The organism is Arthrobacter sp. 2MCAF14 (assembly GCF_052115645.1).
Lineage (GTDB): Bacteria > Actinomycetota > Actinomycetes > Actinomycetales > Micrococcaceae > Arthrobacter.
Genome location: NZ_JBFRHB010000031.1, coordinates 1 through 57,671, shown reverse-complemented (window position 1 = coordinate 57,671; position 57,671 = coordinate 1). Strand labels below are relative to the sequence as shown.

Annotated in this window: 48 protein-coding genes and 1 pseudogene (1 of these 49 running past the window's edge); 26 read left to right on the top strand and 23 right to left on the bottom strand. The window is 64.2% G+C overall.

Going from position 1 to position 57,671, the window contains the following annotated elements:
- A protein-coding gene (locus tag AB4074_RS18800) for a hypothetical protein (RefSeq protein WP_441414749.1) crosses the window boundary here: on the top strand, nt 1–233 show its 3' portion. 76 nt of this gene lie to the left of the window's left edge; only the last 233 of its 309 coding nucleotides appear in the window; its start codon lies beyond the left edge, outside the window; it ends in the stop codon at nt 231–233.
- A 127-nt stretch (nt 234–360) separates the two neighbouring features.
- Entirely contained in the window at nt 361–1,455 is a 1,095-nt protein-coding gene (locus AB4074_RS18795) for an FUSC family protein (protein WP_441414748.1), read from the top strand.
- On the opposite strand, the gene AB4074_RS18790 is transcribed toward AB4074_RS18795, so the two are convergent.
- Nucleotides 1,421–2,197: an SDR family NAD(P)-dependent oxidoreductase gene (locus tag AB4074_RS18790; protein WP_441414747.1), complete on the bottom strand. Its 777-nt coding sequence runs from the start codon at nt 2,195–2,197 to the stop codon at nt 1,421–1,423. The two genes, AB4074_RS18795 and AB4074_RS18790, sit on opposite strands and share 35 nt — an antisense overlap.
- 118 nt (nt 2,198–2,315) lie before the next feature.
- Here AB4074_RS18790 and AB4074_RS18785 point away from each other — a divergent pair, with 118 nt between their 5' ends.
- Nucleotides 2,316–2,651 carry a hypothetical protein gene (locus AB4074_RS18785; protein ID WP_441414746.1) on the top strand — a complete coding sequence of 112 codons (336 nt, stop codon included), beginning with the start codon at nt 2,316–2,318 and terminating at the stop codon, nt 2,649–2,651.
- Between the two features lie 47 nt (nt 2,652–2,698).
- Here the strand turns inward: AB4074_RS18785 and AB4074_RS18780 are convergent, their stop codons facing one another.
- Together AB4074_RS18780 and AB4074_RS18775 are read right to left on the bottom strand one after the other, a co-directional pair.
- Nucleotides 2,699–3,085, bottom strand: coding sequence for a hypothetical protein (locus tag AB4074_RS18780; RefSeq protein ID WP_441414745.1), 387 nt, complete (start codon nt 3,083–3,085; stop codon nt 2,699–2,701).
- A gap of 15 nt (nt 3,086–3,100) precedes the next feature.
- The gene (locus tag AB4074_RS18775) at nt 3,101–4,795 is read right to left on the bottom strand and encodes an EndoS/ChiA family endoglycosidase (protein ID WP_441414744.1); all 1,695 of its coding nucleotides are present in this window, start codon (nt 4,793–4,795) and stop codon (nt 3,101–3,103) included.
- 152 nt (nt 4,796–4,947) lie between these two features.
- Here AB4074_RS18775 and AB4074_RS18770 point away from each other — a divergent pair, with 152 nt between their 5' ends.
- On the top strand, nt 4,948–5,970 hold the full coding sequence (locus AB4074_RS18770; RefSeq protein WP_441414743.1) for a LacI family DNA-binding transcriptional regulator: 1,023 nt from the start codon (nt 4,948–4,950) through the stop codon (nt 5,968–5,970).
- Nucleotides 5,971–5,974: 4 nt separating this feature from the next.
- Here the strand turns inward: AB4074_RS18770 and AB4074_RS18765 are convergent, their stop codons facing one another.
- Complete coding sequence (locus AB4074_RS18765) at nt 5,975–7,261, bottom strand: glycoside hydrolase 5 family protein (protein WP_441414742.1); 1,287 nt, start codon at nt 7,259–7,261, stop codon at nt 5,975–5,977.
- A gap of 163 nt (nt 7,262–7,424) precedes the next feature.
- Here AB4074_RS18765 and AB4074_RS18760 point away from each other — a divergent pair, with 163 nt between their 5' ends.
- The 4 genes from AB4074_RS18760 to AB4074_RS18745 all read left to right on the top strand — a co-directional run bounded on the left by AB4074_RS18760 (nt 7,425) and on the right by AB4074_RS18745 (nt 13,663).
- The gene (locus AB4074_RS18760; RefSeq protein WP_441414741.1) at nt 7,425–8,714 is read left to right on the top strand and encodes an extracellular solute-binding protein; all 1,290 of its coding nucleotides are present in this window, start codon (nt 7,425–7,427) and stop codon (nt 8,712–8,714) included.
- 33 nt (nt 8,715–8,747) lie between these two features.
- On the top strand, nt 8,748–9,701 hold the full coding sequence (locus AB4074_RS18755; RefSeq protein ID WP_441414740.1) for a carbohydrate ABC transporter permease: 954 nt from the start codon (nt 8,748–8,750) through the stop codon (nt 9,699–9,701).
- Nucleotides 9,698–10,603: a carbohydrate ABC transporter permease gene (locus tag AB4074_RS18750; RefSeq protein WP_441414739.1), complete on the top strand. Its 906-nt coding sequence runs from the start codon at nt 9,698–9,700 to the stop codon at nt 10,601–10,603. Before AB4074_RS18755 ends, AB4074_RS18750 begins: the two co-directional genes overlap by 4 nt.
- Nucleotides 10,604–10,672: 69 nt before the next feature.
- A complete protein-coding gene (locus AB4074_RS18745; protein ID WP_441414738.1) occupies nt 10,673–13,663 on the top strand; it encodes an alpha-mannosidase in 2,991 nt (996 codons plus the stop codon).
- A 462-nt stretch (nt 13,664–14,125) separates the two neighbouring features.
- Here the strand turns inward: AB4074_RS18745 and AB4074_RS18740 are convergent, their stop codons facing one another.
- From AB4074_RS18740 to AB4074_RS18720, 5 genes are all read right to left on the bottom strand, one after another.
- A complete protein-coding gene (locus AB4074_RS18740; protein WP_441414737.1) occupies nt 14,126–14,335 on the bottom strand; it encodes a YegP family protein in 210 nt (69 codons plus the stop codon).
- A gap of 63 nt (nt 14,336–14,398) precedes the next feature.
- Nucleotides 14,399–15,217: a class C sortase gene (locus AB4074_RS18735; RefSeq protein ID WP_441414736.1), complete on the bottom strand. Its 819-nt coding sequence runs from the start codon at nt 15,215–15,217 to the stop codon at nt 14,399–14,401.
- A 243-nt stretch (nt 15,218–15,460) separates the two neighbouring features.
- Nucleotides 15,461–16,933, bottom strand: a complete 1,473-nt coding sequence (locus AB4074_RS18730) for a SpaH/EbpB family LPXTG-anchored major pilin (protein WP_441414735.1) — start codon at nt 16,931–16,933, stop codon at nt 15,461–15,463.
- Between the two features lie 43 nt (nt 16,934–16,976).
- Complete coding sequence (locus AB4074_RS18725; RefSeq protein WP_441414734.1) at nt 16,977–20,369, bottom strand: DUF7927 domain-containing protein; 3,393 nt, start codon at nt 20,367–20,369, stop codon at nt 16,977–16,979.
- Between the two features lie 230 nt (nt 20,370–20,599).
- Nucleotides 20,600–23,143, bottom strand: a complete 2,544-nt coding sequence (locus AB4074_RS18720) for a SpaH/EbpB family LPXTG-anchored major pilin (protein WP_441414733.1) — start codon at nt 23,141–23,143, stop codon at nt 20,600–20,602.
- Nucleotides 23,144–23,333: 190 nt separating this feature from the next.
- Here AB4074_RS18720 and AB4074_RS18715 point away from each other — a divergent pair, with 190 nt between their 5' ends.
- Nucleotides 23,334–23,726, top strand: coding sequence for a hypothetical protein (locus AB4074_RS18715; protein ID WP_441414732.1), 393 nt, complete (start codon nt 23,334–23,336; stop codon nt 23,724–23,726).
- Nucleotides 23,727–23,977: 251 nt separating this feature from the next.
- Here AB4074_RS18715 and AB4074_RS18710 read toward each other — a convergent pair whose 3' ends face one another.
- The 4 genes from AB4074_RS18710 to AB4074_RS18695 form a co-directional block, all read right to left on the bottom strand.
- On the bottom strand, nt 23,978–24,334 hold the full coding sequence (locus AB4074_RS18710; protein WP_441414731.1) for a GNAT family N-acetyltransferase: 357 nt from the start codon (nt 24,332–24,334) through the stop codon (nt 23,978–23,980).
- The gene (locus AB4074_RS18705) at nt 24,331–25,677 is read right to left on the bottom strand and encodes an acyltransferase family protein (RefSeq protein ID WP_441414730.1); all 1,347 of its coding nucleotides are present in this window, start codon (nt 25,675–25,677) and stop codon (nt 24,331–24,333) included. The genes AB4074_RS18710 and AB4074_RS18705 overlap by 4 nt, the downstream gene beginning before the upstream one ends.
- 142 nt (nt 25,678–25,819) lie before the next feature.
- Complete coding sequence (locus AB4074_RS18700) at nt 25,820–27,028, bottom strand: amidohydrolase (RefSeq protein WP_441414729.1); 1,209 nt, start codon at nt 27,026–27,028, stop codon at nt 25,820–25,822.
- An 11-nt stretch (nt 27,029–27,039) separates the two neighbouring features.
- Nucleotides 27,040–28,458 (bottom strand): hypothetical protein, encoded by a 1,419-nt coding sequence (locus tag AB4074_RS18695; protein ID WP_441414728.1) that lies wholly within the window; start codon nt 28,456–28,458, stop codon nt 27,040–27,042.
- Between the two features lie 148 nt (nt 28,459–28,606).
- Here AB4074_RS18695 and AB4074_RS18690 point away from each other — a divergent pair, with 148 nt between their 5' ends.
- Nucleotides 28,607–29,608: an Lrp/AsnC family transcriptional regulator gene (locus AB4074_RS18690; RefSeq protein ID WP_441414727.1), complete on the top strand. Its 1,002-nt coding sequence runs from the start codon at nt 28,607–28,609 to the stop codon at nt 29,606–29,608.
- Nucleotides 29,609–29,880: 272 nt separating this feature from the next.
- A complete protein-coding gene (locus AB4074_RS18685) occupies nt 29,881–32,676 on the top strand; it encodes an aminotransferase class I/II-fold pyridoxal phosphate-dependent enzyme (protein WP_441414753.1) in 2,796 nt (931 codons plus the stop codon).
- A 50-nt stretch (nt 32,677–32,726) separates the two neighbouring features.
- Here the strand turns inward: AB4074_RS18685 and AB4074_RS18680 are convergent, their stop codons facing one another.
- The 5 genes from AB4074_RS18680 to AB4074_RS18660 all read right to left on the bottom strand — a co-directional run bounded on the left by AB4074_RS18680 (nt 32,727) and on the right by AB4074_RS18660 (nt 38,002).
- Nucleotides 32,727–33,119, bottom strand: coding sequence for a DUF1304 domain-containing protein (locus AB4074_RS18680; RefSeq protein WP_441414726.1), 393 nt, complete (start codon nt 33,117–33,119; stop codon nt 32,727–32,729).
- Between the two features lie 46 nt (nt 33,120–33,165).
- Complete coding sequence (locus tag AB4074_RS18675) at nt 33,166–34,026, bottom strand: class II fructose-bisphosphate aldolase (protein WP_441414725.1); 861 nt, start codon at nt 34,024–34,026, stop codon at nt 33,166–33,168.
- The gene (locus AB4074_RS18670; protein ID WP_441414724.1) at nt 34,026–35,492 is read right to left on the bottom strand and encodes a GntP family transporter; all 1,467 of its coding nucleotides are present in this window, start codon (nt 35,490–35,492) and stop codon (nt 34,026–34,028) included. The genes AB4074_RS18675 and AB4074_RS18670 overlap by 1 nt, the downstream gene beginning before the upstream one ends.
- Nucleotides 35,493–35,593: 101 nt before the next feature.
- Nucleotides 35,594–36,493: an NAD(P)-dependent oxidoreductase gene (locus AB4074_RS18665; RefSeq protein ID WP_441414723.1), complete on the bottom strand. Its 900-nt coding sequence runs from the start codon at nt 36,491–36,493 to the stop codon at nt 35,594–35,596.
- Between the two features lie 21 nt (nt 36,494–36,514).
- Entirely contained in the window at nt 36,515–38,002 is a 1,488-nt protein-coding gene (locus AB4074_RS18660) for a four-carbon acid sugar kinase family protein (protein ID WP_441414722.1), read from the bottom strand.
- Nucleotides 38,003–38,121: 119 nt separating this feature from the next.
- On the opposite strand from AB4074_RS18660, the gene AB4074_RS18655 reads away from it, so the two are divergent.
- The 9 genes from AB4074_RS18655 (at nt 38,122) to AB4074_RS18615 (ending at nt 46,693) form a co-directional block, all read left to right on the top strand.
- Complete coding sequence (locus tag AB4074_RS18655; protein ID WP_441414721.1) at nt 38,122–38,940, top strand: alpha/beta fold hydrolase; 819 nt, start codon at nt 38,122–38,124, stop codon at nt 38,938–38,940.
- Nucleotides 38,941–38,968: 28 nt separating this feature from the next.
- Nucleotides 38,969–39,670, top strand: coding sequence for a FadR/GntR family transcriptional regulator (locus AB4074_RS18650; RefSeq protein ID WP_441414720.1), 702 nt, complete (start codon nt 38,969–38,971; stop codon nt 39,668–39,670).
- Between the two features lie 275 nt (nt 39,671–39,945).
- Nucleotides 39,946–40,947: an SIS domain-containing protein gene (locus AB4074_RS18645; protein ID WP_441414719.1), complete on the top strand. Its 1,002-nt coding sequence runs from the start codon at nt 39,946–39,948 to the stop codon at nt 40,945–40,947.
- Between the two features lie 67 nt (nt 40,948–41,014).
- Nucleotides 41,015–41,884 (top strand): PfkB family carbohydrate kinase, encoded by an 870-nt coding sequence (locus tag AB4074_RS18640; RefSeq protein ID WP_441414718.1) that lies wholly within the window; start codon nt 41,015–41,017, stop codon nt 41,882–41,884.
- Nucleotides 41,885–41,927: 43 nt separating this feature from the next.
- On the top strand, nt 41,928–43,019 hold the full coding sequence (locus AB4074_RS18635; RefSeq protein WP_441414717.1) for a LacI family DNA-binding transcriptional regulator: 1,092 nt from the start codon (nt 41,928–41,930) through the stop codon (nt 43,017–43,019).
- Between the two features lie 237 nt (nt 43,020–43,256).
- Nucleotides 43,257–44,579, top strand: a complete 1,323-nt coding sequence (locus AB4074_RS18630) for an ABC transporter substrate-binding protein (protein ID WP_441414716.1) — start codon at nt 43,257–43,259, stop codon at nt 44,577–44,579.
- The gene (locus tag AB4074_RS18625) at nt 44,576–45,541 is read left to right on the top strand and encodes a carbohydrate ABC transporter permease (RefSeq protein WP_441414715.1); all 966 of its coding nucleotides are present in this window, start codon (nt 44,576–44,578) and stop codon (nt 45,539–45,541) included. The genes AB4074_RS18630 and AB4074_RS18625 overlap by 4 nt, the downstream gene beginning before the upstream one ends.
- Nucleotides 45,535–46,371 (top strand): carbohydrate ABC transporter permease, encoded by an 837-nt coding sequence (locus tag AB4074_RS18620; protein WP_441414714.1) that lies wholly within the window; start codon nt 45,535–45,537, stop codon nt 46,369–46,371. Before AB4074_RS18625 ends, AB4074_RS18620 begins: the two co-directional genes overlap by 7 nt.
- Nucleotides 46,372–46,483: 112 nt before the next feature.
- The gene (locus AB4074_RS18615) at nt 46,484–46,693 is read left to right on the top strand and encodes a dodecin (protein ID WP_241707190.1); all 210 of its coding nucleotides are present in this window, start codon (nt 46,484–46,486) and stop codon (nt 46,691–46,693) included.
- Nucleotides 46,694–46,776: 83 nt separating this feature from the next.
- Here the strand turns inward: AB4074_RS18615 and AB4074_RS18610 are convergent, their stop codons facing one another.
- From AB4074_RS18610 to AB4074_RS18600, 3 genes are all read right to left on the bottom strand, one after another.
- A complete protein-coding gene (locus AB4074_RS18610) occupies nt 46,777–47,049 on the bottom strand; it encodes a hypothetical protein (protein ID WP_441414713.1) in 273 nt (90 codons plus the stop codon).
- On the bottom strand, nt 47,046–47,252 hold the full coding sequence (locus AB4074_RS18605; RefSeq protein WP_441414712.1) for a hypothetical protein: 207 nt from the start codon (nt 47,250–47,252) through the stop codon (nt 47,046–47,048). Before AB4074_RS18605 ends, AB4074_RS18610 begins: the two co-directional genes overlap by 4 nt.
- Nucleotides 47,253–47,396: 144 nt before the next feature.
- Complete coding sequence (locus tag AB4074_RS18600; RefSeq protein WP_441414711.1) at nt 47,397–48,299, bottom strand: helix-turn-helix transcriptional regulator; 903 nt, start codon at nt 48,297–48,299, stop codon at nt 47,397–47,399.
- A gap of 164 nt (nt 48,300–48,463) precedes the next feature.
- Between AB4074_RS18600 and AB4074_RS18595 the strand changes: the two genes are divergently transcribed.
- Genes AB4074_RS18595 through AB4074_RS18575 form a run of 5 tightly spaced genes read left to right on the top strand, consistent with a single transcriptional unit; the run spans nt 48,464 to nt 53,267 of the window.
- Nucleotides 48,464–49,309: an aldo/keto reductase gene (locus tag AB4074_RS18595; protein ID WP_441414710.1), complete on the top strand. Its 846-nt coding sequence runs from the start codon at nt 48,464–48,466 to the stop codon at nt 49,307–49,309.
- A 32-nt stretch (nt 49,310–49,341) separates the two neighbouring features.
- The gene (locus AB4074_RS18590) at nt 49,342–50,313 is read left to right on the top strand and encodes an aldo/keto reductase (protein WP_441414709.1); all 972 of its coding nucleotides are present in this window, start codon (nt 49,342–49,344) and stop codon (nt 50,311–50,313) included.
- Entirely contained in the window at nt 50,307–51,314 is a 1,008-nt protein-coding gene (locus tag AB4074_RS18585; RefSeq protein WP_441414708.1) for an NAD-dependent epimerase/dehydratase family protein, read from the top strand. Before AB4074_RS18590 ends, AB4074_RS18585 begins: the two co-directional genes overlap by 7 nt.
- Nucleotides 51,315–51,333: 19 nt before the next feature.
- Complete coding sequence (locus AB4074_RS18580; RefSeq protein ID WP_441414707.1) at nt 51,334–52,164, top strand: aldo/keto reductase; 831 nt, start codon at nt 51,334–51,336, stop codon at nt 52,162–52,164.
- A 32-nt stretch (nt 52,165–52,196) separates the two neighbouring features.
- Nucleotides 52,197–53,267, top strand: a complete 1,071-nt coding sequence (locus tag AB4074_RS18575) for a lactonase family protein (RefSeq protein ID WP_441414706.1) — start codon at nt 52,197–52,199, stop codon at nt 53,265–53,267.
- 72 nt (nt 53,268–53,339) lie between these two features.
- On the opposite strand, the gene malQ is transcribed toward AB4074_RS18575, so the two are convergent.
- Nucleotides 53,340–55,532, bottom strand: coding sequence for a 4-alpha-glucanotransferase (malQ, locus tag AB4074_RS18570; RefSeq protein WP_441414705.1), 2,193 nt, complete (start codon nt 55,530–55,532; stop codon nt 53,340–53,342).
- 324 nt (nt 55,533–55,856) lie between these two features.
- On the opposite strand from malQ, the gene AB4074_RS18565 reads away from it, so the two are divergent.
- The gene (locus tag AB4074_RS18565; protein ID WP_441414704.1) at nt 55,857–56,885 is read left to right on the top strand and encodes a PHP domain-containing protein; all 1,029 of its coding nucleotides are present in this window, start codon (nt 55,857–55,859) and stop codon (nt 56,883–56,885) included.
- Nucleotides 56,886–57,038: 153 nt separating this feature from the next.
- Here the strand turns inward: AB4074_RS18565 and AB4074_RS18560 are convergent.
- Nucleotides 57,039–57,530, bottom strand: a pseudogene (locus AB4074_RS18560) (HoxN/HupN/NixA family nickel/cobalt transporter); the annotation flags it as partial.
- Nucleotides 57,531–57,671 lie beyond the last annotated feature (141 nt).

Genomic DNA, 57,671 nt, shown 5'->3' with positions numbered 1-57,671 from the left:
CGGACGCCAGGAGGATGCACCTCCAGCACGACTGGGTGGCGCTACTCGGCGAAGTGATCCAGATCCGGTTGGATGACAGGACAGTCCGCACCGGTCGCGTCGACGGCGTCACCCCGGACGGAGCCATCCTATGGATCGAGGGACACGGCGCCGAGCCCCGCACGATGTTCGAGCGCTGCGAAGGGTTCACCGCTTGGATCGACTACAAATGGGATTCCGGGGGATGCCGCTGACCTTGCTGCCTCACTAACGGCCGCCAGCGCGCGACTCACAGAGAAACGTTGTGACCCAGCTAATGGCGCGGATCTTGGGGTGCTGATACCTTCCCAATGGTCGGCTGAATTGATTGGTGGTGTCCCGTTGCGATCAATCTTGGCCCATGCCCGGGCGCTTCATAGGATTCCACCGGCAAGCAACGATCACCTGGCCGCCGTCCGCGTCGCACTGAGCGTCGCCGTGCCGGCGCTTGTGCTTCTCGCGATTGGCCGGACGGACCTCATCATCTACGCCGTGTTCGGCGCCCTGACCGGCATGTACGGCCGTGCCGAATCGCACCAACTGCGACTCAAGCACCAGGCCCAGGCCGCAGCGGTGCTCCTCGTCGGCGTCTCGGTGGGCACGTTCTTGTCCGTCTCGCATATCCATTCATGGGGATTAGTAGCGGTCGAGGCCGTCCTGGCGGGCGTGGGCTCGCTGTTCTCGGACAAGGTGCGGCTCAAGCCCAACGGGCCCTTCTTCGGAATTCTGGCCCTGGGGGCATGCGCTTCCGTCCCCGCGCACATTCCATTTTTCGCTGCAGTCCTGATCTGCGCGGCATCGGCAGCGTTCTCGATGGTGGTTGGCTTCGCCGGATGGCTTCGGTACCGGGGGTGGGAACGCGGCGCCATCCGGGACATTCCGGCATTCAGCACTCAGCTGCGCCAGGCAGCCGGGCTTCACGCGGCAAGGTATGTGCTCGCCGTCGGCGCGGCAGGTGCTTGCGGAGTGTTCACGGGCAGCGGGCACCCGCACTGGGCGATGGCTGCAGCCGCCGTTCCGCTGGCCGGAGCCGATATGCCCAGCCGGCTCCACCGCGGCATCCACCGCATCGTGGGGACGTTCCTCGGCTTGGCGATTGTCGCCGTCGTACTCTTTCCAGGACCACTGTCCCCGCTGCACTACTTCCCCGGGCAAACCGCCATCATCCTGGCCCTGCTGGTAATCGGCTTCCAGTTCCCCACCGAGTTGTTCATGGCTCGGCACTACGGCTGGGCCATGGTGTTCTTCACCCCGGTCATCTTGCTCATGACCCAGTTGGCGGCGCCCGCGGATCCTGGCGTCCTCGTCCTGGAACGCGGGGTGGAGACGTTCGTGGGAGCCGTGATCGGGATTGCGGTGGCGGTGCTGATTCAGGCGCCCCGGCTTACTTCGCGGGGCCGGCCTACTTCGCGGCGAGGCGGGGCGGACCTGACGTAAGCTTCGCCGGCAGGAAGCGCATGACTGCGGTGATCGCTTTGTAGCGCTTCGTCGGTATGGATACCCCTTTGCCCTTGGCGTTGTCTTCCAAGCCTTCCCGGACAACGCGCTCAGCCTTCAGCCACAAAAAGCGCGGAGCCACCGACTTGTCCATGCCCATGCGATCGTGGAATTCCGTGTGGGTGAAGCCCGGGCACACCGCGGTAACCTTCACACCGCTGTCCGCGTACGCAGTGTTCGCCCAACGGCTGAAGCTGACCTGCCAAGCCTTGGCTGCCGAATAGCTACCGCGGTTCGCGAACGCCGCAACGCTGGCGACGTTGATGATCCGGCCCGACTTTCGCGCCAACATGACCTCCAACGCCGCGTGGCACAGCTCCATCGGCGTCTGGACATGCAGCCGCAGATGCCGCTTTTCGTCTTCCACATCGTTCTTCTCGAAAGAGTTCAGCAGCCCGATTCCGGCATTGTTGACCAGCACGTCCACGGGCCGCGAAGCGTCCCGCAGCCTGGTCGCAACAGCCGCAACCCCGACGTCGGAGGTCAAGTCTGCGGGCAGGACCTCCACCGAGATACTGAAGTCCCGTTCAAGCACCTCCGCGCTTGCCCGCAGCCGGCTTTCATCGCGGGCCACGAGGACGAGGTGGTGGCCGGATTCGGCCAGCTGGCGGGCGAATTGAGCACCTAGTCCGGCAGTAGCCCCGGTGACCAAGGCGGTGAGTTCGTTGGCACGAGTTGTCATGCGCCCAGACTAGCCCGTTGACTCTCGTGTGTTCCCGGCGCACGCGGTAGAGTGCCTCAAAAGTGTGCCTTTCGAGTTTCTGGAGGGGCCGCGGCGCGCCAAACCGGGGGAACAGACAATGGATGAGGCTCAGGGCAGGATCGAATTCCGCGAAATCGACGAGCACGGTCATTCGCTGGAGCATCACGTAGAGTCCCCTGAAGCGGCTCGGAGAGCTGCGCTGAATCCGTTCATCATCGGACTGTGGGTGCTGGAGCTGGCCCTTGTCATTGCCATCATGGTGATCATCAATGAGGCGATGACCCCGTTCACCCCCACCCCGGGAAATACGATGCCGTTCGCGTACTTCTTGGCAACGATGATCCCGCAGCTTCTCCTGGCCGCCGCTCTAATCCTGGCGACTCTACTGTTCTGGCACGCCTGGCAATGGCAGAAAAGGAAGGCTCAAAAGTAGGCACCTGCCCCGCAATGGAGGCGAGTGACTAGCGAACATTGGGCGGACTACGCATCTAAGGAAATGGGCGTGATCGCGTCGTGTTCGTCCCAGAGCTTCGCCCCGGAGGCGGTCACTGCCTTGACAGCCATGGCACTGATGAGCTCCCCTGCATGGCGTTGGTCGTTTTCGGTGACGACATACGTGAAGACCAGCTCAGTTTCCCCTCCGGGCGGCACCGGGCCGAAGATCAAGATGGACGGACCGCTCGCGTACTTCAGATCCTCCATGCCCGCGTTGGTAAACGATCGCAAGACGAGAGTGACATCAGTGAGCTCTTCGCCTGAATCATTGATGATCCAGGCGGAATAGATCAAGGTGTCGTGCGGAGCCGCGCTTGCCTTGTCCGCGTAGTGAACCAGGCGCACTCCGGTGCCGTGCAACGGGCAGGTCAAGAAGATTCCCTGTGGTCAGCTACGGCGCGCCCTTCGGTGCCAGACGACCATCGCCCCGCCGATCGCGGCGAGCAGTGCGCCGACGCCCAGCCAACGGAACGGATCAAGCCCGCCCGTAAACGCGAGGGGAGAGCTTGGCCCCGTGCCTGAAGTGATGCCGACCCCGGCCACCGTCACGCTGGGCGTGGCCGACGGCGTCGGTGTGCCGGCCTCGGTCGGCGTCGGTGTGGGCGTGACCGCCGGCGTCGGGGTCGGGGTGGCGGTCGGGGTCGTAGGCCCGGCATCCGCCACCGTGAGGGAAATGCCCGAGCATCCGTCGCAGGCGGTCAGGTCGGCGCGCGGCGCGAGGCCAGCGACCGCCACCGAGACCCGGCCCGGAACGGGCCCCTCGGCAGCCGCCGACACCGGGCCGGATTCAGGAACGACAGCGCTGATACGCGCCGAAACCGCCAGGGTCTCGCTCTTACCGGCGGGCAGATCCACCGTCCACCCCGCGGCGCCATCAAATTGCTGGATCGTACCGGTCGACGCCGTGAGGCCTTCGATTGTCGCGTCGTCAACGAGGTCCCTGAGGTCCACAGGCACGATCGCACCCGGCACGTCGACGGATCCGGCGGTCGCCGACACCGTCCACACGACCGTGTCACCCGGACCCACCTTGCTCCCGTGCGCCGGAGCGGACGCCACCTCTAGCGACCAGGTGCCCTTGGGCACGATGCCTGCGGCTTTGTCCTGCACTGCGGACAAATTCTTCATCCAAGAGAACTGGGAGGGCGTGATGGTGTCATCGCCCCAGGCCTTTCCGTCGCGGTCCACAGCGTATGCGAAGAACCCGCCCTTCCGGGAGCCGGCTTCGGGCTGCCAGGTCGCGTACTGGTACGCGGTGCTCCGCGGCGCCGTGGCAGGATCATAGATGCCTTCGGCGTCACCCCAGCGCATTCGATCCTGCTCCTCCGGGAAAGAGAAGCCGGGCAGGAACTGGCAGGAGGCGATCTTATCCGCGAACGTGTTCCAGGTCCCCTGCATCCCCCACGTGCCCCGGCCGTAGGCCTGCTGGAGCACAAAGGAGACGTTCCCGTGCACGGCCTTGAACAGCGGAGTATTGCCGTCCTGGTTGGTGTCGTATATGAAGATTTTGTCGGTGCCGGACTTCGGGCCGATCAGTTTGCCGAGGGCGTTGAACGCGCCGATCGCGCGAGTGAGGTGGTCGCCCTGAGGAAAGGACTCGACGTCGATGTCAATCCCGTCGAGGCCGTAGGGGGTGACAAAGGTGTCGACGAGCTCCTGCGCGTAGGCGCGGTAGGCGTCCTCGGTCAGCGGGATGTCAGCGTCGGCGAGGCGCTCGAGCCACAGGGTGTAGACCACCTTCGTGCCCTGCGCGTGCAATGCAGGCACGTAGGTGTCGCGCAGAGTGCGCCAATAGTCGGTGTTGGCCGTGGCGCCGGCGTCGAAGACCATCGCCACATCGATCTCCGCGGGGAGGTCGCTCATGCGTGTGACGTTCGGGTGGGGCAAATTCGAATTGGCGTTATGCGGCACGGTGACGTCGCGCCAGGTCCGGTAGTACGCCATCGTGAGGGGCTCCGCCTCGCAGTGCGCGGTATTGCCTATGGATGCCTTGGCGGCGTCATCGGCGACCGCCGGCTGCGGGCCGAAGGCGGCGAGTCCGGCGAGTAGTACCCCTGCACCGAATGCTGTTGTTCGTCTCATTGCTCTCTCCTCTTTGAGGAGGCATCTTCGAAAATCAGCGCGAAGATGCCCGAGTGGGATGCAACTATAGCGATTTAGTAAAACGGTAACAGCTGGAGACCGCCATGCACAGAAAAAGTTTTGAGATGACCCTGTATCGCTACAGTTGAAGCATGAACAAAACGAAGCGCGTGACCATCACGGACATCGCCCGGCTGGCCGGGGTGTCGCCGGGTGCCGTGTCGTTCGCGCTGAACGGGCGACCTGGCGTCAGTGAGCAGACACGAAAGCGCATCCTCACCATCGCCGAGGAGCACCAGTGGCTTCCGAGCTCGGCGGCGCGGCAGCTGGGCGGGGCGGGCGCCGGAGTCATCGGCTTCGCTGTCAACCGCTCTGCAGGCACCCTCGGCGCGGAGGCGTTCTTCACCGAGCTCATCGCCGGCGTCCAGTCAGCCCTCGCGGAGAACCGCATCGCAATGCAGATGGTGCTCGTCTCCTCGATCGAGGAGGAAGTGGCGACCTACCGCCGCTGGCACAGCGCCAACCAGGTCGATGGAGTCATCGTCATCGATCCTCGTGACGAGGACCCGCGTTTCCCCGTGCTGCGCGATCTCGCCCTTCCCGCCGTCGTGCTCGGCAGCCATGCGTCCGACGAAGGCCACCCTGCGACGATCTGGCTCGACGACAGTCAGGTGGCGCACTCCCTCTTCGACTATCTCAGCGCCCTTGGTCATCGCTCGATCGCGTACGTCGCCGGTCCTGCGGAATTCCAACACACGCGCCTGCGCACCGAGGTGCTCGCCGGTCTCGGTGAACGCGGGGTGAGCGGAGAGATGATCGCCACGGACTTCTCGCCCGCCGCGGCATCCACGGCCATGCGCCGCCTCTTGAGTCGACTGGAGCGGCCAACGGCCGTGGTTTTCGACAACGACGTGATGGCGATCGCCGGCCTTCGCGTCGCGCAGGAGATGGGGGTGTCCGTGCCCAAGGATCTCTCCGTCGCCTCCTTCGACGACTCGGTCGTCGCGGGGCTCGTGCACCCGTCGATCACCTGCATCACACGCGACACGTTCGGGCTCGGGGCGGCGGCAGCGGCGTTCCTGCTCGAGCAGATCGATGCCCCCGACGTACTTGCGGACCGCATCGGCGCCATGCCCCAGCTCACTGTCCGCGAGAGTACCGCCGTCCCGCGTTGAGGTCTCAGACGACGGTATTCCGAGAGGCGTAAGCGGTCCGGCCGACCGCGGGGCGAATGAGCTCGGTGATGCCGCGCGCCGCGAGAGCCTCGGGCTTCGCCGCGTCGATCGAAGTGACGATGGCCGGATCAGCGCCTGCCGTGCAGGCATCGACCCAGGCCTCGAAGATCGCGCCGCCCGGGCTCATCGCGCCGCGGCTGATCGGCGTCTCGTTCTCGTCGACCTCAACGACGATGCCGAGGGTGCGGACGGGGACGGGCTGTCGCTCGCGAAGCTCCGGGATGAGTTCGGCGAAGCGGCGTCCGATCGGCTTCACCGCGCCGTCCTGGTCGACGAGGCCGAGGGTGTACTCCAGTTCGGGGAAGTCCGCGAGGCTGCGGCTTACGTCGTGCGAGCACCACCACGTGACGCCCCAGAGGTTCCCGGTGCGCGCGACGGAGCGCAGCGTCGCCTCCAGGAAGTCCGGGGTCTCCGCAGGAGTCAGGCAATTCGACGGGGCGCCGACCTCCTGCAGCCAGATCGCACGGCCGGGGTCGGTGGCGAACCCGCGGGCGAGTTCGATCATGTACTCGGCGTGACGGTCGGATGCGACGGAGCGGCCGCCATAGTGCTGCGCCGTGCCGTTGAAGATCCACGAGTGCACGGTGGTCATATCGCCGAGGCAGGAGGCGAGGGCGGGCGTGAAGCCGTGCCCGTCCATGTACCACGCGGCGTCGTACTCACTGTGCACATGCTGCTGCGCAGGGGCGGAGGTATGGGCGGCATCGAGGAGCGTCGTGATCCAGTTCGCGGCCTCAGTCTCGGTGACCGGCCATGGGGATGGGTGGGTCGGGGCCGAGAACTGGTTGGTCTCATTGCCGAGGGTAAAACCGAGGAAATTGGTGGCGTCCCCGAGCCGCTCGCCGAGGCGGGTGACCAGCTCAGCCTGTCCGCTCAGTGCATCGGGGTGCGTGAACATGTTCTTGTCGTGCCAGGTGGACAGCCAGGACGGGATGAAGTCGAAGCTCGATAGGTGTCCTTGGATGACGTCCACGCTGACATCCAGTCCGAATTCCGCCGCCGCGTCAACTACGGCGCGGACGTCGTCCACGGCCTTCTCGCGGATCAGCGTGCGGTTGGGCTGGAGCAACGTCCACAGCGGGAAGATCCGCACATGGTCGAGGCCGATCACTGCTAGCGAGGCGAAATCCCTGCGCACCTCGTCGAGATCCAGCGACATCCACGCGTGCATCCACTCGGACGACGGGGTGTAGTTGGCGCCGAAGCGCAGCGGGGCGACGGGGCGGGTCATCGCGGTCCTTTCCGGGAAAGCAGTGTCTGGCCGGTGTCGTCCGGCACTGGACGGTTCGGCGCTCGGTGTGGCAAGCTATCGCCACTATACCGTTTTAGTAATAGGTTGCGACTGCGACCCATCCCGAGCCGTAGCAGCCTGGACCCTTCGAAGGAGACTGTCCATGAAGATCCGAACGACTGCCGCCGCAGGCATCGCGGTGGCCACAGCACTCGCCCTCACCGCCTGTACCGGCGGCACCTCCTCGCCTGGCGATTCCGCCAGCGACGGAAAGATCAGCGGAAACATTTCTTTCCAGACCTGGTCGCTGAAGAACGACAAATTCACCCCTTACTTCGAGGGCGTCGTCAAGGCGTTCGAGAAGGAACACCCGGGCGTCACGGTCAAGTGGATTGACCAGCCCGCTGATGGCTACGAGGACAAGATCCTGCAGCAGGCCGGGTCCGGTGAACTCCCGGACGTGGTCAACCTTCCGCCGGAGTACGCATACTCGCTCGCTTCGGCCGGGCAGCTCGTCGACCTGAAAAAGGAGTCGAAGATCCTCGGCGACTACGTCGACGGCGGCGTCGGCGCCTACAAGTTCGGCGGCATCGACGGTTCGTTCGGCTTCCCTTGGTACCTGGGCACCGAACTGAACTACTGGAACAAGGACCTTCTCGCCAAGGGCGGAGTGACCGAGCCCCCGAAGACGCACGCCGCGACCTTGGACGCCGCGGCTAAGCTCGCGGCGGACGGCGTGCAGACGATCTCCGATGTGCCCGGCCCCAAGTCGCTGCAAATCATGGTGTCCGACCGGGGCGGGAAGCTCGATATCTACAAGGAAGGCAAGTTCGTCTTTAACACCCCCGAAGCCGCGGCGATCATCCAGCGCTACGCCGAACTCTACAAGCTAGGGGCGATCACGCCCGAGGCGCTGCAGAACGCCGGAACCGCGAATGCCAACGTCAACAATTTCAACAAGGGCACCGTGGCCTGGACAACCTCGGGTCCGAACTACATCGACAAGGATGTCTCCGTGAACGCCCCGTCGATCCTGCCCAGCGTCGAGGCGACCAATGGCTTCGGCAACCCGCCGCTGTTCGTGCAGGGCATCAGCGTCTCGGCGAAGTCGAAGAACTCCGCCACGGCGCTTGCCTTCGCAGAGTTCCTCACAAACACCAAGAACCAGATTGCTTTCGTCAAGCTCGCCCCCGGATTCTTCCCCGGAACAAGGGCCGCCAATGAAGACCCCTCCGCGTTCACCGAGACGGCGAAGAACAAGATGCAGGGCGTCGCCACCGACCTGGCCGCTTCGCAAATGAACAAGGCCCGGATGATGGGAGCCCCGAAGTTCACCGAGGCGATGGAGACCTACGCCAAACAGCAGATCGCCCTCGCGGTCAAGGGGGAAATCTCTGCCCAGGAGTCGCTGGACAAGGCCGTCGAGTACGCGAAGCAGAACGTCGCCAGCTGAGCCGGCGACGACGAGATGAAGGGGGCGGTCGCCGTGAGACGACAGCGCTGGTACACGCCGTATCTACTGGTCCTACCCGGCGTGATCTGGATGGCCGTGTTCGCGCTCTGGCCATTCCTGAACACAGTCGTACTCGCGTTCACGAATGCCCGCCCCCTTCGCCCGGCGGAGTTCGTCGGCTTCGCGAACTTCGAGAAGCTACTCGAGGACGACCGCTTCGGCTACGCGCTGACAACCTCGCTGATCTATGTCGTCGTGTGCGTGCCGCTGCTGACGTTCCTCCCGCTGCTGCTCGCACTGCTCGTGCACAACAAGGTGCCGGCGATCGGGTTCTTCCGAACGACCTTCTACTTTCCGGTCATCGCCTCCGCCGTGGTCGTGGCGATCGTCTGGGAATTCCTCTTCTCCGGCAGCGGCACGATCAACTCCGCACTGAGCTTCTTCGGCCTCATCGACCGTCCGGTCGAGTTCCTCTCCGACCGCTGGTTGCTGATCGGATGTGCCATCGGGTTGACGGTGTGGAAGGGGCTCGGCTATTACATGGTCGTCTACCTGGCGGCCCTCGGGAACGTCGGCCGTGAGCTGCACGAAGCGGCGGCGATGGACGGCGCCGGCCGCTTGCGCCGGTTCTGGTCGGTGACCGTCCCAGGAGTACGCGGACCCATGATGCTCGTGTCTGTGCTGGTGTGCGTGGGGGCGACGCGCGTCTTCACCGAGCTCTACGTGCTCTCCAATGGTTCGGGGGGACCCGGCGGGCGGGCGATGAGTATGGTGATGCTCATCCAGTCGATGGGCAAAGGACTGAACGGCCAGATCGGCTACGCATCCGCGATCTCGCTGGTGCTGTTCCTGCTGACCCTCGTTCCGCTGCTGATCGTCGGGATCGTGAACAACAGTGACACCATCCGCGAAGCGTTGGCGAGCAGGCGCGGGGCCAAGGCCGCGAAGACCAAACGCGGAGCGACAGTACAGGAGGTCCGGGGATGACTGCGACCCAGACGAGTAGAACGGTGAAGCCACCGCGGGAGAATCCCTACCGCACGCGCGGTTCGGCGGACATCATGAAACCCTCGCTCGGCGGCCTGATCGGCAAGTACGCGCTGCTTCTCGGCGTGCTGGCGCTCATGGTGTTCCCCTTCCTCTGGCAGATGTCGACCTCGCTCAAAGGGGCGTCGGAGAACATCTACGACTTCCCGCCGTCGCTGATCCCGGCGGCGCCGTCTCTCGACAATTACGCCGAGGTGTTCCGCACGATTCCGGTGGTCGACTACGCCTGGCACTCCCTGCTCGTCGGCATCGGCACGGTGATCACCAATGTCGTGTTCGCGACACTCGGAGGTTACGCGCTGGGCACGATGAAGTTCCGCTTCAAGTGGGTCGTGTTGGCGATCTTCTTCTCCACGCTGCTGGTCCCGGGCGAGGTCACCCTGACCAGCCAGTACCTCACGGTCAAGTCATTGGGACTCGCGAACACGCTCTGGGGCGTGTTCCTCCCCGGGGCCGTCGCGGCGATCAACGTGCTGCTGATGACGGCCGCCTGCCGCATGATCCCGTCGGACACGCTGGATGCGGCAACCATCGACGGCGCGAACACGATGCAGCGCCTGCGCCACATCGTCTGGCCGAACGTGCGGGGCATGGTCTCCGTCGTCGCGCTCTTCGCGTTCATCGGCGCGTGGGACGACTTCCTCTGGCCCCTCGTTGTGCTTTCAGATCCTGCGAGCTACACGCTGACCGTCGGAATGCAATATCTCAGCTCCAATTTCGCGGCGAACCCACGCGTGATCGCAGCGGGAACGATGATCGCGCTCGTACCGATCATCGTGCTCTTCGCAGTCTTGCAGAAGTGGTTCTTCAAGGGCGTCGAAGAGGGAAGCGTCAAGGGATGACCGACCCGATGATCTAGCTTTCTGGAGCGTTTTAGCAAAACCATCGGCGTCGAGCCCGGAGAACAGCCCATGCATGATGACACCCCGCTCACCATCGGTCGCGTCAAACGCGTCCTCGAGGAGCGCATCCGACCGGCGATCCACTCGGCATCCGTGCCTCTGGCCGTCGAGATCCACGAGCTCGCCGGGGAGCCGATCAGCCCTGCCGACGGGCTCGCGCTCGACTACGCGCCGGGGTCCGTCGGAGTGCCATGGGGTCCCGCCTGGGGCACCACCTGGTTCCGCCTTACCGGGCGCGTGCCGGCCGAGTGGGCAGGGCGCCCTGTCGAAGCCGTCGTCGACCTCGGGTTCGATATCAACATGCCAGGCTTCCAGTGCGAGGCGCTCGTCTATCGTGCCGCGGGCACTCCGGTGAAGAGCATCAACCCCCGCAACCAGTGGATCCCGGTCACCAAGGCGGCCGACGGCGACGAGGCCGTCGAACTTTACCTCGAAGCGGCATCCAACCCCGTGCTGCTCGACTACCACCCCTTCCTCCCGACGCAGGAGGGCGACATCCTCACCTCGTCTGCGGAGCCGCTCTACCGCACGCGCCGGATGGATCTGGTTGTCTTCGAGCAGGAGGTCTTCGAGCTCTCGCTCGACATCGACGTGCTGTTCGAACTGCAGGCCGAGCTTCCGCCCACCTCGCCGCGGCGCATGCGCATCCTACAGGCCATGGATGACGCCCTCGACGTGCTCGACCTTCAGCGCATCACCGCAACCGCTGCGGACGCCCGCGCGAAGCTCGCCGACGTGCTCGCGGCTCCCGCCGAGGCCAGCGCCCATCGCATCTCGGCCATCGGACACGCACATATCGACTCCGCCTGGCTGTGGCCGGTCCGCGAGACGATCCGCAAGGTCGCCCGTACCTCGTCGTCGATGACGGCGCTACTGGAAGAGCAGCCGGAGTTCCAGTTCGGCATGTCCAGCGCGCAGCAGTACGCGTGGCTCAAGGAGCACCGCCCCGAGGTGTTCGAACGAGTGAAGGCCGCTGTGGCCGACGGTCGCTTCCTGCCACTTGGCGGCATGTGGGTCGAGTCCGACACGGTGGTGCCGACGGGTGAGTCGCTCGTGCAGCAGTTCTCGCACGGTCAGCGGTTCTTCGAGCGGGAGTTCGGCTTCCGCTCGAAGGGCGTCTGGTTGCCAGACAGCTTCGGCTACTCGTCGGCACTGCCGCAGCTTATGCGCCGCGCCGGCTTCGAGTGGTTCTTCACGCAGAAGATCTCCTGGAACCAGCAGAACGTCTTCCCACACCACACGTTCCTGTGGGAGGGCATCGACGGCTCGCGGATCTTCACGCACTTCCCGTCTATGGACACCTACAACTCACAGCTGAGCGGGATGGAGGTCGCAAAGGCGTCGCGCCAGTTCAAAGAGAACCGGGTCAGCTCCCGGTCGATCGCGCCCGTGGGCTGGGGTGACGGCGGCGGCGGCACGACGCGCGAGATGACGGGCCGCGCCCGACGCCTTCAGAACCTCGAGGGAAGCGCCCAGGTCGTCTGGGAACATCCCGACGTCTTCTTCGACGCCGCCAAGGCAGAGCTCCCGCACCCGGCTGTCTGGGTCGGCGAGTTGTACCTCGAACTGCACCGTGGCACTCTCACCAGCCAGCACGGGACCAAGTCGCGCCACCGCCGGGCCGAGCACGCCCTCATCGAAGCCGAGTTGTGGGCGGCGACGGCTGACGTCCGCACGGGGACCGAGTACCCGCAGGCTGAATTCGAGCAGCTTTGGCAGCAGGTGCTGCTGCACGAGTTCCACGACATCCTTCCCGGTACCTCCATCGCCTGGGTGCACCGCGAGGCGGTCGCCGTCCTCGACGACGTGATCGCCGGTGCTCGGGCAATCTCGGATGCCGCGCGCCAATCGCTCGCCGGCGACGGAGACCGTGAGCTCGTGTTCTCGCCGACGTCGGTTGCCGGTCCGTTGCCGCTCGGCGCCACCTCGGTCGCGGCCTCCGATGACCAGATCACGCTCGACGACTCGAGCGACGACATCGTGCTTGAGAACGCGCTCGTGCGTGTGCGCATCTCCAAAGAGGGCCTCGTGGTCTCCGCGGTAGATCTGCGGACCGGACGCGACGCCGTCGCCGATGGCCGCGCTGCGAACCTGCTGCAGCTGCACCAGGACTTCCCGAACATGTGGGACGCCTGGGACATTGACCGCTACTACCGGAACAGCGTCACCGAACTGCGCGATGTCACATGCATCTGCTCCCGGCTCACCGAGGCGGGCGCCGAAGTGGTCATCGATCGCACGTTCTCCAAGTCGGCCATCACCCAGACGATCACGCTGGCACCCGGCTCGCGGACGCTGCAGATCGTCAACGACATCGACTGGAACGAGACCGAGAAGCTGCTCAAGCTCGCGTTCCCACTCGACGTGCAGGCGGCACACTCCGAGGCCGAGACCCAGTTCGGCTATCAGTCGCGCGTCACGCACACGAACACGAGCTGGGAGGCAGCGAAGTTCGAGACGTCGATGCACCGCTTCGTGCTGGTGCGCGAGGACGACTTCGGCGTCGCCCTCGTGAACGACTCGATCTACGGCTACGACACCTCCCGCGAGGTGGCGGACGATTCCGTGACGACAACCGTGCGGCTCTCGCTGCTTCGGGCACCGCGCTTCCCTGACCCCGACGCCGACCACGGACGGCACGTCATCACGATCGGCATGGTGATCGGCGCTGGTCCTGCCGAGGCCACCCAAGCGGGCATCGAGCTGAACGCCCCAGGGACCGTAGTCCGAGGCGGTCACGACGTCGCGCCGCTGGTCTCGGTCCAGGGCGAAGGGATCGTCGTTTCCGGCGTGAAGCTCGCCGACGATAGCTCGGGCGATCTTATCGTGCGCGTCTACGAGTCGCTTGGTCGTCGCACGAACGGCGAGCTGTCGGTCGACTTTCCGCACCGCGAGGTGCGGGAGGTGAGCCTTATCGAGGACGTACTGGACGATGGGCGCCTCGGTGGCGAGCTGCGAATGCGGCCGTTCGAGGTGCGCACCCTGCGCATCGTGCGCTGAGTGGCGTGCGGCTGGGGGTCTCAGATCCAGCCGCACGCCGTGTAGGGATCCTTCGATCCCTACCGTGCCCCCCGGCCGTGGGTCGCATGGGGGCGCACGACCGCATGGGGCACGGCCTGACATGCCGGTCCATCGAGAATGGACGCCTCCGTAGCGGCCCCCAACAGGTCCGCAAAGAGTCTCACTCCCTCTTATGCCAGGCACTAACTATGTGTCGATGGAGTGCGAATCGTGTCGCGAACGTCGCAAGATATTTCCGGAAGGCCGTCGAAGCCGACCTTTGCCTTGCTCTCTCCTGACGCGCCGGCACCGGATTGCCAACGCGACGAGCGGAGCGATCAGCAACACACAGACGACCCCGGCTAGGGCGACGACACCTGCCGCCGTTATTAGCAATGCCATGACAATCATTTGGATATCCGCTGAATCAGAGATCGACTGGCTCAATGCCGGGGCCGTGACCTATTCGGCGGGGTGGTTTTCCGGCATCGAACCGGTGAGATCAACGATTCGCCCCTTGGCCGCGGCCTCCCGCACTGACCAGATCGCTGCGATTGCCGCGTCCTCGTCCTCAAAGGCTTTGGAGGTCAGCAGCAAGTCTCCACTTCCGGTGACGAGTTGGAACCGAAGGCAGGCGTCCGCGTCAACATAGAGATTGAATTGTGAGGTCATTGTGGTGCTTCCTTATCTGGAGGGAGATGCGCCTCAGGCACTTGCGTGCTCGAAGCCTTTGGATCATCGGCTTCGTCGACGGTTCCAGGCAATGGACGCCAGGTAGAAGGCCAGCAAACCGCCTATGAAGTAGGCGGCCCAGAACGGAAATCCGATGTTGGTTTGGCGTCCTGCCAGTGTTTTCTGTTCCGGGGCGTCTTTGGGGATATCTGCGATCCGGGAGGCGTGGACGAGGAGCCGGTGCGAGTTCACTCCGATGGGGGTGCACGTCACCAGGGTGATGGAGTCCTCGTCCGCGGTGATTTTCAGTGAAGAAATGTCATCCGGTTTGACCACTTCGATCCTGTTCACCTTGTAGAGGAACGTGTGGTCCATGACTTCGGTGGCGAAGATGTCACCCGTTTTCGCGTTGTGGAGGGGGTTGAAGAGTTCCGCATTCGGGATCCCCGAGTGCGATGTCAGGACGCTGTGCGTGCCCGGGCCGCCTACGGGAAGGGAGGAGCCGTAGAGGTGGCCCACGCCCTTGGCCAGGACGTCGTCGCTGGTTCCGTGGAAGACCGGCAGATCAATGTTCAGTGACGGGTAGCGGAACCTTCCGATCATCTCGTCGTTGGCTACGTTCAACTGGCTCTGATAATCCCGCAACTGCCCTTCCAATGCCGGCACGGGGGCTTGCACGGAGTACGGGTCCCGCAGTTGTCCGGCGGGGATCCGGGAGTTGTATCCGCGTGCCCGGTCCAACACTTTCGTCCGGGCCGAGGGTTCAAGCTGCTCGACTTCCTGCGCGTAGCCGGAAAGTTGGCTGTTGTGGGATATCGAGCTGAACCAGTCAGCTGCCTGGGGGTAAAGGACCAGGCCCAGGCCGATGGCGGCGATGACCATAATGGTGACAAATCTCCGGCCGGCACGGCCTGATCGGATGCCCTTGCGACCGGGCACCGCGCTGCGAGCTCTACGTCGCCGAGGCGGGTCTCCCGGGCCAGGTTCGGAACCCTCCATGAATTCTCTGAGGGTTTGAGTCATTGGAGCCTCTTGCTTTGATGGACGGGAGCGGTATGGGGCATCCACTCCAGTGGTGGATGCCCCATACCCCTGCATCAAGAGGTGCAGGTCACCGAGGGAAGGTTACTTTGCCTCGTTGCGCTTCCGGCGGCCGGTGACCATGAACAGGCCCGCGCCTCCCAGCACGAGGACTCCGCCGGCGGTCAGGGCCCAGGTTCCAACGCCACCGGTGAGCGGCAGCTGGAATCCGGCGTTCGCCAGGACGTTGTCGATCGTCACCGTCACAGCGGAGGGGGCGTTGCCGGTGACCGTGGTCTCGACCGGCTGGGCGAGCAGCGCGTACCCGGACGGGGCCTTGGTCTCGACCAACCAGTACGACCGGTAGCCGGGCTGGCCCGGGCTCACTGTCGCCCCGTTGGCCCAGTTGGAGTAGCGGAGGCCGGAGATCACCAGGTTGCCGCTGGCATCGGTGGTCCAGGAACTGGCACCGGCGACGCTGATCGCGTTGGTGCCGGCCAAGGCATCTGCCCGGCTCGGGTAGACCGAGAACACGGCACCGGCCAGGGCAGCCGAACTCTGGGAATCCTTCTTATGCAACACAATGTTGCCCCACTTGGTCACCGCCACGGGGGGTGTGACGACCGGGCCGTTGGGCTGGCCCGGGGTGATGTTGAAGCTGGCCGCGTTCGGGTAGACAAGAGCCGTGTTCGTGATCTCACCGACCGTGTTCACCGTGGTGTTCACCGTGACCAGGACCTTCGCCGTGGGATTGGCGGCCAGGACGGCCCGGCCGCTTGCGGTGAAATCAACCGTGAGCGTGTTCGTGGCCGTGTTGAACACGACGGTATAGTCCGTGTTCAACACCAACGCGGCATTGTTGGAAAGCGCCACCGTCGAGTTGGTGTGGCTCAGCTTCGAATCGAGCTTGTCGACAATCCGGTACCCATCGATCGGATTGACATTGGGGATGTCGGAGGTGATGGTCCACTGCACGTTGTCGCCGAGCTTGACCACGGAGGCATCGTTGACGGTCTTCGTGGCTGTGGTCACGGCGTTCTTGGGGTAGACGTTCACGTCATACAGCCAGCTCTTCCCGCCGGCCGGGTCCGTCATGGGAAGGGTCACCAGGAACGGGGCCGAGGGAGTGACACCGGCCGGGTAGCCGGTCTCCGTCACCAGATACAGACCCAGCGGAAGGTTCCCCAGGGTCGCCGTTCCGCTCGCGTCGGTCGTGGTGGTCGTGCCAGGGCTGGCCGCCTGCGCCGCGGCCTGCGCCGGCGTCAGGGCCGCCGCGGTAGTCCAGCCCGCGTTGGTCGTCAGGTCAATGTTGTTCACCTTCTGCACCGTGAACGTCACCCCTGCCATCGGGGTCAGTGCCGCGGTCTGGGCCGGGGTCAGTGCCGTTCCGTCGTTGGGCAGGTTGGTCGGCGTTGCCGGCTTCTCGTACTTGTGGATGGTCAGCGAACCCGTCTTGGACGGATCGATGTTCGCTGTGTTCGCCGCGTGTGCACCTCCGGCTCCGAGGGCGAGCATCCCGGCTGAGGCTATTGCGGCCAAAGAGGCTATTATGCCGCGCCTCACTTTCGATGATTTCATCGTTTTCCTTTCTTGTTCCCCCATTGATTTGCGCGGAGCTGCGCTACGGAGTTTGGGTTTGCGGGGTTTTGTTCGCTCGCCTGAAGATGATGAGGGCGAGGGAAGTCATGAGGGCGAGGATGCCGAAAATCGTTCCGCCGAAAAGGCCGGCGGTGCCTGGCCCACCCGCGGTTGGAAGCTTGACGGACGCCATATCCAGAACAGTGATGGTCTGGTTGCTTGCTGTTACTGACGTTCCTGCGGTGGCCGTGTCCAAGGCGATGCTGCCGTTCGCTGCAACGGTGAATTTCACTGGAGTGGCGAGGAGCGAGTAGCCGTTCGGGGCTTTGGTTTCGAGCAGCCAGTAGGTCCCCGAAACCAGGTTCCTGACCTCGATGAGCCCGGGTGACCCGGAGATGGCACTGTTCACTCCGACCACGATGGGGCCCATTTGCCCGGCAGCATCGTTGTGGATCTCAAAGGTCGAGCCAGTCAGGGGGACGGTGGAACCCTGGACTGTCCCGGGCCCTGCCTTTTGCACGAAAAGGTGGCCGGTGGTGGGATTCGTGGTGAAACATGCAGGGTCAAGCGGCGCCGTGCTTCCTGTGACGCATCGTGCCGGAGGGATGACCCCGTTGCCGGTGGCCCCGTTCTTCAGGGTGACGAGCCATGCATTCGTGTTGACCGTCACCGAGTAGGTCAACACCGCCGTGCCGTTGCCGGGGAGAGTGAATGGAAGCGTGGCCAGCTTCATGTCAGGACCGGGGTCCGGGACTGCGAGGGGTGTACCGCCATTGACGGTCAGCTTCGCTGACCCGGCCGTGAACGTGGCGTTGTTCAGTACCTGGCTCAGGTCATCGCTGAGGACCACACCGGTGATGGGATTGAGGGTGGAATTGGTGGCGGTCACCGTGTAGCTAATCACCCTGTTTGCGCTGGGGTCGCCCGGATTGATGTAAGTTCCCGAGCCCGGGGAGGCGGTCTTGCCCAAGGTCCACGAGCCCACTGGGTTGACGTTGCAGGTGGTGCTGCCGGCCGGGCAGCTCGCTGGCGGAATGATGATGGTCGAGGGGGTCAGGTAATTCTCGAGGGAAGCATCACCCAGGTTGCCAACGCTATTGACCTTCACCTGATAAGTTACGACGCTTTTCGCGCCAGCAGCCACTATGCCCGTGACGGCCAAGGTTTTCGGCGCAGCCCCCGAGTTGTTCGTGACAACCAAAGAAGTCCCGCTCGTGGAGGTCGTGGTGATCGAGTTGGCCACGAAACTCGAGGCATCCAGAACGTCCCCGAGCCAGTCGGTGTAACTAACAGCGGCCGGGGCGGTACCCCTCGTGTTGTCGAAAGTCAGCGTGTACGTGAGAACCTGCCCGGGCTGGACCATGGTCCCGGCGGCCGGATCCACGGTCTTGGCGGCCACCAGGTTGGGCAGGACGGTGACGCAGGCAGAGTTGTCCGACGTCGGGCCCTGCTCCTGGCCAGATGGCAAGGCGACCGAGTTGAACAGGCCGGTGCCCGGGCCCGCGCACGCCGCTGGCTGGTTGGTGTTGGTGTAGTGGAACGTCACGGCGAGGTTGAACGCATGAGTGACTCCCGGGGGGATGGCGATACCCGGCTGCGCCAGCGCGTACGGACCGGCGGTCGGGGTCGAACCGCCGGCAGGAGCGCCGGGCCCGGACGTTGTCCAGGCAGCGCGCGTAATAGCCAGGTTCGGGGCGAACGCCGGCGTGTCGGCCAGGGTGCCGTAAGTACCGACCGCCGAGCCGGTGTTGGAGACGGTGACGGTGTAGTTGGCGACGAAGTTGCCGTTCGTATCCGGACCAGTGACCGCGCCTGCCTGTTTGGCCACGTTGATGATGGGCTGGGCGGTGTTTGACAAGGTACAGGTGATGTTGGCCCCGGACACCGGCGTGATGGCCAGCGATCCGGTGAAAGTTGCGCCGTTCGGCAACCCGGCCTGCAGGCCGAACGAGTCCGTGCACGTGACGGTGCCGGCATAGTTCGCCAGGTTTGCCGTTCCGGCGGCCGCTTCGGTTAGGGTGTACGTTGTTCCGGCTGCGGCCACGTAGGCTCCGGTCGTGCCGGTTCCCGCAGTTACTGACGATCCTGTACCTGTCGTGGTCGAGTTGACGGTGTTGTTGACCACCGCGCCTGTAGCGCCGCCGGCGCGGATCTGCATCGTGAATTGGTCCGTTGCCGCTCCGCGCGGCGCGCCGAGCGCTTTGGTAAGGGTGATCCGCGGCGCCCGAACGGTCAGCATGGCGTTCGCTGGAGGGTTGAGGTTGGTCACGATGTTGGCCGGGCCGTTGACATACGTCCCCTCCGTCGCGGCGGTCACGTTGAACGTGATGGTGCAGGATGCCTGCCCCACCGCAAGATCACCGCCCGTGGCGGTGAAGGTGTTCGATCCAGCGGTCGCGGCGCGGACGAACCCTGCGCCGGTCACCTGAGCACATGTCCCACCGATCGCCGGGTTAGGGGCGATCACGACGCCGGCGGGCAGCGTATCGGTGATGCCCCAGTCGTTCTTCGCCTTCAGGTCGTTGGTATTGGTCACGGTCAGCGTCACGGTGGAGGTCTGGCCGGGGGCGACGAGCGCGGGCGAGAATGATTTGTCCAACTGAGGGGTGACATCGACGATCTGGGGCAGGTCGAACGCCACGTCGTTGCCGCTACCGGTTGCTGTCGCGTTATACAGTGACAAGCCGAGCGATGCCGTGGACCCTGTCGGTATCTGATAGGCGGCTGACTGCAGCTTCGTCACCTGAGTCGCCCAATTCGTAGGGTCGGTGCACGGGTTCAGTCCGGAGCTCAGCACAATCGGGTTGCCGTTCACGATGAGGGAAAACGTCTCTTTCGGCTGATTTGCGCCGCCCGCCGCAGGACAGTTCATAGCGGCGAAATAGGCAGAGACTGCGTAGTAATGCCCCGGAATGGCCGGAATTGCGTTCGCACTGGCCGTCTTGAATTCGGTGCCTGCGGCAATTTGGCCGGTAGGGGAGTTGGTGAACGCCGAAAGGGCCTGATTGCTGGCGGCCTGTGCCGCGGTCTGGCCTTGCGCCAAACCGAGCTGCACGGCAATCTGCTGAAGTTTCTGCCACGCTGACGGCGCATTGTTCGCACATCCGCTGTCGGCTGACCATGACGGTTGCGGCGTAAATGAGTTGAGGATCCACCCATTGCACTGATTCCCGGCAGGCGTGTACTGCGGGTCCGCCGTGTATGTCATATTGGCGGCGGCCGCACCACCGGTGTAGTTCAGGATGTTGATGGCGGACGACGTCGCGTCCTGGTTGGAGAAGTTTTCGGTGTAGACCGGCGTACCAGCCTGTGGCACTCCCGGGGTTCCCGGCGTCGTCGCAAATGCGGGTGAAGGCAGGGTGCCGCCCAATCCAAGGCCGACAATCGTTGCTGTGAGGAGAATTGCCAGTAGCTTGGCGGGAAGGGACTGCTTCATAGGCTTGTTTTGCTTCACTTTCGGGAGCGGGCACGCAGGTGGTCTCTAGCCTTCAAGTGCGCGCTTCCGGCGGTTCGTGTCGCAGAAACAGATTCAATTTTTTGAATGAAGTGGTGGAGAAACGGCCACCCACTGAAACAGTGTGTGCAATTCGCAGATCGTGACGCGAAAATGGGAAGGTATTTTCGGAGCGTGAGATCCCTTGGGTCACGTCCCGGGCGGCCAGCCGCCTATTTTGCTTCGGCCGGCTTCCGGCGGCCGGTGGCCATGAACAGACCTGCTCCTGCCAGCACGAGGATCCCGCCTGCGGTCAGGGCCCAGGTTCCCGCACCTGTGAGCGGCAGCTGGAATCCGGCGTTCTGCTTGATGTTCCCGATCGTCACCGTCACAGCGGAGGGATCGTTGCTGGTGACCGCAGTCTCGACCGGCTCGGCGAGCAGCTCGTAGCCGGACGGCGCCTTGGTCTCCACGAGCCAGTAGCTCTGGTAGCCGGGTTGACCGGGACCGACGGGTTTTCCGTTGGCCCAGTCGGAGTAGCGCAGTCCGGAGATCACCAGGTTGCCGCTTGCATCGGTGGTCCAGGAACTGATCCCTCCGACGCTGATCGCATTGGTACCGGCGAGGGCATCGGCCTGGGTCGGGTAGACCAAGAACACGGCACCGGCCAGGGCGGCCGAACTCTGGGAATCCTTCTTGTGCAGCACGATGTCGCCCCACTTGGTGGTGCTTACCGGAGGAGTGACGACGGGACCGCCGGGTTGGCCCGGAGTGATGGCGAAGCTGGCCGCGTTCGGATAGACGAGAGCCGTGTTCGCGATCTCACCGACTGTGTTCACGGTGGAGTTCACCGTCACCAGGACCTTGGCCGTGGGGTTCGCGGCCAGGATGGCCCGGCCGCTCGCGGTGAAGTCGACCGTGAGGGTATTCGTGGCCGTGTTGAAGACGATCGTGTAATCGGTGTTCAACACCAGTACCGCGTTGTCCGAAAGCGCCACCGCCGAGTTGCCGTAGCTCAGCATCGAATCGAGCTTGTCGACAATCCGGTACCCGTCGATCGGGTTGACGTTGGGGATGTCGGAGGTGATGGTCCACTGCACGTTGTCGCCGAGCTTGACCACCGAGGCATCGTTAACGGTCTTCGTGGCTGTAGTCACGGCGTTCTTGGGGTAGACGTTCACGTCATACATCCAGCCGTTCCCACCAGCCGGGTCCGCCATGGGCAGGGTCACCAGGAACGGCGCCGAAGGAATCACCCCGGCAGGGTAACCGGTCTCCGTCACGAGGTACAGGCCCGCCGGAAGATTCGCCAGGGTCGCGGTTCCGGCCGCGCCGGTGGTGACCGTCGAACCCGGGGTCGCTGCCTGCGCCGAGGCCTGCGCCGGCGTCAACGCGGCCGCCGCAGCCCAACCCGCGTTGGTCGTCAGGTCAATGTTGTTGACCTTCTGCACCGTGAACGTCACTCCGGCCATCGGCGTCAGTCCCTGCAACTGGGCGGCAGTCAGAACGGTTCCGTCGTTGGGCAGGCTGGTCGCCGTCGCCGGCTTCTCATACTTATGGATCGTCAACGAACCCATCCGCGGAACGGGGTTCGTGATGCCGGTTCCGGAATCAACTACCCTGGCCGTCTCCTGCGGGGCAGGAACCGCTTCGGGCACGATCGGCGCGGGCGCGGGAGGTTGCGGCACCGTTGTGGCGGGCGGGTCCGACTTCGGCGCCGGACTTGGCAGGGGTGCCGTCGGGCCACGTTCCGGCACGGACGGTGGGGCAGGTGCAGCGCTGCTTGGAACATTGGCTTCGGCGATTGGCGCCGGGCTGGACTGTCCAAGCCACATGAGGATGCCTGCAATCGCGAGGCCTCCCAAGACCAACGCGGCAATTGCCATCTTCCAGAATCCCCCCACTGAGCGCAGTCCAGCAGCGGCCGGTTCGGCCCCTCCCGGAAGGAATGGCTCGGAAAGGAACGGCTCTGAGAGGAATGGCTCCTGGAGAACCCCTCCGGGAAGAAGCGATTCCAGCAGTACGCTTCCGGGGAGAAATCCGGCAGTCACTGCCGGTGTAAAGACCACGCCGACTACCAAGGGGAAGACAAGCGCCCTCATGCCTGCCTGGACATCGTTGAGTTCCACCAGCACAGCCGTGCACTTCGGACACTCCTCCAAGTGGGCCTTGACCTTTTCGTACGACGCCCGTTTCAGTCCGCCGCGGGCGTACTTTCCCAGCTGGCTCGAATATTCAGCGCATGAGTCGTCGCTCACCACTGCCACGTGGTTCTGCAAGTAGGCCTGCCGGAGCCCCTCACGCGCCCGGATCACGAGCGAGGAGACCCCGTTGGGGCTCAATCCGATGAAGGGTGCGGCCGCGGCAGGTTTCAGGCCTTCGATGTCCACGTGCCAGAGGGCCGCCTGCCAGCGTTCCGGAAGCGATTTGAACGCCTTCGCCATGGTGCTCGACTCAAAGGCGTCTAGAACGGTGTCCGCATCGATGGCAACGGTATCCAGGACGTCGACGTCGCCGACGACTTGAGTACGCCTGGCCTTCCGGTTGCGGTCGTGGGCAATTCGCCGCACTGCAGTCAAAAGATAGGAGCGAAAGAACTGGTCCGGTCCCTTGCCCTCGGTGAGGGCTTGGAAAATCGAAGCAAACGCCTCGGACACGACGTCGTCGGCGTCGCTGACATTGTCGGTCTGGGCACGGGCAACAAATTGGGCAGCTGCCACATGTCGCCGGAACAGCACATCGAAGGCGGAAGCATCACCGTCACGCACCATGGCCATGATGTGAGGGTCGCTATGCCCAACGGCCATCGACGCGTCCCCGCCATTCGAACCGTCCTCTGAAACCTGCCCCATAATCATCCAGTGTGACAGCCGAAGTTACATGTGACTTGAATCTTACGCAGGGACAGGTTCTCAGCGACTTTCACCCACGGCAACACGATTCGGTCCCGAGCCACACTCAACTGGCGTGACCCGACTCCGCCGCCCACGCCGCTCACCACAAATTGTCCTCGTTTACGGGGCAGACAAGTCGGCGGCGGCCCCAGGCGAAACCATCATCTTCACAGCCTGGATCATCAATGATTCCAAGGTCCAACTCCGCAATGTGCGCCTCATTCCCCGTTCCTTCACCAATGAAGGAATGGAGAATCTTGATTACACGTCCAAGCCCCACGACGGTGACTTGCACATCGGAACGTTGTCGGCCGGAGAATCAGCGATGCTGAACTTTTCGTACGTGGTCAGTGCTTCCGATCACTGGCACGGCGGCGAGCTTGTCAGCGCCATGGGGGTCACGTGCATGTCCCGCGGCCGGGCAATCCGCGACGAACACGACGCCATTGTCGCCCTCAGGCAATAGGTCCCAGGCAAAACTGCGTCACGATCCCGCGTCTGCGCCCACTTATCAGTGACACGACCACTCAATGCAGTCGACGGGAAGTTCAGATGATTCAACGCACGCCGAGAGACCGCGACGGAAAGTCCAGGGTGTTCTATGTGACCCTTGATTGCAGGGACGGGGTTCATGCGGCATGCGCTGTATGCCATTGCCTTTGCCACGCACACGGGCACGCGCCCGGTGTGCTGCGGCAGCACAGCCCGGCGGACTGACTACTCGTTGTCCGGTTCCCCCACCGGCGGTTCCGGCGGCCAATCGACGTCGAGATCGTAGCCCTCATGCTTGCGTAGATAGGCGGCGATGAACGGGCAATGCGGAATGATCCGCTTGCCCGAGGCCAGCACATCATCCAGGGCAAAATGTGCCAGGACCTTGGCCAGCCCGCGGCCTTTGAACTGCGGCCGCGTTTCGGTGTGGAGGAAGTCGATATGGCCGGGTTTGTCCATAAACTGCGAGATCACGGCTACCTCACCATCAACAAGAAGCTCGTAGCGGTGGAATTTGTCGTTCCTGACCGTTGTCACGTCCGGGCTGAACGACTCTGCGGTTGAATCCGTGAACTCAGTCATGAGTCGAGATTCGCACGTAAACCGGGCTCTGGCAATGGCACGGCAGGGGCATCGGGAACCGCGGCGGAAAGGACCCCGGCCGGCACCCGTCCCAGCAGTAACACTCCCAGCGCGAAGCACGCCGCTCCCCCACCAAGAAGGGTCAGCGTGAGTCCGTTGAAGCCGGCGTCCACCACCGGAATGAAAACCACGACGCCGGCAGTCACCACCGCGACGTGCGTCCTGCCGCGCGCGTGGCTGGCCGCCGTCGGGCGCTCTTCAAGCCTGCCGCACAGCAGCAGGACCGGGAGCAGCAGCACGAGGACGCCGAGCAGCACCAATGGGCGGGCCAACCACCATTCGGCCGTACCTGCCGCCGGTTTGGGGAAGTCCGTGAGGAGCAGCAGCCCCGCCATGGCTGCGAGCAGCGGCAAATGCCACAGATAGACCGTCATGGACCGCCGGCCCGCCACGGCCACGACCCAACGGATCCAGCGCACCCCAGCCACCCAGGCAAGGGCGGGGCGCAGCAATTGGAGCGTTGCCGCCTGGGACAGACCCAAGAGCAGCATGCAGAAGTTGGGCGGATTCAGGTCCACGATCATGTTTCCGGAGTAGACCCCGATCCCTGTCACGAACCCCAGCAGCAGGTTGCTGCCGACGATCAACCCCGCGAACCAGCCCCGGCTGCGTCCAGCGAAGATGCCATCGGCAATGAAGAAGCCGAATTGCTGGACCGCGCACCATACAAAGAGCATGTTGACGAAAGCGAGGATCGGAAACGCCCCGCGCAGGGAGTCAAGGGTGATCACGGCGGCCACGAGCCCGCCGAGGGTCAACCACGGGGCATGTCCGTGCAGCCTGGCCAGCAAGGGGACGCTCAATTGAGTAGCGAGGTACGCAGCCAGGAACCACAAGGGCATGCCCGCCCCAGTCGCGATGAGCTGGACCACTTCCGGGTCCACGCCAAGTAGCCGCGCGGCCCACAGCCCCACGAACATCGAGGCCAGTAGCGCCGTTGCCGGACGGATGAGGCGCAAGAGCCGCAGTTGCGCGTAGTCGACGCCGGAGCCGCCGCGCGCACGCAGGCGACGCCACGATTCCAGTCCCGTGATGCCGCCAAGGACGAAGAACAGCGGCATCACTTGGAACACCCACAAGACGGGTTCGAACCAGTGCTGCTCCATGAGCGTGTTTTCGGTGGTGACGGTGCCGTCCGGGTGCAGAACCGGGCTGACCATCATGCAGTGCGAGAGCACCACCAGGATGAGGCAGAAGAACCGGGCGAGATCGATCACGGGATCACGTGAGCGGCCAAATGCGGCCATGGCCACTGACGTCTTTTGTTGCCTCGAGAATCCCATTACGCTCCCTCGCGAACTGCTGAGATCATTGTCCGCCCGCTCGACGGCGGGAACCATAGCGGGCGACCGCGAGAATTCGTGGGTGCGGCCCGGGGGCTGCGTTCCGGAACGCAGCTGTGGAGCCGCACCCACCGTCACGGCGTTAGCGACGGACGTTCAGCAGCCGTTCGCGTTGCCGCGGATCGTTGGCCGCCGCGCACGCCGCCAGGGCCAGGCCGAAGGCGCCGTCCAGGACCGCCCGGTCCGCAGAAGCGGAGGAGCCATGGGCAGCAAACTCGGCGGTGTGGTGGGCGGCCCCGCCGACGTCGTAGCCGAGCAGCGGATGGATGCTTGGGACCAGTTGCGAGACGTTCCCCATGTCTGTTGAAGCCACTGGTTCTTCGTTGAACGCAACAGCCCTCCCTCGGGCGGACATCGCTTCCCGGTAGGCCTCGGAAAGGTACCGGTCCTGCCTGAGCTCAGCGTAGGCATTCCCCGTGGGCGTGACCTTGAGTGTGCTCCCGCTAGCAAGTGCGCCCGCCTCCAGGCAGCGCCGCACACGGTCCTCTATGGTTCGCAGGTTCTTGAGGCTCGGTGAACGCATTTCCACGCTCGCCCGGGCCCGCTCCGGTATGACGTTGACGGCGCTCCCGCCTTCCGTCACGATCAACGAAACAACCGAGCCGGGCGGAAGCTGCTGCCGCGCAAACGCAATGGCGGTCTGTGCAATCACGAGCGCGTCGAGGGCATTGACCCCCTCAGATGGAGCGGCCGCGGCATGCGCGGGGCGCCCTTCGTAAAGCACGTCCCACATACCCATGGCCAGGGACGTGCCGCCGATGACGTCGTCGGCGCCGGCATGGGCCATCATCGCCAGGGATACGTCCTCGAAGAAACCCTCGCCAATGAGATCGACCTTGCCCCCGCTTGTCTCTTCCGCGGGAGTGCCAAGAACTTTGACCGTGATCCCGAGCTCGTCGGCGACAGAAGCGAGCGCGAATGCCGCCCCCACAGCGCAAGCCGCGTTCACGTTATGTCCGCAGGCATGCCCGATGGTCGGCAATGCGTCGTACTCAACGCACAGCGCGACCACCAGCTCACCCGTCCCGAACCTCGCGCTGAAGGAAGCCGGGAGCAGCGGCTGCGGACCGTCAAAGCTGAAGCCCGCGCTCCGGAGCAGCCGGCTAACCCGCTTTGCGGCCCGGAACTCCTGCCCGCTGAGCTCGGGATCGGCGTGGATCGCATGGCTCAGGCCAAGGATTTCCGGCTCCCAGCGCTCCAGAGCGGCAGAAACGGAGCGCTCGACGGCGGCAGGCGAGGTCGTCGCGGGCGTTGCGGTTTCCGGGGACCCGGCCTTCATGGCAGCTTTCATGGCAGCGGCTTTCATGCGGCTGTCGCCGCTGGGTGGCGCTTCGGGTAACGGGCGGCTGCTGCCGCAGCAATCAGGGCCGCGATCGCCAGGACAATCCAGATGGAAAGGAGCCCGCCCTCGCTGATGTGCCCGGACTGGACTGATGACGAGGAGATGAGCTTCACGACGGCGGCGCCCACCGCGATGCCAACGGACAGTGCCAGTTCGTTGAGGCCAGCCGCCGTCGAAGTTTCCTCGAGCGGAACGCCCTCCACGGACAATGCCCGGCTCCCCGCCTGATACATGCCAAGGCTCAGGTTGAACATGGCGAATCCGGTGCAGTAACCCGCCAGCGAACCGTGCCCAGCTGCCATGACCAGGAAGCCGCCCGCCAGCAGGAGACCGGCGAAAACCAGGGTGGCCCGTTCGCCGAACAGGCTGAGAGCCTTCGAGGTCAGAAGGGAGGCAAACAGTGAGAGCACGGATGCGGCAGCCAGGACAATAGCGATCATGAGCGGGCTGAGCGCGAAGCCGTACCCGGTCTTGTCCGGGTTTGAATACAGGAAGATCCCGTTCGTGCCGAAGTAGCTGATGGAGGCAAAACCGAAGAAGAAGGTGGCGAGCGAGATCGTCCGGATGCGCGGGATGGCAAGCATCCGTAGGTCCATGAAGCGCTTCCCGTTCACGTTGCGGGAGTCCAGGACCACCCAGTAGGCCAACAGCGCGAGGCCGATGATTCCGGATCCGAGGGTCTTGGCATCCAGCCAACCCCAGTCAGGTCCCATCGAAAGAGCGACGACAAAGCCGATCAAACCCAGGGAACACGCCAGGAGCGGCACCAAGGCCAGTCCCTCACGGGTGGGGGTCCCGGCGTCGGGCAGAACGAAGGAGCAAAGCAGCCCCACAACCGCGAACGGCACCGCAACCCAGAACCCGAGAGTGGGATCGTCGACGCCGATGATGCCGGCAAACAGGCCGCCCGCGCCAACCATGATCATGAGCATTCCGATCATCACGCTGACCCCGGTGCGGGTCTGCGCCGGGCTGCTCACCCGCAGGATGCCCATCATCAACGGGATGAAGCCGACCACGCACGTGAGCATGACGACGCCGATTGTCACCGTCCACAGCGAGGGCCACAACGCCATCATGAGGACGCCGGCCGCGACGACCGCGGTCGACCAACGGAGTACGAGCCTGTAGCCGTAGCTGTCGCCGAGCCGCGAGATGATCGGCGTGAGCACGGCAAAGCTCACATTTGAGATCAGGAAAATGCCGTTGATGGTGGGGTCATCGATCGAGAAGTTCGGCCCCAAGGCGGGGAGGATGGGGTTCAGGTAACCCTGGGTGACTCCACTGAGCGATTCGATCAGGGCCATCGCCACGATCATTCCGGTGATGGTCCGGCGTGCGACGGCGGCCGTCGCTGGAGGTGCTGTCTTGCTTGCCATGTGCTTCCTTGAGTGTTGGGGGCGTCGTTGCCTGGGCGTTGGGATGCGAGTGGGGGTGATGCGAGTCACAACGCTAGGCCCGCCGTCTACACTGGCTAGGAATTTGTTTGAAATCCTCTGAGAAGCGTGAAATTTGAAGGAATCGGCCATGATCTCCGAAATTGACCTCGAAATCGTCAATGCGCTACAGATCAATCCCCGTGCCGACTGGAGCCGCGTTGGGGATGTCCTGGGTTTGTCCGGGCCTACCGTCGCGCGCCGCTGGAGCTCCCTTGCCGAGCAGGGATTGGCGTGGATCACCCCGGCCCCGGGTCCGCGCTATCTGAGTGCTGGCTGGTCGGCGTTCATCAGCCTCTCTTCACTTCCGAGCCAGAACGAAGCCCTGGTCCAAAAGCTGTGCGCGGAGCCGGCATTCGGCACGGTTTCGCTGGTGTCCGGCTCGCACGACCTCTTCGTGGACTGCTTCGCCTCCAGCCACGAAGAGCTCATGGACATCGTCACCGGCTCGTTCGCAGGCCTCCCCGGAGTGACCCACCGGGAGGTCGTTTTCGTCACCAAGCTGTACCGGCAGGCCTCCGACTGGCGCAGCGGCACCCTGGAACCGGCGCGGGCCCGGCTCCTGTCGGCAGAACCCCTGCCCGCCCCGACCGCCTACTCTCCCGACCGGCTGGATGCGTCCCTCCTGGAGGAACTGGCGAAGGACGGGCGGGCCAGTTGGGCGGAACTGGGGGCCGCCTGCGGGGTCTCTCCCCAAACGGCACGACGGCGGGTGGAGCGGTTCCTCGCGTCCGGCTACATGACGCTGAGGTGCGATACGTCCGTTTCCGCCCAACAAGGACTAAGGGAAGTGAGCCTGATCCTCAACGTGCCCGCCCGCCATGTTGACGCCGTCGGGCGCTACTTCGCGGCCCTGCCGAACTGCAGGCTCAGCGCCCAGGTTCTGGGTGCCCAGAATCTGCTCGTGACACTTTGGGTCCGCGACTACCTGGAGGTCCAGGGCCACGAGCGCGAACTGGCGGAGCGCGCGCCGCGGAGCGCCGTGATCTCCCGGCAAGCCGTGGTGCGAAACTACAAACGCCTCGGGCACGTGTTGGACGAGTCCGGACGCAGCCGGAGCGTCGTCCCCTTGCCGCTGTGGCGTGAAGGGTAGCTGCCGGCCCACTCCGACGCTCGCTCACCAATGACGCCAAATCCCCGAACGCTCGCTCACATATGACCGGAAAGGCCGCATCCCATCTGGACACCCAGACGGCAACCAGAAATTTGCCGTGCGCCGCGACGGCTCGCGGCGTTTAGTAGAGAGTGCTATCAATCCATGACAAAGGAGTCATCGTGGCACGCGCCGATTTCGCGACAGTGCAGTCAGCCCCAATTCCCATCGCTCCGGCTGCCCTTGCCGGCGGCGCATCGCTTGGCCTCGGTTTGGCGGCAAGGCCAAACCCCGACGACGACTCCGGGTCCGGCGGCGAGGTCCCCAGCAGCGCCTGGCGGGTGCGCGCCGACGCCTGGGAATTCCTTGGCTACGCCGTCAAACAGCTCTCTGCCGCCGCCCGGCCCCTCGCGGGCGCCCGCCGACCGCGGGAACTTCCGCGGGATGTCCGAAGGTTGTTGCCGCTGCTGGAATCCCTCGAAATGTATTGGGCGTCGCCGGGGCAGCAATATGTCATGGAATTGCGGCGAATCCTGGAGGCTGGAGAATACCCCGAGGCGCTAAGCCTCATCGAACCGGTCGCGCGACGCGTTGCCGGCCACAACCAGCACGCCCAGGAACCCTCAGCGGACTCTGAACGCGAAACGGACAGGATTGAAGAACCCGCCGATGCGCGGAAGCGGTTCGAGGTCCTCGTGATCGATGACGTCTCCAACGTGGACCGTGAGGACCTTCAAGCGGAGCTGCTCAGCCAGCGGCGCCCCGCGGACGCCTTCAACTACGAGCTCGTGTTCGTGCCAAGCTTCGAGGACGCCATCGTGGCTGTCCTGCTCAACCCCGACATCCAGGCGTGTGTGCTGCGGCCGGGATTTGTCCCCAACAGCAGGCAACGCCTGAGCCGGGATGTGCGCAGCTTCCTGGACAGGTTCTTGGGGAAGTCGCTCCCCGAGCGACCCTTGGACCGCATCCTGAGCTTGGCGGAGAAGCTGGGGCAACTCCGCCCCGAACTTGATCTCTACCTGGTGGCGGGAGTGGGGATCGAAGAACTCGCCGGTTCCTTGACCCGCCAATTCCGCCGGATTTTCCGCCGCCAGGATGGGCCGGAACTCCACTTGTCCTTGCTGGCCGGCATCGCGGAACGATATGAGGCGCCGTTCTTCCGCGCGGTCCAGCAATACAGCCGCAAACCCGCCGGTGTTTTCCATGCCTTGCCGGTGTCCAGGGGCGGATCGGTGATCCATTCCAAGTGGATCAACGATCTGGGCGAGTTCTATGGCCTCAACCTGCTTCTGGCAGAAACCTCGGCCACGTCCGGCGGGCTCGATTCGCTCTTGGATCCGCATGGCTCCCTCAAACAGGCCCAGAAGCTGGCGGCCCGGGCATTCGGTGCCCAAAAATCGCTCTTTGTCACCAACGGAACGTCGACGGCCAACAAGATCGTGCACCAGTCGATCCTGGCTCCCGGCGATGTGGTCCTGGTCGACCGGAACTGCCACAAATCGCACCACTACGCCCTCATGCTGGCCGGAGCGCAGGTTTCATATTTGGACGCCTACCCGTTGAACGATTTCTCCTTCTATGGCGCCGTTCCCTTGGAAAGCATCAAACGGATGTTGCTGGATTACCGTCGGGCGGGCAGGCTCCACGAGGTCAAGATGCTTGCACTCACGAACTGCACCTTCGACGGAATTGTGTACGACGTCGAACGAGTGATGGAGGAGTGTCTCGCCATCAAGCCGGACCTGGTGTTCCTGTGGGACGAGGCCTGGTTCGCGTTCGCGGGATTCCACCATATCTACCGCCGTCGCACGGCCATGGCTTCGGCCCGTTCACTCGAAAAGTCCTTCGCCGATCCGGCCTACGCCCGGCGCCACGCCGAGCAATTGCGGGAGCTTGCGGCAGCGGACGGGGCGGCGGACGGCCAAGCGGGCGGCGAGCCCGACGACGGCGGCCCGGGTTCCGGCGTCGGGCACGTCAGCGATGAGCTGATCCTGAAGACGCGGCTGGTGCCCGATCCGGCGAAGGCCCGTCTGAGGGTCTACTCAACGCAGTCGACGCACAAGACCCTGACGTCGCTCCGGCAGGGGTCCATGATTCACATCCATGACCAGGACTTCGGCCAGTTGAACGAGGAGAGCTTCCGGGAGGCGTACATGACGCACACCTCCACGTCCCCCAACTACCAGATCCTGGCTTCCTTGGACATGGGACGGCGGCAGGTTGAGTTCGAAGGCTACGAACTCGTGCAACGGCAGGCAGATCTCGCGGTCAGCATCGCCCAGGCCGTGGCGAGGCATCCCTTGCTGAAGAAGTACTTCCGCGTCCTCGGCACCACGGACCTCATCCCTGCGCAGTATCGCGAAACGAGCCGGCAGATGCCGCTCCGCGACGGGCTGGCGGCCATGTCGGAAGCCTGGGAGCGGGACGAATTCGTTGTTGATCCGAGCCGTTTGACCCTGCACATCGGCCTCACCGGCGTGGACGGCGATACCTTCAAGCACGACTACCTGATGGACAAGTACGGGATCCAGGTCAACAAGACGTCAAGGAACAGCGTTCTCTTCATGACCAACATCGGCACCTCGCGGAGTGCCGTTGCCTACCTCGTCGAGGTCCTGGTCAAGCTGGCCGAGACCTTTGAAGACGAGCGTTCCGGCCTAAGTGGCCTGGGCCAGCGGGCCCGCTGTGCGCGTGTCGCGGCGCTGACCAGCACGCCGCCGCCCTTGCCGGACTTCAGCCGCTTCGCCGAACGATTCCGCAAGGACGCGGACACGCCCGACGGCAACATGCGCGCGGCCTACTTCGAGAGCTACAAGGCCGGATCCTGCGAATACTTCACTGCGGCCGAACTTGCGCGAAGGGTCACCGCGGGCGAGGAAATGGTGTCTGCCTCCTTCGTCACCCCCTACCCGCCGGGCTTCCCGGTCCTGGTTCCCGGGCAGGTGATCACCGAGGAAATCCTGGCCTTCATGGCGGCACTGGACACGCGGGAAATCCACGGCTTCAATCCGGAACTGGGGTTCAGGGTTTTGACGGGTGAGCTAGCGTCACGCCAAAAGCCCGCATAAGTGAGCGAGCGACGGGCTTGGACGGCACATACGTGAGCGAGGGTTCCGCTTTAGCCGAGCGCCACGGCCAGGATGCCGAGCACGACGGCGAGTAGCGGCGTCGTGCCCTGAAAAACCGCGGGGCGGAGGTACTTTTTGCCGCTCAAGGCAAGCACGATTGCCGCCAGCAGCATGGAGCCGCACGAACTGAAGACGAGGGTCCAGCCCACCTGCGGATGACCAAGCGCGACAACGACGACCCCGGCGACCGCCCCGACCGCAAGGAAGAGGTTGTAGAAACCCTGGTTGTACGCCAGGGGCTTGGTGGTTTCGGCGTCGGACTGGGAAGCGACGCTGAAGCGCTTCCACGTGGCCGGGCGGGTCCAGGTGATGGACTCCATGCTGAAGATGTAGACGTGCAACAAGCCGGCAACGACGGCGAAAATCAGGGAGGCTACGATCATGTGCTGATCGTAGCCTCCTGCGTCGCGGCCGCCCCGCGAGCCGCGCCTAGCTACTGAGCATGTCCAGTGTTGCTCCGGCGAATGTCGAGGCGGAGGAACTCCAGCGCCCCAGCAGCCCCTGGAGGTTCTCGCCGTCGGCCCGGTGCGCGGTGGTCTCGGCCTCGAGTGTGGCAAGAATGCCGGTGCGGAGCTCGGTGTTGAAGTTGACCTTTCCCACGCGCATGGATGTGGCCTTGACGAGGTCCGCCGCCGGGATACCCGACGCGCCATGGAGCACGAGCGGAAGCTCCGTGCGCGAGGAAATGTCCTCCAGCACGTCCCAGTGCAGCTTGGGCTCGCCGGTGTAACGGCCATGCGCATTCCCCACGGCTACGGCCAAAAGATCGGCGCCGGTCCGGGAGACGAAGTCCTGCACCTGGCCAGGATCCGTCAGGCCTGCAGGATGGACGCCCGCCGAGGCACCGAAAGCCTTGTCCTCGTCGCCAGCCAGCCCGCCGAGTTCCGCTTCAATGACGACGTCGGAGGCGCCTTGGGCGCCCAAGACCTCACGTACCGAGCGGACCAGGGCGATGTTCTCCTCGAACGGGAGGGACGAACCGTCGGCCAGGACGGCGTCGGCGCCGGCCGCCACCGAATCACGAATGACAGCCAGCTCCGAGGCATGGTCCAGCTCAACCGAGACCGGCACGCTGGCGCCGTCGGCCAGGGCGCGCAGCGCCGTAATCAGCCGCAGTCCGCTCAGAGTGCCGGCCGTTTTCGGCGCGACCAGCAGGATGATCCCGCGGCCTGACTCCTCAGCTGCTGCCACCACGGCCAGCGCAGTGGTGAAGTCGTAGCAGGTGAAGGCCGGGACCGCTGCCCCTCGCTCCAGTGCGGACCCTACAAGATCGTCAAGGCGTGCACGCATCAGTGGGCCAGGCCTCCCACCAGGATCCAGGCGACATAGCTGAGCAGGAAGCCGGCGATGCCCAGGATGGTCGTGAGCACGGTCCAGGTCTTGAGCCCGTCGGACACCGTGAGGCCGTAGTAGCGCACCACCACCCAGAAGCCGGCGTCGGTCACGTGGGACAGACCCAGGCCGCCGAAGCCGATCGCGATCACGATGACGGCGATCTGCGCAGGGGTGTAGCCGCCGTGGGCGACGGCAGCCGAGAGGAGGCCTGTGGTGGTGACGATCGCAACCGTGGCCGAACCCTGCGCGGCACGCAATGCCAGGGAGATGATGAAGCCGAGCAGGATGATCGGCACGCCCAGGGAATCCAGCGTCTGGGACAGTGCCGCGCCGATGCCGGAGACCTGCAGGACGCCGCCGAACACGCCGCCGGCAGCTACAACCATCAGGATCGATGCGATGGGAGGCAACGCGCCTTCGAAGATCTCGCCGGTTTCCTTGAGCGACCACTGGCGGCGGACTGCCAGCAGGAAGAATGCGAACGCAACGGCCACCAGCAAGGCGAAGAACGGGTTGCCCAGGAAAGATGCGACCCCGTACCAGTAGTCCTTCTTGTTGATCAGGAGGGTACCGGCCGTGCCGAGCAGGATCTGGACGATCGGGGCAGCGATGAGGAACATGATCAGGCCCGGACGCGGCGGGGCGACTGCGCTGGCACCGGGACCGTCGTGGCCCACCCGCACGAGGGAATCGGAGCCGAATTCTTCAATCTGGTCACGGACACCCGGAAGCAGTTCGTAGTCCTTGCGGTTCATGATGCTGGCGACCCAGTAGGACAGGAAACCCAGCGGTACGCAGATAATCAGTGAAATCATCGCGATGAGTCCGATGTCGGCACCCATGACGCCTGCCCCGGCAACAATGCCCGGGTGGGGAGGAACCGCGACGTGGATGGAGAGCATGATGCCGGCCATGGGAAGGCCGAACTTGATGGGGTGCAGCTTGGCGATCTTCGCGAACGCGTAGACGATCGGCACCAGGACGATGACGCCCACTTCGAAGAACACCGGGATCGCAACGAGGAAGCCGACGGCGGTTAGCGCCACGGCGACTCGCTTGGCACCGAGCTTCGCTGTGAAGTGGTTGGCAAGCGACTGTACGCCACCGGACACTTCGATCATCCGGCCCAGCACGGCGCCGAGGGCAATCAGCAGTGCGACCTTGCCCATGGTTCCGCCCACGCCGTTGGCCACAACAGTGAAGACGTCCGCCAAGGGGATCTGCGCGGCGACGGCAACCAGGATGCTCACGGCCAGCAATGCCACGAAGGCCTGGATCTTGAAGCGGATGATCATCAGCAGCAAGAGTGCGACGCCGGCAACGGCGATGGTCAGCAGCAGCGGGGTCCCAAGGTCCACGGCCGGCTTGATGGCAGGGGCATCAGCTGCCCGGACCGCCAAGGTATTGATGAGGGGATTCATCGGGGGTGTCTCCTTTGACAGAGCCGGCCTCGACTCGAGGCCGGCAAGAGAGGCGACGACGGCGGAGGGGGGACCGCCGTCGTCGCACGTTGTGCGAGGGGTTAGTTGGTACGCCTGGTGGGCGCGACGACCTTGATGACGGCGGAGTCGTCGGCGGCGGCGAGGCCCTGGGCCTGGCCGAGGAGGTAGAGCTGTTCGGCAGCGGCGGCAACCGGTGCGGCCAGGCCGGCGGCGCGCGTGGCCTTGCCGACGATGCCCATGTCCTTGACGAAGATGTCCAAACGGCTCAGGACCTCGGCGCCTTCCTCGTTGTATGCCTCGAGGATGCGGGGGCCGCGGTTGGACAGCATGAACGAGCCGGCGGCACCTGCCTCCAGGGCCGCGAGGGTCTTCGCCTGGTCGAGTCCGAGGGCGTCCGCGAGTGCCATGGCCTCGGCGGCAGCGGCGATGTGCACGCCGCACAGCAGCTGGTTGACAGTCTTGAGTGCCTGGCCGTCGCCGGGCTTGTCGCCCACGATGCTTAGCGTGGAGGCCAGCAGTTCCAGGGCGGGTCGGGCCTTTTCCTGGGCAGCCGGCGTCGCGCCCACCACGATCAGAAGATCGCCTTCGCCGGCACGCTTGGGGCCTCCGGAAAGGGGTGCGTCCACGAGTTCGACGCCGTACTCGGCCAGGCGCGCCACGGTGGCTGGAATGGCTTCGGTACCGACCGTGCTGCCGAGGATCACGACGGCGCCCGCCTTGAGTACCGAGGCAACACCGTTCTCGCCGAAGAGGACCTCGTCGAGCTGTTCGCCGTTGCGCACGGCAAGGAGCAGGGCGTCGGCGCCTTCGGAGGCTTCACGCGCCGAAGCGAAGGTGCGGATCCCGGCGTCGGCAGCGAGCTTCAGCCGCGGTTCGGCGATGTCGAAGCCGTGGACGGTGAGCTGGGTTGCCAGGCGGGTGGCCATCGGCAGGCCCATGGCGCCCAGGCCGAGGACGGCGACGGTGTAGTTGCTGGTCATGGTGTTCTCCATTGAATTTGGTTAGAAAGTGTTGCTGAGCTTGCGCGTGACTTGCGCCAGGGATTCGTCGTCACCCACGTTGCCGGCGAAGACGATGTACGGAATGCCCTTCGCAGGTCCGTCCACCGGCTCCCACAGCGAGACGATGCCGGGCAGCATGGGGCCTCGGACGATCGCGTGGCGGATTTCCAGGCCGTGCGCCGCCACGTCCGAGGACGTGATGCCGCCCTTGGCGATGACGAAGCGCGGCGGGAAGGTCTTGAGCGTCCGGTTCACGATCGCGACGACGGCGGCAGAGACGGTGCGGGCAATCTTCAGGCTCGCCGCGGCGTCGTCGGACTTGATGAGCAGGCGGCTCGTGTGGACGATGACGTCTCCGTTGTGGAGGGCGTCGACGACGGCGGCGACCATTTCGTCGAGGTAGGCCTCCGCGCCGCTAGCGAGAAGCTTCTCGACGTCGATCTCGATGATGCGGGCAGCGCTGTGCTGGGCGGTCAGGACGTTGAGCTGGCGCGTGGTGAGGCCGACGTGCGAGCCAACGACGATCAAGCCACCGGCTGTCGAGGGAGTGTTGCCTTCGTAGGCCTCCTCGCCGCTAAGTGCCTCGCGGATTTCCTGGCCGATGCGGCCGCGGACGAAGGGCGGGCCCACGCGGTAGAGCAGCTTCTTGCCGCGGCGTTCGGCTTCTTCCAGTCCAAGGGCCAGCGCGCGGAAATCGTTCTCGGTGACGATGTCCACGACGATGGGCGTGGAGTTCGTGGCAGGTTCGATGGCGTCGGCGATGGCCTTGGCGGAAATTGAAGGGTCCTGTGCCGAGGCGCCGGCGCGGATAATGTTCAGGTCGAGGACGATCACGTCGCTGGCCGGGAAGCGGCCCTGCGACTTCTCGTCTACATATTTGGCCAGCTCGGAATTGGCGAAGCCGAAGCTCGCATCCTTGGCGAACTCGGTCTCGGCAACCGGGGTGAGCTTGCCGGCGTCGTGCCCGGTACCGCGCATGTAGTGCACGCCGCCGATGGTGACGCGACCGGCGTCGGGAAACGCCGGGACCATCACGACGCCGTCTGTCGCTTCGCCGGTCACGTCGGCAATCGTGGCTGCAATGACGTCCGGTTCCAGCGGGTAGTGGCCGCGGAGGGTGGAGTCGGAGCGGCTGACGAACCCCAAGCGCACATCGTCGCCCGCTGCGGCAAGGGCGTTGCGCACGATTTCCTCGTTGCGGGCAGCGGCCTCAACCGGGTCCAGGCTGCGTGTGTTGGTCAGCACGTAGACCGCGGGTTGGGACCGGCTTTCCGCAATGTGAGCGAACGCCCATTCGAAATCGACAACCTCCCAGCGGGTGAGTACCGGCAGGTTGGCCACTGATTGGGTGCCTGTTGGGTCGTCGTCGAGGACTACCAGGACGCGAGGCGAGGCTGCGGAAGACGCCGCTACGGCGTCGGCAACCAGCTGAGCGGGGATCTGGACTTCAGCCGGGAAGGCGGCCAGAACATCGGCTTCAAGGGTCACTATGCACTCCATCGTGGTTTCGAAAGTAAATGTAAGATGTCAGACATATAATATTTGAATGCTAGTGTGACACACCCTCTTTCGGCTGTGCAAGTGTCAGTCGTCACTATGCTTGGCGCATGCTTCAAGAGCCTCCCGCCGTCGCGGCACTACACGTGGACATGCGCCTTCCAACGGCCGCCGCTAGCACGGACATTCCGTCCCAGCCTCCCGTCCTCTTGCTGCACGGCTGGGCCTCCACATCCGCCTATTGGGAGCCACTCGCCACCGAATTGCTCGACGGCGGGCGGACCGTCTGGATCGTCGATTTGCCCGGGTATCACGGCGGGGATGTATTGCCTCCGGACTTCCAGTGGACCCTGGAATCAGCGGCCGATTCCGTCGCTGCCGTTGCTGCCCGGAACGCGTCGCCGGTCCACATTGCGGGCCACTCAATGGGCGGCAGCGTGGCGCTGACGTTAGCGGCCGCGAATCCGGAGCTAGTGGCGAGCGTGGCCTTGATCGGCATGGTCCCGGCTCCGCCGAACGAAGTCTTCAGATCGATGCTCGAGTCCCAACTACGGCAAGGCTTCATTGACGACGCGACGCGCGCCAAGTGCATGAAGGCCTGGTTCGGGGCGTTGTCCCCGGAGGACCATCGCTTGTTGAGCCGAGGATTTGAACTGCCTTTCGAGGTCCTCGGCCCCAGCGGCCTCGCGGCGATGGCCGGGGTGGCTGCGGACGTCCCCGAAAAGGTGACGGCACCGACGCTGGTGATTGCCGGCGTCGGGGACCGACTACGTTCGCCGGAGCAGGCGCAAGCCTTCGTGGCAGCCAGTCCGCTGCGGAGGCTCGTGGCAATCCCCGACGCCGGGCATAGCGTCCATTGGGAGCAACCACATGCTTGCGCCCTCGCGCTCGGCGCGTTTTGGAACGAAAGCCGGCAACCGCCAGCGTAAGATGTCAGACATCTAGGAACGGAGCACCATGGCACGCAAGTCGCTGGTCGGCGTCGTCGCTGACGAGCTGCTGGACCGCATCGTCGCGGGCGAATTTCCGCCGGGCACAGTGGTTCCCGGCGAACTCGAGTTGAGCGCAAAGCACGAAGTCAGCCGCATGACCGTCCGCGAGGCCATGAAGACCCTCGAGGCCCAGCGAATCCTCAGCGTGGAGCGCGGCCGGGGAACGTTCGTCAACCCTCTGAACCGCTGGGCATCCCTCGAAGCTGTGTTGCGTGCGGCTTCCGAAGGAAAGAACGACGCAGCAGCGTCCGTCCAACTCATCGAGCTGCGCCGCATGCTCGAGACCGGCGCCTGCGAACTCGCCGCTTCACGGATCTCCCCCGAAGAAATCGACCAGCTTCAGGTTCATGTGTCCGCCATGCAGAAGGCCCACGATTCCAACGATGTGGGCGCCTTCGTCGAGGCGGACCTGGGCTTCCACGACGTCATCCTCCATGCCTCCGGCAACGTCTTCGTCGCCGTGCTCTTCGAACCCCTGCACCGCGTCCTGGAAACCCGGCGCACCCAGACCTCGAAAATCCCCGATATCCAGCGGCACGCGATCGGACATCACCGGGCCATTCTGAAAGCCCTCGAAGCCGGCGACTCCCCCCGTGCCCGTGAGGCCATGGACGCACACATGCAGCAGACCCTCGACGATCTCAGGACGTACGTCCTGGAGGCCTAGCCCCCGGCTCCCCCCTGGGACGCTCGCTCACATATGCGGGCCAATCCATGGACCCTCGCTCACGTATATCGGCCGCGCCGCCAACGCTCGCTCACCTATAGGAGCCGCGCCGCCTCACGCCCCATCGCATTCCGCCCGCCGGCTCCCGACAATCGGTGAGTGACGGCTTCGCGCTGCTCCGGTTGACCCCCTTGCCGCCTCCGCCCACTTTGTGTCAGACTTGAGACTCAATTGGTACCGGTATCAATCGGTATCACAATGCCGAGAGGGAAAGAATGCTGGACTTCAACGAAGACGAGTTTTTCAACAAGGCGAGCAGTACTGTGGCACTGCGTCCGCAGATCGAGGACCTGGTGGAAAGAATCCAGGCCGAGGGGTATGAGAACATCTACTTCATCGGGGCCGGTGGCACCTACGCCGCGGTGCTTCAATATGAGCGGTTCTTCCAGACGCGCTCCGCTTTCCCTGCGCGCGCGGTGATAGGCAAGGAGTTCATGCTCTCCCCGGACCCCGGATTTGGGGGGAAGTCAGTAGCGATCTTCGCCTCCGTCTCCGGGACCACGGAGGACATCATCGAGGTGATCGAGTTCGCCCGCGGGAAGGGTGCGCTGACCGTCGGCCTTACCGGTTACCCGGAGAGTCCTTTTGCGGCAGGCGTTGACGTTGCCTTGGTTTCCGAGCCGAAAGCGTGGCCTTTTGATGTGCAGCTCCTGCTGTTCTCGGCGGCCTTCCTCTCGGCGCGGGGCGAATTCGCCGGCTATGAGAAACTCGCCATCGAGCTGAAGTCTCTGCCCGCTGCCCTGGTTGAAGTCGCCAAGAGTGCTGACGGTGTCGGCCAGGCTTTCGCCGAAGCCCACGCCGACACCGACTACCACTTCCTGGTAGGTTCAGGGAATCTGTGGGGGTTCACCTACCTCTACTCGATGTGCATACTCGAGGAGATGCAGTGGCTGCGCACCACGCGAGTCCATGCAGCCGAGTTCTTCCACGGTTCGCTCGAACTTATTGAGAAGGACACCAGCCTGCTCCTCTTCGTCGGTGAGGACGAAACTCGTCCCCTGATGGACCGGGTGAAAGCATTTGCCGAGCAATACAGCAACGATGTCACGGTCATCGATACACGCGCTTACGCCCTCCCGGGCATCAGCGAGGAATTCAGAGGCTTGCTGTCGCCGATCGTCGCGGACACGGTCGTTGACCGGTTCAGCAAGCACCTGGCCCGGGCACGTGACCACTCGCTGGACCTGCGGCGCTACTACCGCGTGGTGGAGTACTAACCGATCAGTCGTCTCGGACGGCTCTCGCAGGCTTGACTCGAGGGCTCTGAATAAGTGGGGAGGGAACGTGCGAGTTCTCGGTTTCGGTGACAATATCGTGGACCGCTTCGTGGACAGGGGTGTGGAATATCCAGGCGGCAACTGCGTGAACTTCGCGGTTTATGCCCGGCGCCTCGGTGCCGAATCGGCCTACCTTGGCGTGTTTGGTGATGACGACGCAGGGACATTCGTGCGATCCTGCATCGAAGCAGCAGGCGTGGATACCGCTCTTTGCCAGGTGCGCCCAGGCCCAAACGGCCTCACTGAGATCGAAACTGTCCAGGGCGACCGGCGCTTCATGCGCTGGAATGGCGGCGGGGTCACCGTGAGTGACCCCGTCCGCCTTCAAGGCCTCGACTACATCCACGCTTTTGACCATGTGCATTCGAGCGTGTATTCGGCAGTGGAGAGCGAGCTGCCGGCGTTGCGCAAGTCCAAGGCCCTGGTCTCCTTCGATTTCTCAACTGAGGCCGGTTATCGGACGGATGAGTACCTCGCCCAGGTGTGCCCTTCAGTTGATCTTGCGCTGGTCTCGTGCAGTGGAATGCCTCAGCACCATGTGTGGTCGGAGCTCCGCAGGTTCTTTGGGCACGGTGCTGGCCTGGTGCTTGGAACCCTCGGCGAGGACGGGGCAGTGCTCTTTGACGGGGAGAGTTTCTACCATTCCAACGCGGTGCCGGTCACCGGCACGCTCGTGGACACGATGGGCTGCGGTGACGCCTACCTGGCCGCATTCGTCGTGTCCATGTTGACCTCCGGGTGGCGACGCTCCGTCCGCCCCGCCGGGTCGGCGATTCATGGCGCCATGAAGCATGCTGCCCGGTTCGCCGCACAGCAGTGCACCGTTGAGGGCGCCTTCGGGTTCGGGCGCAACGTCGTACCGCAGGCCAGCACCTGATCTACGTTCGCTGGCGAAGCCGATCTGAGAAGATAGGCACACTATGACCGAAAACCACCGAAATGCCACATCCCCGACAATCTCAGAGGTGGCTGCTGCAGCCGGAGTGGGCCGAGCCACAGTGGCGCGCACACTTGGCGGGTACGGTTCGGTTAGTGATTCAACGCGTGACAGGGTGATGCGTGCTGCCAAACAACTTGGCTACCGTCCGAATACCATCGCCAGGAGCATGACCACAGGCGAGACCAAGACCCTCGGCGTCGTCCTTGCAGACGTTGGGAACCCATTCTTCGCGGGCGTGCTCAAAGCCTTCACCGACACGGTCCGCCAGCACGGGTACGACGTGCTGGTACTGAGCACCGACGAGGATCTCACGAAAGAGGCTGATGCCATCGGCGTTCTGGTGGACAAACACGTTGACGGCATCGTCCTCGCCTCCGCGGCAAGCCGCAATGCGCCTCCCCCATACCTGGAGCTGGTGCGCTCGCGCAGCATCCCCATCGTCTTGATCGACCGTTTGTTCGACGGAATTGACATGGACACGGTCGTGATCAACAACCGCGAGGCCTCCCGGGAGGCGGTGTCCGTGTTCATTGCTCGAGGACACCGCCGCATAGGCTTCGTCTGGGGACCTGTCACAGTGGAGCCGGCAACCGGCGCAGCTGCGATGCACAAGATCATCGCCCATTCCCTCTCCAGCGACGGCGAGCGCCTCCGCGGCTATCTCGACGCACTTGACCAGGCCGGCATCGAGTTCGACACGTCCCTGGTGACCCACGTGTTGAAGAATGAACAACAGGCCACGCGGGCGGTGCTGGGGATGTTGTCATTGGCGGACCCGCCGACGGCGATCTTCGCCACGGAGTCCGATGCATTGGTCGGAACCATACGGGCACTGAGACAGCGGGGCCTCAGCTACCCGGGAGATGTTTCGCTCATTGGCTTCGATGACAGCAGCTGGGCTACTGTCATGTCCCCGCCGCTGTCTATGGTGGCGCAACCACTGCACCAACTGGGGACCTTGACTGCCGAGTGTTTGATCGATCGCATTGGCGGCGGCAACACCCCCGTGGCTGCGCATGTCCTTGAGGCGACTTTCGTGCCGCGCGAAAGCGTCGCTGAGCCCAGCCGCTAGCGTTCCCCCGCCCCCGGCAATCATGGGTGACTGCTTGTCGCCCTGCGTGCCCGCATTTCTCTGACGAAGTTTCTGCATTGAATCCTTGATTGAAACTATTGATACCGGTACCAAGCGCTTGTATAGTCGTTAGAAATCAGCTGGCCGATCCCGGCCAGAGCGATCCAATGGCGGGTCAGGAACGCTCAGTTCCGGCGGACATGCAATTCCGACCCCCGCAGATGACGGGAGATAAATGTGCGAAAGAACAAAGTGATTTCGGCTTCGGCGGCGGCTATGCTCGCGCTGTCGCTTGCTGCTTGCTCCGTGTCCGGGAGCGAAGGCGCAGCAGCGGACCTGGCCGGCAAGCCGGACTATTCCGGATCGATCAGCATCCTCACGGCTTTCGCGGGCAAACCGATGGGGTCGTACTTCGAAGATGTGATCAAGGCTTACAAGGCCGAGCACCCGAATGTGCAGATTACCCTTTCCCAGGAAACTGACGACAACGCAGTCAAGGACAAGGAAAAGGTCCTCATAGCTTCGCAATCGCTGCCGGACATCTACTTCAGCTACGCCGGCAATTGGGGCCAGAACTTCGCTGAGAACGGCCTCGCCGCCGACCTCAGCTCGGCGATCGGGCCAACGACGGACTGGGGCAAGACGTTCGGTCCAGGCGGGCTGAGCGCCTTCAAGTATGACGGAAAGCAGTACGGCATTCCGCTCTACAACGATGCCAAGTTCATGGGCTACAACAAAGCCATCTTCCAAAAGCTTGGACTCAGCGTGCCCACCACATTCGAGGGACTGATCACCGCCTGTTCGTCGATCAAAGCCGCGGGATACACTCCTATCGCGTTCGGCAACAAAGACGGATGGCCGGGACTCCATTACCTGCAGCAACTCTTCGCCTACGATGTGCCTCGTTCCACTATCGATGCCGACCTCATTCCAAAATCGGCCAAGTGGACTGATCCGGGTTACATCACCGCGATGAAGCAGTTTTCCGAACTGATCACCAAATGTACCGGGGATGGCTCCAACTCCAATGGCGTTGCCTACACGACCGCCCAGCAGCAGCAACAGAGTGGAAAAGCGGCGATGTATTACCAGGAGCTCATTGAGTTCGACTCAGTCAACACTCAAGACAGCCAACTGAACAAGGACGGTTTCGGAATTTTCCCGCTCCCGGCGCCGGTCAACGCCAACGGCGACGCGAAGACCTTGGAAGCAGCCCCGGAAGGCTACATGATCAACAGCAAGAGCAAGAACGCTGCCCTCGCCCTTGACTTCATGAAGTTCGCTACCAATGCGAAGAACGCTTCCGCGCTGTCCGCTCCGCCATACGGCCAGCCCAGTGCTGTGATCGGGTCGGTCACCACTTCCACCTCCAGCACCGCTGTGGCTGAAGGGTCCGAGACAGTTAACAAGGCTCCGTCGACGATTGTCTGGCTAGACACCGCCTCCGTTCCGGCGGTCGGGGATGCCTGGGTCTCGGCTAGTGAAGGACTGGTCACCGGTACCCTCAGCCCGGACGACGCCCTAAAGTCCGTTCAAACCGCTTCCGAGAAGGCCAAATGACCACCGCCCCGGCGGCGGCCCGGCCAAGGATTGCCGCCACGGCGACCGGCCCTAGGCAGCCGAGGCGCAAGTCCGCCACCCGGCCGACCCCGCAATGGCGCAACCTCGTCTGGCTGATCCCCGCGCTGCTGGTTCTGGCAGTGTTCGTGTATTGGCCGCTCTTGCAGAGCCTCCTCTTCAGCTTTCTGAAGTGGAACATCTACAGCGGTGCCCAGACCTTCGTCGGCGGGGACAACTACGCGAAACTGCTGGCTGATCCGGTCTTCGGCAAAGCCCTCATCAACAATGTCTGGTACGCCGTCTTATCCATCGTGTTCCAGGTGTTCGGCGCGCTGCTGCTCGCCGCCATCATCGAAAGCGTCAAGAGCGAGAAGATGCGCAAGGCATTCCGCTCTATCTACTTCATACCCTCTGCGATCTCATTGACAGTTGCTGGGCTGCTGTTTTACTTCATCTACCAGCCCCAGACCGGGATGCTCGACGCCTTCCTCACCAATCTGGGACTCGGCCAATACGCACAGGCCTGGCTGGGCCACGAGAATACCGCGATCTTCGCAATCATTGCGATGAGCCAGTGGCAGGGATTCGGATATAGCGTCCTGCTGTTCTCGGTCGCCCTGCAGCGCATTCCGGTCGAACTCTATGAGGCGTCAGCCATCGACGGGGTTGGCCCGGTCCGCCGATTCTGCAGCATCTCGATGCCCCTGGTACGCGAGATGACCTCTCTGATGATGATAGTCACGATCTCCGGCGCCTTTCAGGTCTTCAACGAGGTGATGGTCATGACCAGCGGAGGCCCGAACAACTCATCCCAGGTACTGGGAACGTGGCTTTACCACGCCGGATTCATCACCAACGATTTCGGCTATGCCGCAACCATTGGGGTAGCTATCTTCGCAATCACTCTCACTTTGGCCGTACTGCAGTTGTGGGTGTCCCGGCGGAGGCGAGTGGAGTGGTAGCGCTATCGATCGCCGGCCGCGCGCTGAGGTCGGCCCTGGTTTGGATCATCCTGATCGCGCTGGCCGCTGTGGTGCTGTACCCGCTATTTTGGATGTTCCTGAACGGTTTCAAAACCAACGCCGAAGTCTTCGGCAACCCGTTCGCTTTGCCTACACATTTCGGCTGGGAAAACTTTGTGGCAGCGTGGGATCAAGGCGTCGGACGCTTCGTTCTCACGAGTGTTTCATTGACCGTTGGGGCGACTTTCTTCACGGAGGCGATAAGTGCTTGGGCGGCGTACGGGCTTACCCGCGTCCGCATTCCGTTGAACCGCGGGTTCACCGTGGCCATCCTGGCCGGTTTGATGCTCGCGCCGACCGTGGCGTTGGTTCCGCTGGTAAAGATGTTCCAAGGCCTCGGGCTATACAACACGTTCCTCGGCCTGTTGATCCTGTACACCGCGTTCCGGATCCCGTTCACCGTGTTTCTAATGCGTGCATACATGCTGGACTTGCCGAGTGAGGTCGACGAGGCGGCCGCCATCGACGGCGCTTCCAAGGCCGTCACCTTCTGGCGGATCATACTTCCAATGAGCCAGCCAATCATCATCACCACAATCGTCTTGAACGTGCTGACCAACTGGAACGAGTACCTGTTCGCCATGGTATTCACCAGCGGAACCGGCTTGCAGACGCTACCGGTGGGCTTGGCGGACCTCATGTCCAAGAACGGCACCCAATTTCCCCTGGTGTTCGCAGGCATGGCCATGGCGGCCCTTCCGATGGTGATCCTCTTCTTCGTCTGCCAGCGCTACTTCGTTCGCGGACTCGCCGGGGGAGTCGGCAAGTAGGGCAAGCTCCTACGGTGCCACCCCTAGTCCCCCGGCCTTCGGTCGGCTAGTCTGCTTTCACGGCCTGCCAGGCCCGCAGTTCAGGCATCAAGGACGATCACGAGGAGCAAGAATGGCTGACCACACATATAGCGTTTCCGAAATTGTTGGAACTTCGTCCGAGGGCGTCGACGCCGCCATCAGGAACGGGATTGCCGCCGCAAGCCAGACCCTCCGGAATCTCGACTGGTTTGAGGTCAAGGAAATCCGCGGGCACCTCAACGAGGGCGCAGTTGCCGACTGGCAGGTAACCATCAAGCTCGGATTCCGCCTGGAGCGTTAAGAAGCCGTCAAGACCCCCCAAAACGACGATGGCCGCCAGCCTTTCTGTGGAAAGGCTGGCGGCCATCAGTTGCGAGGCTGGACTCACCCGCGGGTCCAGACTTGGACGGGGTCACCGCCACAGAGGAGTCGCCGGCCACGGCCGGCAAATTCGATCCACAGGAATTCGTGGTCAGGTGAAACTTCGTCCACAAGGCCGGCGTCGAAGCCCCATTTGTCCTCGTGGATCCAGACGGTCTCGCCGCGGCTGAGTTCGGACCATTTCGACGGCGGCAGGCGAAGTGCTGCTCCAGCGGGCCGTTGCGCCGGCGTCGTGAAGTGGCGTGGGCCCCAAGCGCCCAAGGTTTCGGGGCTCATCGGGACTCGGCGAGCAGGTACTGACGGTGCCAGACGGTTGCCGCACCGTTGTGGGTCGGGAAGACGTTGCCTTCGAAGAACGTGTGAACCACGTGGGGTTCGCCTTCAGGGCTCCACTGACCGGATGCCGGGCAATGCGAGCCCGTGGATCCCGCGGACCCGGCGGTGGTTGCCCGCTCCCTCAGCAGCGCGATGCGTTTCATCGTTGAATTCCATCCTTGATATGCGAAAAGGTCTGGATTCAGCGTAGACGCGATTCAAAAGCCGCCCAATGGGCACATAGACAAACTCACGCCGATTCGCTATGCAGCAGCACAGTGACGGGAGCACTTTTGGCTGAAACTGGTTCAGCTTTCGCCCATTGCATGACGCTCGGACAGCTCCGGGTCCGTCGTCGTTCCCGCACCAAACGCCGTCCCCGCACCAAAGCTGCCCAGCAACTTCAGGGCATCGTCCGACGGCGAACCCGCCTTCGCGGAATAGACCCGCAAGACCTGGTCCGGGTCCTCCGGCAGGGACAGGTTCTCGAAGTTCAGTTCCACGTCCCCCACGGTGGGGTGGTGCAGGCGGACAGTGCCGGCTGAACGCGCTGCCACTCGATGCCCTGCCCACCACTGGCGGAAATGTTCGCTGTTCACGGCGAGTTCGCCCACGAGCTGGTTGGCTTGGGGATCGTCGGGGTGCCGCCCGGTATCCGCACGCAGGGAGCCGGCGGCTTCCGCGGCAACCGTCTTCCAGTCCCGGAACAGTTCGCGTGCCTGGGGGTCCAGGATCAGCCAGCGCGTGAGGTTTCGCTCGGCGGGAGGCATGGCCGGGAAGTCGGCGAACAGCAGGACCGCCATCCGATTGGCTCCCAGCACGTCGCTGCGCCGGCCAAGCAGGAGCGCCGGAACGTCGCCCACAGCGTCCAGAAGTTGGCGCAAGGCCGGCCGCACCCGTGGTGCGGGAGTCGGCGCCTTGGCGCTCGACGCGCAGTGCTCAAGCAGGTCCATCATGTGGGTGTGCTCGCTTGAGTCCAGGCGAAGCGCCCTCGACACCGATTCAAGGACTGCCCGGGACGGATGGATATGGCGGCCCTGTTCGAGGCGCGTGTAGTAGTCCGTGCTGACATCGGCCAAGCGGGCAATCTCTTCCCTGCGCAGCCCCGGAACCCGGCGCGCGCCGGACGCGTCCGGCAACCCTGCGTCCTCCGGCGACATCCGGGCACGCATGGCTTTGAGGAATTTTCCGAACTCGGCGCTTTGACCCATGTCCCCATTCTTCCTTTCCTGGGGGCTTGTTTCTACGGCCAAGGTAGGACTGCGAGTCCTAGGAAAAACAGGGGGCGTCAAAACTACTGCTTGTTGTGCCGAAAGTGCATAGGCTCGAAAAAGCCAGTCAGGCAATCCACCCACCAGCGACGAAAGGGCCGGACATGTCCAGCGCTCAGAATTCAACCGTTCCCGGGCTCGTCCTGAACAACTCGGTCACCATCCCCCAGCTCGGCTTCGGCGTCTTCCAGGTCCCGCCTGCCGAGACCCAGAAAGCCGTCGAGGACGCACTTGAAGCCGGGTACCGTCACATCGACACCGCCGCGGCGTACCGGAACGAGTCCGGCGTCGGCGCCGCAATCAAGGCTTCCGGCATCGCCCGGGAGGAACTCTTCATCACCACCAAACTCCGCAACGGCGAACAGGGCCGGGCCGCGGCGGCATTCAACCACAGCCGCCGCGAACTCGGCCTCGACGTCATCGATCTCTACCTGATCCACTGGCCCGTACCGTCCCAGGGCCTGTTCGTGGATGCGTGGAAGGCCCTGGAAAAGATCCATGCCGACGGCGGCGCCCGGGCAATCGGCGTCTCCAACTTCTTGCCCGAACACCTCGACACGCTCCTGGAGTTCGCCGACGTCGTTCCCGCCGTCAACCAGATCGAACTGCACCCGACCTTCCAACAGCGGGAACTGGCGGCGAAGAGCCGCTCGCACGGGATCGCCGTCGAGGCCTACAGCCCGCTGGGGCAGGGCGCGGACCTGGGGTCGCCAACGGTCACCGAACTTGCCGAAACGCACGATGCCACCCCGGCGCAGATCGTGCTGGCCTGGCACCTCGGAACCGGCAACATCGTCATCCCCAAGTCCGTCCACCCGGAGCGGATCCGCCAGAACCTTGCGGCGGCGTCGTTGCAGCTCACCCAGGACGAACTGGCAGCCATCAGCGCGCTCGACGCCGGTGCCCGCCTCGGCGCCGACCCCGCCGTCGCGTCCTTCAGCCAGATGTAGAAACCCCACCACAGCGTAAGGAAACCGAAACCATGCAGTACACCCACTTGGGCCGCTCAGGCCTCAGCGTCTCCCGCTTGTGCCTCGGAACCATGAACTTCGGACCGCAGACGGAGGAATCCACAGCGCACTCCATCATGGATTCCTCGCTGGACTCCGGCATCAACTTTTTCGATACCGCCAACGTCTATGGCGGCACGCAGCACCGGGGATGGACCGAGGAAATCCTGGGCCGCTGGTTCGCGAAGGGCGGCGAGCGCCGCGAGCGCGTCGTCCTCGCCACCAAGCTCTACGGAACCATGACGGACCGCCCCAACGAGTCCAAGCTCTCCGCCCTCAACATCCGGCGCGCCTTGGACGCCAGCCTCAAGCGTCTGCAGACCGACTACATCGACGTGTACCAGTTCCACCACGTGGATCGGAACACGCCGTGGGACGAGATCTGGCAGGCCATCGAGGTAGCGGTCCAGCAGGGCAAGATCCTGTATTCCGGAAGCAGCAACTTCGCCGGCTGGCACATCGCCCAAGCCCAGGAAGCGGCGGCGCGGCGCAGCTACAACGGTCTCGTGAGCGAGCAGTCCATTTACAACCTGCTCACCCGCAACGTCGAATTGGAAGTCATCCCGGCGGCCCAGCAGTACGGCCTCGGGCTCATCCCGTGGTCGCCGCTTCACGGCGGGCTTCTGGGCGGGGTGCTCAAGAAAGAGCGCGACGGCGTCCGCCGCCTTGAGGGCCGCGCGGCCGAGACCCTGAAGAAGCACGAAGACCAGATCCGCCAGTACGAGGACCTCGCCGACGACCTTGGCCACGAGCCCGGCGACGTGGGCTTGGCCTGGTTGCTGCACCAGCCGGCCGTGACCGCACCGATCGTGGGTCCGCGCACGCAGGAGCAGTTGGACGCTGCCATCAGGGCTTTGGATGTCACCCTCGACGCCGATGCCCTCAAGCGGCTCGACGACATCTTCCCGGGCCACCGGACCGCGCCGGAGGACTACGCGTGGTGACGTCGGCACCGTTGCGCCTGCTGTTCATCGGCGGGACCGGGACCATCAGCGCGGCGGCGGCGGAGCGCGCCGTCGCGCTGGGTCACCGGCTCACCATGCTCAATCGCGGACTGAGCTCGGAAAGGCCGGTCCCTCCGGGCACGGAACTGCTCCAGGCAGATATCCGCAACCCCGCCGAGGTGGCGGAGGTGCTGAACGGCCGCGAGTTCGACGCCGTCGCGGACTTCATCTCTTTCACGCCGGAGCATGTGGCCGTCGCGGTGGAGTTGTTCCGCGGCCGGACCGGTCAGTACGTGTTCATCAGTTCGGCCTCGGCCTACCAGAAGCCGCCTGCACACTTGCCGATCCTTGAGTCGACCCCGCTAAGGAACCCGTTCTGGAAGTACTCGCAGGACAAGATCGCGTGCGAAGACCTTCTCGTCCGGGCCTACCGCGACGAGGGATTCCCCGTGACCATCGTTCGGCCTTCGCACACCTATGACCGCACGCGGATCGCCCTTCTGGGCGGTTGGACGGACATCCATCGGATGCGGGAAGGCTTGCCTGTGGTAGTCCACGGCGACGGTACCTCGCTGTGGACGCTCACCCATACGGATGACTTTGCGGTGGCCTTCGTCGGCCTCCTCGGCCGGCCGCAGGCCGTTGGTGAAAGCTACACCATCACCTCTGACGAAGCGCTCCCGTGGGACCAGGTCTACCGGCTCTTCGCGACGGCCGCAGGGGCCCCGGAACCCGAGCTGGTGCACATCGCCTCGGAAACCATTGCCGCGCACTCTCCGGAGCTTGGTCCCGGGCTTCTCGGGGACAGATCCCACTCCGTGGTCTTCGACAACACCAAAATCAAGACTCTGGTGCCCTGGTATCGGGCAGAAATTCCATTCGCGGCAGGCGCACGGGAGATCGTCCGGTGGCATGATGAACATCCGGGCATCAAGCACGTGGACCAGGACTTCATGAAACTCAGCGATCAACTGGTCCAATGGGCACGGAGGCCGATCTAGCAACCGAAAGGACAGGACCATGGCACTTGCTCCGACCGTCAGGCTCAATGACGGTAATGGCATTCCGCAGATCGGCCTTGGAACCTGGCCGCTCGACGACGCCCAGGTCGCCACGGCGGTAGTGTCCGCCGTCGAGCTCGGCTACCGGCACGTCGACACGGCCTACCGCTACGCTAACGAGGCCGGCGTCGGGCAAGGCGTGCGGGACTGCGGGATCCCGCGCGAGGAACTGTTCATCACCACCAAACTGGACGGCACGCACCAAGGCCGCGATCGCGCCGTCGACGGGCTCGAGGGCTCCCTCAGACGTCTCGGGCTGGACTACGTGGACCTCTTGTTGATCCATTGGCCGCTCCCCCAACGGAATGAATTCGTGTCCACTTGGGAGACTTTCGAGCGACTCCAAGCTGAGGGGAAGGTGCGCTCAATCGGCGTGTCCAACTTCAAGCCATCGCACCTTGAACGGCTTCTGGAGGAAACCTCGGTGGTCCCGGCCGTCAACCAAATCCAGATCTCGCCGTCCATCACGCGGATCGATGAGCGTGCCTTCAACGGCAACCATGGCATCGCCACGGAATCGTATAGTCCGTTGGGGGCCGGTCGCGATCTCCTGAATGCCCCGGTGTTGGCCGCGATCGGGAAGAAACACGGAAAGACTCCGGGTCAGATTGTGCTGCGCTGGCACGTCCAGGAGGGGCTCGTGGCCATCCCGAAGTCCGCCAATCCGTTGCGCATGAAGGAAAACCTGGACGTCTTCGACTTCGCTTTGGACCACGACGATCTGTCCGCGATCGCCACTTTGGACGCGGGTGCCGACGCCGGGGTCGACTCGGATGTACAGGGCCACTGAGGCCGCACTCCATCACCAACACTAAGGACGGCATGGCGGAGAACATCGACGGAACGCTCATCTGGGCAGGCGCTTACACCGCGGACAGCGACGGGAACGGAACGGGCATTGGCGCAGTCGCCGCCCGTGAAGATGGCAGCTTGAGTTGGCTCGGCACCGCCGTCGAAGCGCCCTCGCCGTCCTTCCTTGCCGTGCACCCGACGCTGCCGGTGGTCTACGCGGTAGCCGAGGCCGCCCAGACGGTCCGGGCGTACCGACGGACCGGGCCGTTCGGCCTTGAACCTTTGGGGGAGGTCTGGCCGGCTGGAGCTGCGGCCTGCCACGTCGCCGTCGACCCCTCCGCCCGTTTCATCGTGGTCAACTGTTGGGGCGACGGCAATGTGCTGCTCTACGGGCTCGACGACGACGGCGGCATCACATCGCGCTTTGCGGCGCCGCCGGCGAAGGATCCGCACGCCGGCGTCGACGGCGGGGTCGACATCGCCACGGGCGGCCCCCGGGTGAGCCGCGCCCACGCAAGCATCATGCTCGAGGACGGCCGGATCATGACCACCGACCTCGGCTTCGACCTTGTACGGGTGTGGAACTATTTCCCCGACACCGGCCTGCTTCCTGACCACCAAGTCGCACTCCCGATGGGCAGCGGTCCGCGGCACTTGGTCCAGCACCCCTCCGCCGACGCCGTATTCGTGGTGACCGAATATTCGATCGAAGTGGTGGTGCTCCTGCCCGGCGCCGACGGCCGCTTTGTGCTCCACCGTCGCGGTCCCGCGATGGCAGGTGGGGCCGCCGACGGCGACGCAGCCGCCGAAATCGCGCTGTCTCCGGACAATCGCTTCGTCTACACGGGCATCCGCGGCTCCAACCGGATCTCGGTACTGGCCGTCGAAGGCAGCGGAACCCGGCTCCGACCCGTCGCTGACGCGCCCAGCGGAGGAGACTGGCCGCGCCACCACCTGGTCCGCGACGGCTGGCTCCACGTGGCGCACGAGCGTTCCAACCAAGTCACCACGTTCGCATTGGACCCTTCCACCGGCATCCCGAGCGAAGTCCTCGACCAGCTGAACGCCGGTTCCCCCACCGCTTTGGTCGTAGCTCCCTGAGCCGTTGATCGAGGCGTGAGATCTCGCCCCTTTCGCGACCCGAAAGAGGTGAGATCTCACGTCTCGATGCGCCTAACCCCGTACGGCCTCGTCAACCGCCGCCAGCAGGGAGTTGAACCGCGGGTTCGCGTCGAGGTCATCAATGAGGACTGCCCGTCCTCGTTCGTCGGCTAGTGGCACTTGCCAGTTGGGGTAGACCTCCGACGTCGTTCCGGGCTGGTTCTGCACCCTCCGCTCCCCCACGGCATCCACTAGGGCAACACCGAGCAGGACCGACGGAGCAAGGGCCAGCAAGCGATGGAGCGCCTCAATGACTTGCTCTTCGCCAAGCGCTTTTCCATTGACCGGCAGCAGGCCCCGTTCCCGGAGCAACCCCATCATCTTGTCCAAGCTGGCCTCGTGCTCGGCCCGTTCCTCGGCCACGCTTCGTTCGAGCAAGCCCAGTTGGCCCCGGAGTTCCACGTGATCGCCGGCAAGGTACCCGGCAGTCGGTGGGAGGTCGTGGGTGTTGACGCTGGCGAGGGCCTGCACCCGGTAACGTTCGGGCGGGAGGGGCGAGTCGCCGTCGTACTCAAACCAGAGGATCGACGTGCCCAGGATGCCGCGGGCCGCAAGGTAGTCCCGCACCCAAGGCTCGAAGACGCCCAGGTCTTCGCCGATGACCACCGCGCCCGCGCGGTGCGCTTCCAAGGCGAGGATGCCGATGAGGGCCTCGTGGTCGTACCGGACGTAGGCGCCGTCGCGGGCGGAGTTCCCGGCAGGCACCCACCACAAGCGGAACAGCCCCAAGATGTGGTCCACCCGGATTCCGCCGGCATGGCGGAGGACGGTGGCGAGCATCGCTCGCAACGGCGCATAGCCCGCTTCGGCCAAACGGACCGGGTGCCACGGCGGCTGGTTCCAGTTCTGGCCGAGCTGGTTGTACATGTCCGGTGGTGCGCCCACGCTGACACCCGGAGCGAAGCTGCTGCGCAGGGTCCAGGCGTCGGAACTGCTCAAATCCGCGCCGACCGCGAGATCGTGCACTACTCCCAGCCGCATGCCGGATCGCATGGCCGCGACCTGGGCCGACTCGAGCTGCTCATCGCAGATCCACTGAAGCCAACGGTGGAAACCGATCCGGTCGGCCAATGCCTGGCGCATCGACTCAATCTTGGGCGAACCGAGGGTGGCCGCGGGGTCCTTCCAGAAGGGGTCATCCGGCGACCGGTCCTCGCGGATAGCGCACCAAAGGGCGAAATCGTCCAGGCCCGGGCCGGACTCGCGGCAGAATTCCTCGAAGGCGCGCTGCCGGGCCGGAGAAAGCTTGACCGTGTGAAGGAGTTCCAGGGCAGCAAGCTTGGCGGCGAAGATCTGATCCCGGTCCAGCCGTTCCGCGTCCTTGTTGAGGGCATGGACGTGATCCAACAGCCGGTCCACCGTGGCGCGCTTGCGAGGCTTGACATATGCCAATTCGGGAATGGCTTCGACCCGGATGTAGAGAGGGTTGAAAAATCGCCTGGTCGACGGAGAATACGGCGACGCTTGAACCGGAGGCACAGGATCCGCCGCATGCAGCGGATTGACCAGGACGTAGTCGGCACCGCGTGCGCCGGCCAACGACGCCAAATCGGCCAAGTCCGCGAAATCCCCGATACCCCATGAGCGCTTCGAGCGTACCGAATACAGCTGAGTTGCGAGTCCCCACCCACGCCGTTCGTCCAGCTGTGCTGCCGTCTGCAACTTGGCTGGAACCACGGCCAGCGCAGCCGTGGCCGTCACGCCGTCGGACTCGGCCGTGAGCGAGTGCCAGCCGAGGGGCAAACCGGCCGGCACCTCAAAGGTGGCACGGCCTGTGGGCACTCCATCCACGTCGCGCGGCGGCGCCCAGTCTTCCTGTTGGGTGGCCGCGAGTTCCGTTCCGTCCTCGAGCGAGATCGTCAGGCGGGCCGGTGAACCGTCGCGGACGTGGACGTGCACAGCCGCCGTCGTTCCCTCTTGGACGACGACGGCGGGCGGCAGCATCCGCCGCCATGGCGCCACTTCCGCGTCGGCGAGGGCCGCTTCGATCTGCTCGTTGGAATGGGCGGGGACTCCCAGTGCATCCAGCACTTGGATCAGCGTGGCGGGCGAAACGTCGTGTTGCAACCCATCCCAGCCGTGGAACGACGTCCCGACGCCATGAGCGTCCGCGAGCCGGTGAAGCAGGTCCTCGTCGATGGCGATGTTCGGGGCGGGTGGCGTCGCCGTCGTGTCGGTGTCCTGCTGGATGGGAGTGTTGGTCATGTCCGCCTCGTCTGCGATGTGATTCGTCCGAAGGTGCATACCGCCCCGCGTGCAACTCGAGCGAGGCAACTGGTTCCGATTATTGCAGGGCGGTGGAGGCCGTCCCAGTTATTCCGACAGCATGACGCCCCCAACCCGAAACCCTCGCTCAGATGATCTGAGCGAGCGTCGGCGCCAGAACCCACATATCCGAGCGAGCGTCGCAAAACCCGAACCCTCGCTCACATATAAGCCCCAAACCGGAAACCCTCGCTCACCTATAGGCACCCAAACCCAAACCCTGTCTCACATACGCCTGGGCGCGGCGTGGTACATGATTGAGCTATGGACGCCGTGGATGCGCTCAACGAAACCGCCTTCTGGCTGGAACGGGAACTCGCGGACAGCTTCAAGGTCCAGGCGTTCCGCCGTGCTGCGGGCATCATCGCCGGACTGAGCCGGGAGGAACTGACTGCCCGGCTCAAGGATGGCCGCCTCAAACGGACCAAGGGAATCGGCAGCCGTACCTTCGAAGTGATCAACCAGGCCTTGAGCGGACCTGTTCCGGACTACCTTGAAAACCTCCGCCGTCGCGGTGCCGAACCCTTGGTCAACGGCGGTCACAAGCTGCACGCCAAGCTCCGGGGCGATCTGCACAGCCATAGCAACTGGTCGGACGGCGGCTCAGCGATCGAGGTCATGGTCGCCGCTGCGAATATTCTTGGCCGGGAATATCTCGCTTTGACCGATCACTCCCCCAACCTCACCATCGCCAACGGGCTCAGTCCCGAGCGCTTGATGGAGCAGCTCACGGTAGTGGACGGGATTAACGATCGAAACGGAGAGGGGCCCGGGTTTCGGCTGTTGGCCGGCATCGAAGTGGACATTCTTGAGGACGGCGGGCTGGACCAGTCCGCCGAGCTGCTGAGCCAACTCGACGTCGTGGTGGCCAGTGTCCACTCGAAGCTCCGATCCGACAAACGGCCCATGACCCGGCGCATGCTCGCTGCCATCGAGAACCCGCACACGAACGTCCTCGGGCACTGCACCGGCCGTTTGGTCAAGGGATCGCGCGGAACAAGGCCGCCGTCGGAGTTCGACGCCGAAGAGGTGTTCGCCTCGTGCGCGGAGCACTCTGTTGCCGTCGAGATCAATTCAAGGCCCGAACGCCAAGACCCGCCGGACGAATTGATTCAGATCGCCCTCGACGCCGGCTGTCTTTTCAGCATAGACAGTGACGCCCACGCCCCCGGCCAGCTCGACTTCCTGCAATATGGAGCGGAGCGGGCAGAAGCCAACGGTGTTCCCGCCGATCGGATCATCACGACGTGGCCGCTGGATCGACTTCTGGAGTGGCTCCAGCCCAAGCAATAGCCACCAACTGTTTAACGCCCGACGGCGACTTCCGCACCCAGCGCCGACGCCCGCCGTCGAACCCTGGCGATGCAACTGCAGGAGGGTTCACCAAAATGGCTTCATAAGTGAGCGAGCGTCCTCGATTTTCCCGGCATAAGTGAGCGAGCGTCGTCAGGGCTTCCCACCGAGCGACGCGCGGACCCGGAACCGCAGCGCCGCGACCGCCCATACGACGGCGAACAGCGCAATCAGCACCAGCCCGGCGTCGCCGAGGTCAATTTCGCCCAGCCACGTGGTGACAGGATCCGTTAGGCCGAAAGCCGCGTTGAGGAAACCACCCAGCGTGATGACCGAGATGAAGAGCGCCGAGAAGGCCGAAATGCCAGTGATGATGGCATTGAATCCAAGTTTGCGCCGGGGATCATGGATGGCGGACTTGTACATGCGCATCATGGCCACGCCGTTTACGGAATCGCAGAGCGTCATCGCCGCAGTGAAGGCCAGCGGCAACGCCAGGAGGGCGAGAACGGACACGCCCGCAAGCGACGCCGCCGTCGTGAGCACCAGCAGCCCGATGGTGGTGGCGGTGTCGAAGCCGAGCCCGAACAAGAACCCGATCACGTAGATATTTCGCGGACGCTGGACCTTGGATAGCGGCTTAGCCTTGATCCACCGATGATGATCGAGACGCGGGCGGCGGTTTAAACCGAGAATGCCCGTCTTTTCGAGGAAAATGGAGCTTGTCTAGAGCACATTGACCACCGAAAAGAGAGGCATCTCGTAGATGAAAGTTTCCCACAAGCC

Bases quoted from the DNA above. Each gene is read 5' to 3' on its own strand.
- AB4074_RS18790 (WP_441414747.1), bottom strand. From the start codon at position 2,197: ATGACAACTCGTGCCAACGAACTCACCGCCTTGGTCACCGGGGCTACT.
- AB4074_RS18785 (WP_441414746.1), top strand. From the start codon at position 2,316: ATGGATGAGGCTCAGGGCAGGATCGAATTCCGCGAAATCGACGAGCAC.
- AB4074_RS18775 (WP_441414744.1), bottom strand. From the start codon at position 4,795: ATGAGACGAACAACAGCATTCGGTGCAGGGGTACTACTCGCCGGACTC.
- AB4074_RS18770 (WP_441414743.1), top strand. From the start codon at position 4,948: ATGAACAAAACGAAGCGCGTGACCATCACGGACATCGCCCGGCTGGCC.
- AB4074_RS18765 (WP_441414742.1), bottom strand. From the start codon at position 7,261: ATGACCCGCCCCGTCGCCCCGCTGCGCTTCGGCGCCAACTACACCCCG.
- AB4074_RS18760 (WP_441414741.1), top strand. From the start codon at position 7,425: ATGAAGATCCGAACGACTGCCGCCGCAGGCATCGCGGTGGCCACAGCA.
- AB4074_RS18750 (WP_441414739.1), top strand. From the start codon at position 9,698: ATGACTGCGACCCAGACGAGTAGAACGGTGAAGCCACCGCGGGAGAAT.
- AB4074_RS18745 (WP_441414738.1), top strand. From the start codon at position 10,673: ATGCATGATGACACCCCGCTCACCATCGGTCGCGTCAAACGCGTCCTC.
- AB4074_RS18740 (WP_441414737.1), bottom strand. From the start codon at position 14,335: ATGACCTCACAATTCAATCTCTATGTTGACGCGGACGCCTGCCTTCGG.
- AB4074_RS18735 (WP_441414736.1), bottom strand. From the start codon at position 15,217: ATGGTCATCGCCGCCATCGGCCTGGGCCTGGTCCTTTACCCCCAGGCA.
- AB4074_RS18730 (WP_441414735.1), bottom strand. From the start codon at position 16,933: ATGAAATCATCGAAAGTGAGGCGCGGCATAATAGCCTCTTTGGCCGCA.
- AB4074_RS18725 (WP_441414734.1), bottom strand. From the start codon at position 20,369: ATGAAGCAGTCCCTTCCCGCCAAGCTACTGGCAATTCTCCTCACAGCA.
- AB4074_RS18720 (WP_441414733.1), bottom strand. From the start codon at position 23,143: ATGGCCATGGTGCGTGACGGTGATGCTTCCGCCTTCGATGTGCTGTTC.
- AB4074_RS18710 (WP_441414731.1), bottom strand. From the start codon at position 24,334: ATGACTGAGTTCACGGATTCAACCGCAGAGTCGTTCAGCCCGGACGTG.
- AB4074_RS18705 (WP_441414730.1), bottom strand. From the start codon at position 25,677: ATGGGATTCTCGAGGCAACAAAAGACGTCAGTGGCCATGGCCGCATTT.
- AB4074_RS18700 (WP_441414729.1), bottom strand. From the start codon at position 27,028: ATGAAAGCTGCCATGAAGGCCGGGTCCCCGGAAACCGCAACGCCCGCG.
- AB4074_RS18695 (WP_441414728.1), bottom strand. From the start codon at position 28,458: ATGGCAAGCAAGACAGCACCTCCAGCGACGGCCGCCGTCGCACGCCGG.
- AB4074_RS18690 (WP_441414727.1), top strand. From the start codon at position 28,607: ATGATCTCCGAAATTGACCTCGAAATCGTCAATGCGCTACAGATCAAT.
- AB4074_RS18680 (WP_441414726.1), bottom strand. From the start codon at position 33,119: ATGATCGTAGCCTCCCTGATTTTCGCCGTCGTTGCCGGCTTGTTGCAC.
- AB4074_RS18675 (WP_441414725.1), bottom strand. From the start codon at position 34,026: ATGCGTGCACGCCTTGACGATCTTGTAGGGTCCGCACTGGAGCGAGGG.
- AB4074_RS18670 (WP_441414724.1), bottom strand. From the start codon at position 35,492: ATGAATCCCCTCATCAATACCTTGGCGGTCCGGGCAGCTGATGCCCCT.
- AB4074_RS18665 (WP_441414723.1), bottom strand. From the start codon at position 36,493: ATGACCAGCAACTACACCGTCGCCGTCCTCGGCCTGGGCGCCATGGGC.
- AB4074_RS18655 (WP_441414721.1), top strand. From the start codon at position 38,122: ATGCTTCAAGAGCCTCCCGCCGTCGCGGCACTACACGTGGACATGCGC.
- AB4074_RS18650 (WP_441414720.1), top strand. From the start codon at position 38,969: ATGGCACGCAAGTCGCTGGTCGGCGTCGTCGCTGACGAGCTGCTGGAC.
- AB4074_RS18645 (WP_441414719.1), top strand. From the start codon at position 39,946: ATGCTGGACTTCAACGAAGACGAGTTTTTCAACAAGGCGAGCAGTACT.
- AB4074_RS18635 (WP_441414717.1), top strand. From the start codon at position 41,928: ATGACCGAAAACCACCGAAATGCCACATCCCCGACAATCTCAGAGGTG.
- AB4074_RS18625 (WP_441414715.1), top strand. From the start codon at position 44,576: ATGACCACCGCCCCGGCGGCGGCCCGGCCAAGGATTGCCGCCACGGCG.
- AB4074_RS18615 (WP_241707190.1), top strand. From the start codon at position 46,484: ATGGCTGACCACACATATAGCGTTTCCGAAATTGTTGGAACTTCGTCC.
- AB4074_RS18610 (WP_441414713.1), bottom strand. From the start codon at position 47,049: ATGAGCCCCGAAACCTTGGGCGCTTGGGGCCCACGCCACTTCACGACG.
- AB4074_RS18605 (WP_441414712.1), bottom strand. From the start codon at position 47,252: ATGAAACGCATCGCGCTGCTGAGGGAGCGGGCAACCACCGCCGGGTCC.
- AB4074_RS18600 (WP_441414711.1), bottom strand. From the start codon at position 48,299: ATGGGTCAAAGCGCCGAGTTCGGAAAATTCCTCAAAGCCATGCGTGCC.
- AB4074_RS18595 (WP_441414710.1), top strand. From the start codon at position 48,464: ATGTCCAGCGCTCAGAATTCAACCGTTCCCGGGCTCGTCCTGAACAAC.
- AB4074_RS18590 (WP_441414709.1), top strand. From the start codon at position 49,342: ATGCAGTACACCCACTTGGGCCGCTCAGGCCTCAGCGTCTCCCGCTTG.
- AB4074_RS18580 (WP_441414707.1), top strand. From the start codon at position 51,334: ATGGCACTTGCTCCGACCGTCAGGCTCAATGACGGTAATGGCATTCCG.
- AB4074_RS18575 (WP_441414706.1), top strand. From the start codon at position 52,197: ATGGCGGAGAACATCGACGGAACGCTCATCTGGGCAGGCGCTTACACC.
- malQ (WP_441414705.1), bottom strand. From the start codon at position 55,532: ATGACCAACACTCCCATCCAGCAGGACACCGACACGACGGCGACGCCA.
- AB4074_RS18565 (WP_441414704.1), top strand. From the start codon at position 55,857: ATGGACGCCGTGGATGCGCTCAACGAAACCGCCTTCTGGCTGGAACGG.